General features: G+C 55.1%; 43 protein-coding genes and 2 pseudogenes (1 of these 45 only partly in view). 19 read left to right on the forward strand and 26 right to left on the reverse strand.

What is annotated here, in order from left to right:
- The 4 genes from Q0802_RS18650 to Q0802_RS18665 form a co-directional block, all read left to right on the forward strand.
- Positions 1-499, forward strand: the 3' portion of a protein-coding gene (locus Q0802_RS18650) for an AzlC family ABC transporter permease (RefSeq protein ID WP_298921078.1). The gene continues 170 nt to the left of window position 1, outside the view; 499 of the gene's 669 nt are visible here — the last part of the coding sequence; its start codon lies off the left edge, out of view; its stop codon occupies positions 497-499.
- Positions 500-513: 14 nt separating this feature from the next.
- The gene (locus Q0802_RS18655) at positions 514-792 is read left to right on the forward strand and encodes an AzlD domain-containing protein (protein WP_298921170.1); all 279 of its coding nucleotides are present in this window, start codon (positions 514-516) and stop codon (positions 790-792) included.
- Positions 793-957: 165 nt separating this feature from the next.
- The gene (locus Q0802_RS18660) at positions 958-1,305 is read left to right on the forward strand and encodes a hypothetical protein (protein ID WP_298921080.1); all 348 of its coding nucleotides are present in this window, start codon (positions 958-960) and stop codon (positions 1,303-1,305) included.
- Positions 1,306-1,471: 166 nt separating this feature from the next.
- The gene (locus tag Q0802_RS18665) at positions 1,472-1,837 is read left to right on the forward strand and encodes a hypothetical protein (RefSeq protein ID WP_298921082.1); all 366 of its coding nucleotides are present in this window, start codon (positions 1,472-1,474) and stop codon (positions 1,835-1,837) included.
- A 109-nt stretch (positions 1,838-1,946) separates the two neighbouring features.
- On the opposite strand, the gene Q0802_RS18670 is transcribed toward Q0802_RS18665, so the two are convergent.
- The 13 genes from Q0802_RS18670 to Q0802_RS18730 all read right to left on the reverse strand — a co-directional run bounded on the left by Q0802_RS18670 (position 1,947) and on the right by Q0802_RS18730 (position 11,996).
- Positions 1,947-2,753 carry a hypothetical protein gene (locus Q0802_RS18670; protein WP_298921084.1) on the reverse strand — a complete coding sequence of 269 codons (807 nt, stop codon included), beginning with the start codon at positions 2,751-2,753 and terminating at the stop codon, positions 1,947-1,949.
- The gene (locus Q0802_RS18675; RefSeq protein WP_298921085.1) at positions 2,754-3,116 is read right to left on the reverse strand and encodes a hypothetical protein; all 363 of its coding nucleotides are present in this window, start codon (positions 3,114-3,116) and stop codon (positions 2,754-2,756) included.
- A gap of 49 nt (positions 3,117-3,165) precedes the next feature.
- Positions 3,166-4,404, reverse strand: coding sequence for a relaxase/mobilization nuclease domain-containing protein (locus Q0802_RS18680; protein ID WP_298921088.1), 1,239 nt, complete (start codon positions 4,402-4,404; stop codon positions 3,166-3,168).
- Complete coding sequence (locus tag Q0802_RS18685; protein ID WP_298921090.1) at positions 4,397-4,924, reverse strand: MobC family plasmid mobilization relaxosome protein; 528 nt, start codon at positions 4,922-4,924, stop codon at positions 4,397-4,399. The genes Q0802_RS18680 and Q0802_RS18685 overlap by 8 nt, the downstream gene beginning before the upstream one ends.
- 355 nt (positions 4,925-5,279) lie before the next feature.
- Positions 5,280-6,254, reverse strand: coding sequence for a ParB/RepB/Spo0J family partition protein (locus Q0802_RS18690; protein ID WP_298921092.1), 975 nt, complete (start codon positions 6,252-6,254; stop codon positions 5,280-5,282).
- The gene (locus tag Q0802_RS18695; RefSeq protein WP_298921095.1) at positions 6,223-6,996 is read right to left on the reverse strand and encodes a ParA family protein; all 774 of its coding nucleotides are present in this window, start codon (positions 6,994-6,996) and stop codon (positions 6,223-6,225) included. The genes Q0802_RS18690 and Q0802_RS18695 overlap by 32 nt, the downstream gene beginning before the upstream one ends.
- Positions 6,997-7,384: 388 nt before the next feature.
- The gene (locus tag Q0802_RS18700; protein WP_298921098.1) at positions 7,385-7,759 is read right to left on the reverse strand and encodes a type II toxin-antitoxin system RelE/ParE family toxin; all 375 of its coding nucleotides are present in this window, start codon (positions 7,757-7,759) and stop codon (positions 7,385-7,387) included.
- A complete protein-coding gene (locus tag Q0802_RS18705) occupies positions 7,749-8,018 on the reverse strand; it encodes a type II toxin-antitoxin system ParD family antitoxin (RefSeq protein WP_298921100.1) in 270 nt (89 codons plus the stop codon). Before Q0802_RS18705 ends, Q0802_RS18700 begins: the two co-directional genes overlap by 11 nt.
- Before the next feature lie 110 nt (positions 8,019-8,128).
- Complete coding sequence (locus Q0802_RS18710) at positions 8,129-8,647, reverse strand: hypothetical protein (RefSeq protein ID WP_298921102.1); 519 nt, start codon at positions 8,645-8,647, stop codon at positions 8,129-8,131.
- 9 nt (positions 8,648-8,656) lie between these two features.
- On the reverse strand, positions 8,657-9,091 hold the full coding sequence (locus Q0802_RS18715) for a type II toxin-antitoxin system PemK/MazF family toxin (protein WP_298921104.1): 435 nt from the start codon (positions 9,089-9,091) through the stop codon (positions 8,657-8,659).
- A complete protein-coding gene (locus Q0802_RS18720) occupies positions 9,084-9,326 on the reverse strand; it encodes a type II toxin-antitoxin system Phd/YefM family antitoxin (protein ID WP_298921106.1) in 243 nt (80 codons plus the stop codon). Before Q0802_RS18720 ends, Q0802_RS18715 begins: the two co-directional genes overlap by 8 nt.
- Positions 9,327-9,448: 122 nt before the next feature.
- Positions 9,449-11,371 (reverse strand): ParB/RepB/Spo0J family partition protein, encoded by a 1,923-nt coding sequence (locus Q0802_RS18725; protein WP_298921109.1) that lies wholly within the window; start codon positions 11,369-11,371, stop codon positions 9,449-9,451.
- A gap of 220 nt (positions 11,372-11,591) precedes the next feature.
- Positions 11,592-11,996, reverse strand: coding sequence for a DUF3768 domain-containing protein (locus tag Q0802_RS18730; RefSeq protein WP_298921111.1), 405 nt, complete (start codon positions 11,994-11,996; stop codon positions 11,592-11,594).
- A gap of 591 nt (positions 11,997-12,587) precedes the next feature.
- On the opposite strand from Q0802_RS18730, the gene Q0802_RS18735 reads away from it, so the two are divergent.
- From Q0802_RS18735 to Q0802_RS18745, 3 genes are all read left to right on the forward strand, one after another.
- Positions 12,588-13,280 carry an SOS response-associated peptidase gene (locus tag Q0802_RS18735; protein ID WP_298921113.1) on the forward strand — a complete coding sequence of 231 codons (693 nt, stop codon included), beginning with the start codon at positions 12,588-12,590 and terminating at the stop codon, positions 13,278-13,280.
- Positions 13,281-13,365: 85 nt separating this feature from the next.
- A complete protein-coding gene (locus Q0802_RS18740) occupies positions 13,366-13,581 on the forward strand; it encodes a hypothetical protein (RefSeq protein WP_298921115.1) in 216 nt (71 codons plus the stop codon).
- Positions 13,582-14,138: 557 nt separating this feature from the next.
- A complete protein-coding gene (locus Q0802_RS18745; RefSeq protein WP_298921173.1) occupies positions 14,139-14,528 on the forward strand; it encodes a nuclear transport factor 2 family protein in 390 nt (129 codons plus the stop codon).
- A 384-nt stretch (positions 14,529-14,912) separates the two neighbouring features.
- On the opposite strand, the gene Q0802_RS18750 is transcribed toward Q0802_RS18745, so the two are convergent.
- The gene (locus tag Q0802_RS18750; RefSeq protein ID WP_298921117.1) at positions 14,913-15,854 is read right to left on the reverse strand and encodes an IS110 family transposase; all 942 of its coding nucleotides are present in this window, start codon (positions 15,852-15,854) and stop codon (positions 14,913-14,915) included.
- A gap of 252 nt (positions 15,855-16,106) precedes the next feature.
- On the opposite strand from Q0802_RS18750, the gene Q0802_RS18755 reads away from it, so the two are divergent.
- On the forward strand, positions 16,107-16,235 hold the full coding sequence (locus Q0802_RS18755) for a hypothetical protein (protein ID WP_298921120.1): 129 nt from the start codon (positions 16,107-16,109) through the stop codon (positions 16,233-16,235).
- Between the two features lie 25 nt (positions 16,236-16,260).
- Here Q0802_RS18755 and Q0802_RS18760 read toward each other — a convergent pair whose 3' ends face one another.
- Positions 16,261-17,307, reverse strand: a complete 1,047-nt coding sequence (locus Q0802_RS18760) for a LacI family DNA-binding transcriptional regulator (protein WP_366523335.1) — start codon at positions 17,305-17,307, stop codon at positions 16,261-16,263.
- A gap of 139 nt (positions 17,308-17,446) precedes the next feature.
- Here Q0802_RS18760 and Q0802_RS18765 point away from each other — a divergent pair, with 139 nt between their 5' ends.
- From Q0802_RS18765 to Q0802_RS18785, 5 genes are all read left to right on the forward strand, one after another.
- Positions 17,447-18,439 (forward strand): TRAP transporter substrate-binding protein, encoded by a 993-nt coding sequence (locus Q0802_RS18765; RefSeq protein WP_298921123.1) that lies wholly within the window; start codon positions 17,447-17,449, stop codon positions 18,437-18,439.
- 52 nt (positions 18,440-18,491) lie between these two features.
- On the forward strand, positions 18,492-18,995 hold the full coding sequence (locus Q0802_RS18770) for a TRAP transporter small permease subunit (protein ID WP_298921124.1): 504 nt from the start codon (positions 18,492-18,494) through the stop codon (positions 18,993-18,995).
- A 2-nt stretch (positions 18,996-18,997) separates the two neighbouring features.
- Positions 18,998-20,278: a TRAP transporter large permease gene (locus Q0802_RS18775; RefSeq protein WP_298921125.1), complete on the forward strand. Its 1,281-nt coding sequence runs from the start codon at positions 18,998-19,000 to the stop codon at positions 20,276-20,278.
- Positions 20,279-20,366: 88 nt separating this feature from the next.
- Positions 20,367-21,305 carry an NAD(P)-dependent oxidoreductase gene (locus Q0802_RS18780; protein WP_366523340.1) on the forward strand — a complete coding sequence of 313 codons (939 nt, stop codon included), beginning with the start codon at positions 20,367-20,369 and terminating at the stop codon, positions 21,303-21,305.
- A 14-nt stretch (positions 21,306-21,319) separates the two neighbouring features.
- Positions 21,320-22,183: a sugar phosphate isomerase/epimerase family protein gene (locus Q0802_RS18785; RefSeq protein ID WP_298921129.1), complete on the forward strand. Its 864-nt coding sequence runs from the start codon at positions 21,320-21,322 to the stop codon at positions 22,181-22,183.
- A gap of 299 nt (positions 22,184-22,482) precedes the next feature.
- On the opposite strand, the gene istB is transcribed toward Q0802_RS18785, so the two are convergent.
- The 6 genes and pseudogenes from istB to Q0802_RS18815 all read right to left on the reverse strand — a co-directional run bounded on the left by istB (position 22,483) and on the right by Q0802_RS18815 (position 29,086).
- Positions 22,483-23,211: an IS21-like element helper ATPase IstB gene (gene istB / locus Q0802_RS18790; protein WP_298921131.1), complete on the reverse strand. Its 729-nt coding sequence runs from the start codon at positions 23,209-23,211 to the stop codon at positions 22,483-22,485.
- Positions 23,108-24,698, reverse strand: a pseudogene (gene istA / locus Q0802_RS18795) (IS21 family transposase). Before istA ends, istB begins: the two are co-directional and overlap by 104 nt.
- 496 nt (positions 24,699-25,194) lie before the next feature.
- A complete protein-coding gene (locus tag Q0802_RS18800; protein WP_298921134.1) occupies positions 25,195-26,634 on the reverse strand; it encodes an MFS transporter in 1,440 nt (479 codons plus the stop codon).
- 300 nt (positions 26,635-26,934) lie between these two features.
- A complete protein-coding gene (locus Q0802_RS18805; protein ID WP_298921136.1) occupies positions 26,935-27,870 on the reverse strand; it encodes an ornithine cyclodeaminase in 936 nt (311 codons plus the stop codon).
- Positions 27,871-27,930: 60 nt separating this feature from the next.
- Positions 27,931-28,449, reverse strand: coding sequence for a GNAT family N-acetyltransferase (locus Q0802_RS18810; protein ID WP_298921138.1), 519 nt, complete (start codon positions 28,447-28,449; stop codon positions 27,931-27,933).
- A gap of 19 nt (positions 28,450-28,468) precedes the next feature.
- Positions 28,469-29,086 carry a LysE family translocator gene (locus Q0802_RS18815; protein WP_298921140.1) on the reverse strand — a complete coding sequence of 206 codons (618 nt, stop codon included), beginning with the start codon at positions 29,084-29,086 and terminating at the stop codon, positions 28,469-28,471.
- Positions 29,087-29,184: 98 nt separating this feature from the next.
- Between Q0802_RS18815 and Q0802_RS18820 the strand changes: the two genes are divergently transcribed.
- The 3 genes and pseudogenes from Q0802_RS18820 to Q0802_RS18825 all read left to right on the forward strand — a co-directional run bounded on the left by Q0802_RS18820 (position 29,185) and on the right by Q0802_RS18825 (position 32,192).
- A complete protein-coding gene (locus Q0802_RS18820) occupies positions 29,185-30,063 on the forward strand; it encodes a LysR family transcriptional regulator (protein ID WP_298921142.1) in 879 nt (292 codons plus the stop codon).
- A gap of 502 nt (positions 30,064-30,565) precedes the next feature.
- Positions 30,566-30,898: an SEC-C metal-binding domain-containing protein gene (locus Q0802_RS24755; protein WP_366523336.1), complete on the forward strand. Its 333-nt coding sequence runs from the start codon at positions 30,566-30,568 to the stop codon at positions 30,896-30,898.
- A gap of 33 nt (positions 30,899-30,931) precedes the next feature.
- Positions 30,932-32,192: pseudogene (locus Q0802_RS18825) on the forward strand (IS1182 family transposase).
- Positions 32,193-32,857: 665 nt separating this feature from the next.
- Here Q0802_RS18825 and Q0802_RS18830 read toward each other — a convergent pair.
- From Q0802_RS18830 to Q0802_RS18850, 5 genes are all read right to left on the reverse strand, one after another.
- Complete coding sequence (locus tag Q0802_RS18830) at positions 32,858-33,241, reverse strand: RidA family protein (protein ID WP_298921144.1); 384 nt, start codon at positions 33,239-33,241, stop codon at positions 32,858-32,860.
- 159 nt (positions 33,242-33,400) lie between these two features.
- A complete protein-coding gene (locus Q0802_RS18835) occupies positions 33,401-34,918 on the reverse strand; it encodes a cytochrome c peroxidase (RefSeq protein ID WP_298921146.1) in 1,518 nt (505 codons plus the stop codon).
- 48 nt (positions 34,919-34,966) lie between these two features.
- Positions 34,967-35,578 (reverse strand): GNAT family N-acetyltransferase, encoded by a 612-nt coding sequence (locus Q0802_RS18840; protein WP_298921148.1) that lies wholly within the window; start codon positions 35,576-35,578, stop codon positions 34,967-34,969.
- Positions 35,579-35,649: 71 nt separating this feature from the next.
- The gene (locus Q0802_RS18845; protein ID WP_298921150.1) at positions 35,650-36,315 is read right to left on the reverse strand and encodes a hypothetical protein; all 666 of its coding nucleotides are present in this window, start codon (positions 36,313-36,315) and stop codon (positions 35,650-35,652) included.
- Between the two features lie 44 nt (positions 36,316-36,359).
- Entirely contained in the window at positions 36,360-37,304 is a 945-nt protein-coding gene (locus Q0802_RS18850) for a homocysteine S-methyltransferase family protein (protein ID WP_298921151.1), read from the reverse strand.
- Between the two features lie 188 nt (positions 37,305-37,492).
- Between Q0802_RS18850 and Q0802_RS18855 the strand changes: the two genes are divergently transcribed.
- The 3 genes from Q0802_RS18855 (at position 37,493) to Q0802_RS18865 (ending at position 42,247) form a co-directional block, all read left to right on the forward strand.
- Entirely contained in the window at positions 37,493-38,107 is a 615-nt protein-coding gene (locus tag Q0802_RS18855; protein WP_298921153.1) for a TetR/AcrR family transcriptional regulator, read from the forward strand.
- Between the two features lie 442 nt (positions 38,108-38,549).
- Positions 38,550-39,707, forward strand: coding sequence for a hypothetical protein (locus Q0802_RS18860; protein ID WP_298921154.1), 1,158 nt, complete (start codon positions 38,550-38,552; stop codon positions 39,705-39,707).
- Between the two features lie 74 nt (positions 39,708-39,781).
- Positions 39,782-42,247 (forward strand): ankyrin repeat domain-containing protein, encoded by a 2,466-nt coding sequence (locus Q0802_RS18865; RefSeq protein ID WP_298921156.1) that lies wholly within the window; start codon positions 39,782-39,784, stop codon positions 42,245-42,247.
- Positions 42,248-42,395: the final 148 nt, after the last annotated feature.

Here is a 42,395-nt window from a genome sequence, read left to right on the forward strand (position 1 = left end):
CGTGCTTGGAGCTGCACTAGCAGGTGCAGCTTTGAACCTTCGTTACATCGGTATTGTGGCCTCCCTTTCTGACGTGCTGAACGGCCTATCTCTACGGATGAAACTGCTGACAATTCACATCACTGGCGATGAAAACTGGGCTTTGACGATGGCAGAACGGGCCAAAAATCCTGCTATTGGAACGCCGTTTCTGATTGGCTCAGGGCTTGTTATGATCAGTGTATGGACGAGTTCAACCACACTTGGGGCCGTGGTCGGATCGGCGTTGCCAAATCTCGAACAGTTCGGACTTGGTTTCGCATTCACTGCTGCATTTATTGCTATGGCAAGAGGCTTATGGCGCGGCCCTGCAAACTTGCTTCCATGGGGCGTCAGTTTCGCCGTCACAATCGGATTTGTTCTTCTGGGAACGTCAAAGGCATACGCGATTGTGGCGGGCACAGTCTGTGGGGTTGCCACAATCTACCTCATTAAAAATAGAAGAAAGCAAATCGCATGACCTTCCCGTTTTGGATGCTGATAGCCGTTCTTGCGGTCGCCGCCTTTTCGATCAGGGTACTCGGATTGGTTGCGGGCGACGCGATCAGGTCTTCACGGTATTCTTGGATACTCGATGATTTGCCGGGGCTTATCGTCGTTTCTCTTGTCGCGTCCTCGCTAGCAGGACAATCCATTGGAACGTGGGTAGCTGCTGCTGTGGCATTATTTGTCGCTTACCTGACAAACCACGTAATTTGGACAATGTGTATCGGCGTTGCTGCCTATGCTCTATTGGTTTGGTTCGGAGCTTAAGATCAAGACAAGCGGCCATTCAAGATTGAGAAGCCAATAGCAGCAAAGTCCCGCGCATCCGTCATATGAGTGAAATCGTCAGATGGCTGCTCTGAGCCCGTAGTGACCAATGAGTTAACTGATTGACCGTTGCAACTCACGCAACCTGCCTGCAGAATTCGTGGCATGAATGACGCTCGACCCAAACTCAATATTGATAGGCTCAGGGAAATTGGGTGGTCACTATGGGACCCGATCGGATTGAGCGATATGTTGGGTGAATGGAGAGGTCAGCCCCATGAAGACGAATATGACACATACCTAGTCAGAACGGCGGGAATGCTTAGAAAACAACGTCCGGCAAGTGAAGTTATTGACGATCTTTTCTTCATTGAAACCGAACACATGGGATTAGGTGCTGTGCCGAACGAAGAGAAGCTGCGCGAGAGACTTTTGGAACTAGTGCGGGCGATTTCCGATGATCCGTCAATTTGGAGCGATGGCTTTACAGTTGATCTGAACCTTTCAAATTGAACGGCAGCAAAAGTTGGCAGATCTGACTCTCACAGAAGCAAATAGTTGGAGCGGATGATGTGGCGCGATGCCAATGTCCGCATCGAGACCTGATTTCAGGTTCGCCCCAAACCTAATTCGTTGTAGGTGTCAGAAACTTCTTGAATGGACAGAGCGAGAATACCAAATGGACCTGATCTGTAAGAATGAGGCAGTTCCACGACAATTCGTTGGTGATAATTCATTCCGTGACACAGAAATTGAAAAAATCGAAATATGCCGGGTGAACTGTAGTGTTGCCTTGGATGTAGATTTTAGGATGCGCCAGAATTCAGATTGGGCAAGGGTACGACTTCGGTTTGAAGAATGCATCTTTTATTCACTCTACTCGACGGAGCGCGACTCCTACGTAGTCGAAAACCTCAAGTTTTTCATCACAGATGAAGGACACTTTTACGCTTCTTTCGATCCTTACGGGGAAGAGGAAATTGTCTCGGATCGCGATAATGATGTCATCCATGCAAAGAAAATAAACGCCTATCAAGTGACTTGACTGCCAACTGGTGGGTATCTTCAAAGCGCTTAACTTTACAAGGTTCAATACGCTCGGCTCTGGGGCCAAGGCGAGTGTCAGCTTCGCCCGCTTGGAGTCCAAACAAACACTACCGCCTAGCTGCCTTCAGGACATTTGCGTGAATGGTCTTTTCGAAATCCACCGTGCCGGCGCGCATAAGATTTTCCAGCATTTTCGGAACCCGCTCCTGGCGCCCAAGTAGAATCATGGCTGTTGCCGCGAACATTGTGTGTATTTTTCCGCCCGCGGTTCCACCTGTACGACTATCATAGCAGTCCGCTACGGCCTCAATAGAACCATATCGGCCAATCGCTCCTGTAATGTTGTCCCTGAGCATTCCGGACAGTCTCTGACAAGTTTCGTTATTTATTTCCTCGACCGCCAATCGAAGGTCGCCGAGTTCTCTTTGCACCCAATTACCTTTCGCGTCCAAGTCAAAGACAACACTAAAAAAATGACAAAGGCTTGGTGTTTGCGGCAGGTGTTCATAATCATCAAAGCCCGCCAATTTGCTCCAACCGCAAACCTTATCGATCTGTTTGGAGAACAGGCCAAGGTCAGCCTCCACGATAAGGGTGTCATCCAGAATGATTACGCGGACGTGAACCAGATCGATCCAATCTTCACCACGCGTCTTTCTCCAGCGCCCCATGCCTTCGTTTTTGAAGCCTATCGCGACCAATGTGGAACGAATGACGCGTTCCAACTTTCGTTTTTTAGACTTGTGCAAAAATCTTTTCCAAATGCCAAAAAAGGTTTTGCCGAACCGCAGCCAACCGAACTTGCCTGAAAGCATCCTTTGTAGCAAGACTGCTATGCAATGTCGGCTTTGTCCGCGTTGTGTGAATTTGTCAGCACTATCGCGAATGGCGGCAACGGCGCGAATTTCGTGCAATCATCTCAGCCATCCCGCCTGATGATCCAGATGCAATGTCCCGCCATCAGTCATCTCAATACGAGGGGCACGCTCGGGTGCACCGCCCTGCTCCGGCTCTGAGGGATATTGGTCGAGAACGCGATCGTAGTCCTGCGCTGCCGCAGTCGCTTCTTGCCGTATCCGCGCCGAAGACTGGTTGAGGCAATTCAGATAGTCTTCAACGTCAGAGAAGTAACCTCGATATGCTGATCGGATTTCACCCGCCTCGTATCCTGCGTCAGCCAGATAACCTGCATCCGGGCGAACGGGCTCGATACAGGCCTCTTGCGCCACTGAATCCGAGGCGGTGAGCATAGCAATCACCAAAGTCAGGCGCCTCATTTCTCATCTCCTTTCCCGGTTCTCGCAAAACGGTTTGCGCCGAGACATTTCACCGCTCTCTGCCTGGCCCCTTGTCGGGATCCGGCACATCCTTTTCTGCACCTTGTTCACGTGCAGAGGTGTGATCTTCAGATCGCACCTGACCTAGTCTGCTGCGAACCTCGGTTTGTTCAACCGTGACCTCCCGCGCCAAGGCCGCCCGTTCTGTCGTGACGTCGGTCAGACCTGCTGCGAAGCACTCCGTGGCGCGGGCAAGCGCGCGGTCTTCCGGATCGGGTGATTGCGCCAGGATCACCGCGGCCGTCGAATAGGTGGTCATCACGCGATTTCGGCGGGCGACGATAGCCCTATCCCAGGGTCGATCCGAAAGTTGACCGCCGTGATCCGACACGTCGCGACGCACTTCGCGTTGTTTGGCCTTGTCGACGGCAACCGCCTCACCGCGCTGGCGGATCTTGTAGACCGGCGTCCGCTCTCCCCTGCGGGTAACACCGCGCGCGGATCGCGGTGTGGATTCCGCCTCGATGCCGCGCTGACGCAATTTTGCGGCAAACGTATCGCGCAGGTGCTGCAGGTCAGCCTTGCGCAGATTGAGTTTCACGCCGTCATTTCCAACGGTGCGCACGGTCAGGTGAACATGCGGATGTTTCGCATCGGTGTGCAACGCCATGACATAGTCATGCCGCCCGCCAAACTCCTGCTGCGCCAGGGCAAGCACAGCATCTTTCACGGCTGCAGCATTGGTGTTGCCTGGCATCGAGAAGACGATGCCGGTGGTGATCCGGGTGCGGTCTGATGCCAGCCCGTTGGCGCGATCCTCGTCGTGGCTCTGCATCCACTCGGCACAAAGTGCTGCCGTCGCAGCTTTGCCGGTCAGCACGTCGCCAAGACCGGTCTCCAGCGCGAGCTTGCCATTGCGGCTGATGTAGTCGAGATGCGCAGCCACACGCGCGCCTTCGGTCTTGCGGTTGACCCGGATCGGATTGCCATGCTTGTCCATCTTGGCGGGTTTCGACACTTTCACCATGACCTCGGGCACGCCGCGTACTACGCGGGCCAGCCGTGCCTTGTCTGTGGTGCTGATCGATGCAGACTGGGTGTCCGATCGCCCTGCCCCATTCGATGAAGAACCGCCCGCGGATTGCTTTCCGGGGCTGGCATCGCCCTCCTCGCTCTGGTCCGTCTTACCTGTCGAAAAACCCCCCGATGCTGGCGAACGAACCGACCGACCGCCATTGGGATTGGACCAGCAATCCTCAAAACCCAGCTCGGATTTGAAATCACTCACTGCTTGCATCCTCTCCAATCTGGAACGTGAACCGCCCACCAGCATATTTCGCGAGCTCTGTTCTCAACGCCTGCACCTCTCGGCGCATGGCCTGCAGTTCTTCCTTGGTCGGCGCGTAGTTGTCGCCGGTGAACACACCCCGGTTCATGACCGTGGCCATCTGGTTGAGATTGGTTGCCATGCCGCGCAGCTGACGAAACGCCGCCTGGATGATCTTGCGCTCGCCTGCCACCGGCTGGGGTGCCGATCTGACGCGCGCCGTCAGAAGACGGGACGCCCAGGTCGAGACCGGCACATGCTGTGTCTTCGCTTCACGCTCCAGCGCCTGGCGCACCTCCTGACCAAGCCGGGCCGTCACCTTGCCCTCCCGGCGGGCTTTGGTTGGCTTCGGCAAGTTGCCATCTTCCGAGCCCACGACCGTTTCAATCATCACTCTCACAAAAGAAGAATCCGACAGGCCTTCCCGTTCTGCAACGGCGCGTAAGCGGTCTGCAAGCTCGGGAGGGATGTAGGTTTTCACCAGCTTCTTCCTTTGGCTCATTCAATCAATGGTCCCATATGCTGGCGCTTCGCCTATCCTGCATTAGTCTCTTTCTTCTTCGGTTTTGTGCTCCGGGAGCACATGTCTTCACTTCGGCCGTTTTGCCCAGGGGCGCTTTTGTCTTCGGGACTTTCTTCTTCTGAGAGGTCAAAACAGGATCAGTTACCCACACCCCCTTCGCTCCGATATGTGATGTCTCCGCTCCGGGGGCGCAGGGTCGGGCGATTTTCTCCTGAAGTCGAAAATCCCCTGACTGGATAACGGATCCTGTTTTGACGTCTGCTTTGCAGGCGTTGTTTCCGGAACGGGAACGCTGCCGGAGCACAACTTCACCTCACGCGTCGATGACGTCGACCAGCTCGATTTCGGACAGGGGAATTTCTTCCAGCCGCGCGCCACTATCGAAACTGACCAAGAGGGCCTTGTTTGAGTTGGCCCTGCGGTCGGTCAGAATTCTGCCGATGTCACCCCGATGCCGACAAAGAATGGCGACAGGACCAGTTTGGGAACGAGTCATTTCCGACTGTTGATCAGGAGCAGTCTCATCGGAAGCCGGCGACGGCATGGTTGGCCTGGCGACGATCTGTTCCGGCTGATCCGTGTTGTTTTTTGAAGGTGCGCCCCGTCCCGCATCAATCTCGGATCGCAGGGCCGCGACGGTGACACGCGAGATATCCTCTGCCAGTGTATTGGACAGAAACTTGCGCACGGCGCCTTCGTCCTTCTTCCACAGCGAGCCGAGATCGGATACTGCGAGAACAGGCGCATTCGCGCGGGCCAGCGCCTGCAATTCATCCGGCATTTTTGCGATACTTGCGTATCTGGAAACCGCAGATTCACTCCACCCCAGGGCCTTGGCGATCTCTGGCCGTTTCTTGCCATCGGCGCGCATTTGCCCCACGGCCTGCGCGACCTCCATCGTGGTCAGATCGGCGCGCTGCACATTTTCGGTAAGCTGAATGGCGCGTAACTCAGCTGTCACCTCGCGCACAATTGCCGGAACGTGCGTCAGCCCGGCCAGTTGTGCCGCCCGCCAGCGGCGCTCGCCCATGATGATGAGATGCTTGCCGTCGGCATTCTGCGGTCGCACCGTGATCGGCTGCAACACGCCCTGCGCCGCGATGCTGTCGCTCAGCGACTTGAGCTTGTCTTCGTCGAATACCCGTCGCGGCTGATCCGGGTCGGGGGCAATTTCGGAGAGATCAATCTCCAGGTATCCACCCTCGGCGACTTGCTTACCGTTGGAAAACTTGTTCAGCTTTCCCGAGGCGGCCAATCTATCCAGCGTGTCTGTGAGGCTGCGCGCCATGGTCTGTTTCTCCCGTTATTTTTGCATAGAACCAGTCAAAGAACGCACCGAATTCCGCCGCCGCTTCCCGGCCGCTGCGCGTCTTGATCTGCGTGAGCGACACGCCCGCATCCTGGGCCTGCACATAGGCCGTGCGGTTGCGGATCGCATGCGGCACAAGCAGACGTTCGAACGCCTCGGCGACGGTGACAAGCGCGTCGCGCTCCACCTGCTTCACCGCGTCAAATCGCGAGGGCAGTAACCCCAGAAGCTCCAATGCCGGATTGTGTTCCTGGGCCGCGATGAAGGCCTCCAGCACGCCTTCGATGCCATCGAGCGAAAACCGCTTCAGCTCGATCGGCACCAGCAGATAGTCCGATCCGAGAAGCGCGCCATAAACCACCTCTGAAAAACTGGGCGGCGCGTCGATCACGCAGAAATCGGCGCCATGGCTGTAAACCAGGCCGTTGCGCACGTTGAGCAGAACATCATCAGAGTTCTGGGCCAGAAGATCCTTGTGACCGGACAGGATGCCGATATCACCGACGCTCAGATCGGCCTCGATGGGCGCCCCATTGGTCACCAGATCAAGGGCACTGCCCAGGTCCTTGTCGGTTTCAAACGATCCGGTAAAGTTCCGCTGGCTGTCGAGATCGACACCGATCACCGAATGGCCCCTGTCCGCCAGCGCATAGACTATCTGGCTGGCAATCGTCGTCTTCCCGACCCCGCCCTTGTTGTTGGCAATGATGACTTTCTTCATTGCTCGCTCACCCTGTGACGCGGGCATAATGCACACCTGTTCGACACCTGCTCGAATTCCCTGCCTGTTTGAATGATCTGCCCGGAGAAGAAGGTTGCGCGAACCACTCTCTCAGGTTGTGTTCTGAGTGCCGTATTCGTCTCGGCGCCGCAACTGGAAACTGCTTCGATTCAATGCATTGACCGAAATTCGCTGAAGGGTGGGAGAGGTTTGTCAGCAGACACTATCGGGCGTGGCGCGCGGCAAGGTCCTGGCGCCCCAGCGGAGCGCCAGTCTCTGTCGGTCGGGGCAGAGTCCCGACCGACAGAGACACCAAAAACCGGCCCTGGGTTGACCGCTGCTTCGAGAAAACAACAGCAGGCTATCGCTCGCTTTGGTACGGATTAATTCAGGTGGTTTGCTGCCTGAGATGATCGGTCGACGACAAAAGACGCAAAAGCATGTGCCGCTGATGGTCCTGCCCGCCGAAAAAGATGGCCAGAACCCGAACAAGCTGTTCGCTGTCATCCACATCGAAATAAGATACGGCGCGGCCCTTGGTGACGCTGCGCACCCCGTCGGAAAAATCCGGGTGACACTTGCCCTGATGTGGCACGTCACCCAAGGCTGCCATCGCGTCTTCGATCTCGAGAATCCGCGTTGAAGCACGCTCAAAAGCGGTGGCCTCGTCCTCGCCAAATCCAAGCGCAGCCTCAAAGAGAAAATCGAATATGGCCTCAAAATCGCGGTCCGATTGCTCGGAGCGCTCGACCCTATAGGCCATGCCGGGATTTCTTGCGCGCCAGCATGGCACGCGTTTTTGCCCGGCTTTCACCCATATCTACAAACGGCCCGTCTCGCCGTTCCTGAATGAGCGCACGCAGCGCCTCGGTTTCGAGCTCTTTCGCTTCGGTCTGTTCTCGCAGCAACTCAAGCCCCTGCTGCAGCACCGCACTCAGGCTTGGATACCGGCCCTGCCCCACGAGATCGCGGGCAAAGGCGTCCTGCGTTTCCGTCAGAGAAATGGATGCTTTGACACTCATGGCGGGCCTCCTATTTTGTGTGGAATGTATGCTACTCAGTAGCATTTTACAGGCTGGCCACCTGCTTTAGCATGAACTCTGTGCTCAAATCACCTGTGGGGCGCGAGATTTCACTCCCGCGATTTTGCCAGAACGCCATACTCGCGGATTGCGGCGATCGTGGTGGGTGTCCGGCGTGACAGTTCGACCCCATCGCCGGACATCATCGCTTCGACGAACTCGGTTTTCTTCAGCACAGCCCCGTCGGATTCAACGTAAGTCATGTCGCCATCCCGTTCATGGGCGACGGAGCCATCGGATTTGATCCGCACCCAGACCCCACCCACCTGCACCGAGATCAGACCGTCCTCGACCACGATCCCTTCCCAGCTGATACCGGGATCACGGCGCAGCACGATCTTGTCTGGCTGGAATTTGATCTGCACGTCGCGCGGCACGGTCTTATCTGCCGCCTTGACCACGAGGAAGGCTTCCTGTTCTTCTGGATTAGTATGGATCGAGGCGTTGCCGTTCTTCGGCGGCCAGACCTTGGCCTCTACGCGTTGGTTTCCCTGCCTGTCCCGGTGAAACCCGATATAAAGCTGGGCCGACCGCCACGTCCGTCGCACGGAATTGATAATCTCAGACATCTACTGTGTTTACCCATATTCGTTGCGGCGCACCGCCAGAGATTTTCTGGCCTTGATCGCGGCAATCTTTACGGACTGAATTTGCTTGGTGAAGGTGGCGCTGAACGATCCCAGGCGACCTGTGGCCTCAAAATAGTAGGACTGTGACGGGATATCTACGTTGTGCTCATCAGCAACCACCCAAAGTCTGAGGTTAACATCCAGACCCGCCCGTTTCTTTTCGATTTCAGGCACCTCAATTGCAAATGGGTTTTTACTTTGAGGCTGTGATGTGATCGGCACCAGTATTACTTCTATCTGACCCTCAACGGTTTGGGTCAACAGAGCCAATACACATGGCCTGTTCTTGCGGCCTTCAGTCTCGCCGCGTTGCTCTTCCCGTTTCCATAAATACGGAAACCGCCAGACGTCACCCAGCTTTGGAACATCAGCGCTATCAGTCATTGTCGATGCTTTCCTGAAGCGCATCGATCATTGCTTCGGCTTCCGCATCGCTCAGATCAGAGACATGAACCGATTTGCGGGTGTCCATTCCATGTTGCAACCGTTCAAACTGCTCCGTACTCAGGACAACGAAGCGGGCTTTTCCGTGCCGGGCAATCGCGACTGGTCGCTGCGCGGCAGCGGCAAGAACATCCCCGGTCTTATTGGCAAGTTCAGTCGATGAAAACTGTCGCACATTACTCTCCTTAGCTATTTTATATATATTAGCTAATTAACCGAAATTAGCAAGACTTATGTCGCAAATGCAGAAAAAAGATCGGCCCCGAATAGGGCCGATCCTCCTAGCTTAACAATTTGTCAGAAGCACTCGGGCACCCAAGCGTCGATCCGGGCTTTCTGTTCGGCGGTCACGCCAAGCGCCGTCTGGTGCTCCGGATCATTGAAAAGCTTGTGTAACGCCTCGTTTTTCTCGCCCTTTTTTGACTTGGCAAGGGACTTGCAGGCGGCGCTGTCTGCACTGAGGTCCAGCATTGCCAGATAGAGCGCATCCAACTGCGGGCCTTTCAGGCGCTTGAAGCAATTTTCGGCGGACGGTGTCCAGATCATCCGGATATCCGCGCCGATCTCGGCCTCAATCTCCGCCATGAACTCCGGGTCCTGCATCTTGAAGGCACGTGCGAGGAAGGCCGTGATTTCGCCGTTGCACAGCTTCTTGCCCGCGTCACGGAAGGCCGCGAAGCCGCCAGCTTTCCCCTGCCCCGCCATGATCTGGAGCGCCTCAAAGGCTGTTTCCGCATCCTCGTCACGTTCTCCGCCAAGGCGCGGATCAAGCACAAACTGGTCGTCTATCTCCGGCGTATTGCGCTCGGTCGCATTGTAGCCGAAGCCGAAGAGATCGTTGCCATAACCTGACGCCGGTGACACGGCAAAGGCAAAGAGGCTCAGAAGATAGTCAGGTTTCTCCAGAAGTGCTGTCTGCACCGCCGCCAGACGAATTGCGGTCATGTCCTCCACAAATTTCTGAGAGAAGGCAGGCTTTTCTTTTAGTGCCTTGCCCGCATCACTATGCCTACTATCCTCAATGATGCCCTGTGCTGCGGCCTCGGCCTGATCGTCCTGCCGGACCAGCCCGCGCATGATCTCGACCGATCCGTTGTGCGAGACATGCACCAGAATGCCCGACAGGGATTTTTGCGCATCGCTATACTCGCCCTTGATAATCTCCTGCAGTGCATCTAGTTCCCGCTGGCCGTCCTCGTCCAGCACATCCATTGCCCCGGCAGGTGAATGCCCCGCATTCACTGAGAGGGGGCCATTGGCGAGGTCGGCCAGTTCGTCATAGCGCTCGGTCTGCTCGTCGCTCAGAACACCTTCTATTCTGTAGGTGCGCGCAAACCCGTGGTCGCGCTGCAACTCGTACCAGAATGGATTGCTGTCCTCGGTGGTCATGACCCATGCCCAACCTTCGGCCTCCTGCAATCGGGTTGCCTCATCTTCCAGCTTCTCGGCAAAGAGACGGTCCAGAATGTCGGGGTTGTTAAAGAGCACCTCATCCTCGAACAGGTCCAGTGTGATGCTGCCACCTGAGACCTCGTAAGCCTCCCGCCCAACAAATTTCGCTTTGCGATTATCACCGTCCACGGCATCGGGTTTGAGAGCAGATTTGATCTGGTATTCGTTGAACCAGCCGCGCTTGGCCCGTTCGAGCACCTCGAGGATTTTCTTCTCATCCTCGCTGACGGTCATGGCCTTGGCCTGACCCATGCTGATCTCCCCCGTTTTCAGCGCATCGAGGACCGGATCGGGCAGACCTGCAAGCGCAAGGCGGCGGCGCACATGCGCCTCGGTCACACCAAAAGCCTGACTGATCTTGGCCGTGGAGAGCGCTTTTTCCGCCATCCGGTGATAGGCGCGCACCTCGTCCACCGGGTCGAGTTCCTCCCGAGCGGTGTTTTCCGCGTTGGCCCATTCCTCGGCTATGAGGTCCGACGGTGCCATGCGTACCGGCACCTGCGCCAGATCGGGACGCGCGGCCACGGCGATATTGAGCGCCCGCAGGCGGCGGCCCCCGGCCACGACACCCACCTTGCCGGCCTCGTCGCGCAACCCGGCCAGGTTCTGGATCAACCCACAAGCGACGAGGCTGTCCGCCAGAAGATCAATACCCTCTTCGGCCACGTCCTGACGCGGGTTCAGATCGGAGAGATAGAGGTCTGTGAGAGGGACGTATTCGATCACTTCGGTGGCGGCGGCGGTGTCGATATTGACTTGATTGGTCATAGGGTCATTCCTTGATATTGTGTATTGGGTTTGGTTAGGGTTGCCCCACCCTCTTCCGGGTAGGGCGTAGGGGCTCAGACCCCAGCGTGCGACTTCAAAAAGGCGAGGCCGATCTTCGCGGAGAGACCTCCCTTTTTGATCAGCTGGACCGCTTCACGGCGCAGCTGTTGCAATCGCTTCTGTGACATTCCATCACCTCCTTTCCGGTCTGCGATTGTGATCAATATTCACTGGGGCACATGATGGTCAGAACGCGCCGGGTAACCGCCGGATCAAAGGGTCGTTCGGACCCGTAGGTGAAATCCGCGTCATAGAGATCGATCTTCCAAAACAGCTTCTGGTCGCTGACCGTCACGGTTCCGAAAGTGTGATCACCGTACGGATCGTTGTCCTCGGTGAAGCGCGTATCCGAGGCCACCGCCGCCAACGCCGCCGCCTGAAACTCCGCACCCTCGCCCGACACGCCGGGGGTAACAAACACCTGACCCTGAATGCCTTTCGCCCGCATCTCGATGGCCGCAACCGGGTCGATCAGGGCCTTGCGGAACAGATCGTTCTGCGCCGCGATCACTGACGCCCGCCGGGTAGTGTCATTCTCGATGTCATTTACTGTTTCAGTTTCCAAAACCATCTCTCCTTTTCATGGTGTGACCTCCGGGGCTGATCCCCAATCGGTGCTGGTTTTGAGCCGAGCCCTGAAAGGGCGTCGTCTCTAAAACCTGCCACGTGGCGAACGCGGTGAGGGGCGAGACAGGACAAATCGACAAGAGTGGTGCGGCCCGCAGCGCAACGCGCGAGGACACGGTCTTGTCTATTTGTCTTGTCCGAGGGGGGAGGCCGCGCCTTCCCCCTGACGGGAAGGCGGCGTTTGGCTTGTCCAAATCCCGCCTGACCCACCAAGGAATGGCAAAGGATCTCCGATCCTGCGCGAGCGCAAAAGGGACCGTCACCCGAAAGGGCAGATCACCGCGGCCTGAAGCGACCATGGCGCAAAGCCCCTGCTCCGGCTCGGTAGAGACGGTGCTGGGGCTATTGAGGCAGGAAGATCAGTGCGGGGTTCTGGGTGGAAGCCAGCCTGCTGGCTGGAACCTAGGGCCCGATCACGAGCAGATAGGCTCGGGATTTGCCCTGAAACTGAAGCTAACATCCGAATTCACACAGGCAGCTCTGCGTTTATCGACTTGGCGCTAAACTATTCCAGACCTAAGCTCGCCTGATGTGCGGACGACTTGTAGGCGGACATCTCACTCAAGCCCAGATGCTGGCCATTCTGGAGGGCTTTCTCTACGGAGCGCCTGTGCCTGACGCAGATGCGCCCGAAGCGCGCAGCGGATGGAATATCAAACCGACCCAGCGAATCCACATGATTTGCCAGGATACGGAAGCCTTCATTGCCACATCCGCCCGCTGGTGGTTTGTCCCACACTGGTTCAAGGGTGATGTGAAAGACTGGAAACAGACCACTTTCAATGCCCGGATCGAAACAGCGGCTGAAAAACCCACCTTCCGAACCGCATGGAAATCCTCGCGCTGCATCATCCCTGCGGTGGGCTATTATGAATGGTCAGGCCCGAAGAACGACCGCAAACCAAACTTCATCACTCTTGAGAAAAACGCGCCGCTGATCTTCTTTGCGGGATTGTGCTCGACACTTCAGGACGGCACGCGGACTTGCACGATACTGACGCGGGAACCAGCGGCGCAGATTGCGCATATTCACACCCGGATGCCGGTCATTTTGAAACAGGATGAACTGACACCCTGGATTAATAACGAGATGGAGACGACCGCCGCGCAGGAGGCCCTTGGCACTGGTTGGGAGGGTCGGTTCAAGTTCCACGAAGTGAACAGGTTTGGCCGTGACGATGATGACCCGGAGTTGATCGAGCCGATTGACAGACTGCTTTGATGTTCGCTATTCGTTCTGGATGCCGACTCGTTCCCGTAGCCCGTTCAAACGCAATGCAAAACGCAAATTTCCAATTCGGGTGCGCGTGAAAACCCCCGAGCTTGGGCATGGCCTGAAACTTGATGCGATCCATCATTGGCTCGACCTGGAATTGGGCAGGGACAACTATGCCTGGACCAGCGATACCCAGCCCGGTCATAACGCCTCTGCCATTTATCTACCAAATACAGAAATCGCGCACCGGCTGGTCGAAAAGTTCGAACTGGAACTCCTCTTTATCGAAGACATGAAGCTGTATTGATGGGCCGCTGAGTTTCAATTGCTGGCATTTCACGCAGTTGTCGGAATCCGGTCTGACCCTCTAGTGAGTTCATGACCTATGACAGAAGCAATCTCGCTGAAAATGTGCTATAAAGCGGGATGCAAAGCACCCAACGAACCCTGAGAAATCGACGCTTGCTGTACTGGAAGCCGCGCGAAGTCGTGCAGGTCGAAAGGTCATTTCAGGTAGAGACCGGTTCTTATGAGGAGTCATTTTGCGGGGGTTCGTGCCAGTGCGCGAGTAGCAACCAGCACTGTATGGGAGATTGCGGCGGCACGCGCAGTGTTCCGACATATAGTACCGAAGTTAGGATGGTCACTGAAGTTCGACGCGGCCACGTCACATCCGACTTTGAATTTGTTCGAGATGCAATCGAAGCATCTATTGATTTGATGTTAAAAGCTTTTTGGGCGCTTGTTGCATTCTTGTTCATAGCAGGACCAATCGCGCTGATAATATATTTCAGCGATTTCTGATCAGGTCGAATTGCCAGAAAAGCTGATTTGGCACGCTGGAAATTTAATGGAGGAATTTCGATGGATGCTGAGAAAATCATACGAATAATCGTAAATGCATATCAGGAAAGGGACTTGGAAACGGTCCTGGAATTCATTTCGGACGACATAGTTTTCATCAACAATGCTGATCCAGATAGCGCCCCGCACTGCGCCCGCGTGTCGAACAAAGAAGAGTTTGTCGCGTATCTCAAGGAAATTGATGAATGCTGGGATATTCAGCAATTTCAAATCAACCAGCTACTTGTCAATGGCGATGATGTCGCAACAAGGTCACTGATGGATTATGTGTCAAAGAACACCGGGAGAAGGGTGGTTACTCAAGGGGCGCACTTTTGGACCGTGAAGGAAAGCAAGGTCATCCGCATACATGAGTTTTACGATACCGCTGCAATCGGCGCACGTAAGTAGAGTGCCTGATGAGGTTTCGTGTGCTGCTTCGTTCAGATAAAAGCGGTCCAACGAGGGTGCACGGTGAATAAATACCTGCCATTCGGATGAGTTATGCCTCAATTTGACTTTTCGTTAGCTATTTTTTTCGGTTATGTGATCGGGGTAAACCTTGGTTGTCACTTGTATAAGTTTGAGCTTTTGAGAGGCGTGCTTGACCTGGTTAACCCTATCCGGGCGATACTTCTTGTGGGGAAGTTGGCAAATTCGCCGAATTCAGCGCCCACGGGGCTGACGGTCTTGATATGGCTTCTTGGTGCCATCCTATTCCTAGCCTTTATTGTTCTGGCATATTGGTAATTTTTTCGATCAAGTGACAAAATTGAATTAGAACGGAGACGTAGATCATCTTCGGCTTTCACCAGCACGTCCCAAATCGGTTCCACATGGTCCGACCTGACCGCGTAGATGAGGGGGAACTAACCAGTGACCCGGCCATATAAACCAGAAACACTTGCAAAGCGTTGGGGCGTCTCCCGCACGAGATATAGAGCCAACTATGTCTCGTTCACCAGATTGCTCCCGCCTCGGCGTCAGACCAGCCCAAGGCCCCACATCCTTCGATGACCGAAAGCGATCAGGATCGTCGATAGCTGCTTTTACGGTCAGGGCAACAATGGGCCCCACGCCGGGCATAGTCATGAACAGAAGGCATAGACGGTCGGCTCTGGCCAAATTCCCGAGTAGCTTCTCCAAACCCGCTAGTTCGTCTCGCAAAGCGCTTCGCCCGTCAAGTATTGGTATTGCGGCCGCTTCCAGCTTGAGATTGCCTGCAGCCAGCTCCTTGACACGCTCTTCGAAGCCGCCTTTGGAAACCCGCCCAAGCTTAAGACCGAAATTGCGCAGGATACCCCGTATCGACAATTCGAGGTTCGTAGTGGCCTGCACAATGGTCTTACGAGCCGACAGAAGCGCGCGCATCTCTTGCGCTGAAGTTGATTTGCAGTGCACCGGCCGGAACCAACCCATATGCAGTAAACGAGCGATGCCCTCGGCGTCGCGCCGGTCCGTTTTTATCGGCATAGCCTGCAATGCGCCTTTGACCTGTCTGGTCTCCATCAAGACAGTTTCAAATCCGGCTTCTGAGAGATGCCTATAGAGCCACTGGGACAGAGGGCCTGCTTCAAGGCCAATGCAAGCCACACTTCCTTGCAGTGATTGCAGACACGCGATGAGAGCGTCTGGTTCACAAAAAGAGGTTGTCTCCTTGATCACTTTACCATGTGAAGACAAAACACATATCGCGACACTCTCAAGCGAGACGTCTAAACCAACAAAAAGTTCCATAGCCAAGCCCCTTCTCCAAAAAGAAAACTCGCGGGTAGACCCGCCAGGGCCAAGAAACAGAAACAGTTGCTGCCGAACAATCAGCCCAATCCATCGTTATTCTGTGCCGCAGCTAAAGTCTGCTTTCTTGCTACCAATAGATCACCCGCAGAACACGCGGCCCTACCTGCGCGACGACGCATGGGATGGCCGCATCACTTATGTCTGTCTTGCGTTAGACGCCGCACTGAAGCCGCGCTTTCGGACGGGGTGATGGCCAAGGTTATCGCCACGCCTGTCGAAGCAGTCGTAGGACCACCGGTTGAAGCGATGCTGCATGCCCTTCTGGATCAACCGGAGGTCCTGCTGTATTTCCGGGTTGTCATGTCCGAAAACACATAGGGTCGGGGCAATCATGCCTGCGGGGTCAGGACACTTCTTTCAAGTTTTCCCGCGTGATCACTTCGACGGGCACTGATGCAATGGTGGAGGCGCGGTTCTCTAGGTTTGCCAACATCGCTTCAACGGCTTGTTCCGCAAGAAGGCGCATGTCTTGATGGATGATGAAATGCATCGCTCGGTCCAGAAGGTAGTTGCGGGTTTTGGGGGTAAGGTTGTGACCAATGAATTTGACCTCGTCCGTCAGCCCTAGTTTGTCCAGCGCCTTGACCACACCTTCGTTGCCGCCACCTACGTTATATATGCCGACAATGTCCTGGTGCTGCTGTAAGATGTCGGTGATTGTTTCAAAGTTCCTGCCGCTATCGTCCTGACCGCTGACGGTTTGAATGGCATCAAGATGCGGGCAATCGCTACGCAGGAACGACCGAAACCCCATCTCGCGGCTTTCATGGCTCCGGTAGAGTTGCCCACCGGACAGGATGACAATCCTACCGCCCTGCGGACAGGCGAGCCCCATCATCAAAGCTGCGGTTCGTCCTCCAGCGCGGCCATCACTGCCGACAAATCCGATCAAGGGCAGGTTTGGCAGCGGAGAGACTAAGGCCAGACATGGAATGTTACGTAACCTCAGGTATTCGACCGCATCCCGCACGCGTTGGTCTTCAAGCGCCTGAAAGGCCACGGCGTCGATGCCTTGCCCTTCACAGGACCGAAGCTTGCGAGCGAGGGCAGCGGGCTCCATCTTGGCGGTAAATATGCACTCGATTGTCGCGTTTCCCAGTTCCCCATAGCGTTGGAAGCATTCGCCCAGAAAATCTGTTGACGGCCCCGCGACATCAGGAAGGAACACTTTCAAGCGCCAAGGCTTCACGCGGCCCAGCACTTGCGTTCCGTTTTCTATCGCTGCCTTGGCTTGAAGCACACGTTGGCGCGTCGCCTCCTTTACCCGTCCGCGGGAATTCAGCACGCGATCAACTGTGGCGATTCCCACTCCAGCCAGTTTCGCAATGTCTAATTGCCTGGCGTGGCGGGGCATGGATTGAGGGGGTGAGTGATTGATTTTATCCATCATTTCCAATCACTATCACCTCTAAGATTCCCAAGCAAACATCAAAAAACATCAAAAAACTCACCATGATTGATTTTTCTTGCCTTGTTACGCCTGGTCTTAACTTTTGTCCGCACCTGGCATGAACCCAAGGGAGGACAAAATGAAACTATCTACCAATCTGCTGGCCGCCGTCAGCCTGATCTGTACCGGCTCATTTGCCGCGGCACAGGACTTCACGTTCAAATATGGAAACGAGCAACCGGAAACGTCGATCCGATCGCAATCCATGGCATTTTTTGAAAATGAGCTCGAAGCGCGCTCTGATGGTCGCATCGCGGTCGAAAACTTCTTTGGCGGCACCATCGGCAACGAACGCGAAATGATGGATCAGGTCACATCCGGCCTTATTCAAGGTACACGCGGTGGCTTTTTCGCGGACGCTTCGGGTGCATTCAACATCTATCAGTTGCCGTTCCTTGTGGCGAACTGGGATGAGATGCAGTGCCTTGTGGCGAGCGATTTCACGGACGGTATCGAAGCACGGGCCACTGCAAACGGCTATCACATTCCAGCCACCGGCATCAGCCAGGGGTTCCGCGCCTATACAAACAACGTGCGCCCGATCACCCGCGTTGAAGATCTTGCAGGCCTCAAGATCCGCGAGCCGCAATCGGATCTGATGATTGCCACGGGAACCGCTCTTGGCTCCGTGCCAATCGCGATGCCCTTTTCAGAGACCTATCAGGCATTCCAGCAAGGCGTGATTGATGGTCAGCACAACCCGCCCCAGAACATCTGGGATTTCAACGTGCATGAGGTGCAGAAATATCTGTCACTGACGAACCACATGACCGGCCCCGATCCGCTGATCGTTAACAAGGCCTGGTATGACGGGTTGCCGGCCGATCTGCAGGAGATCTTTGACGAAGTTGCGGTTGAGGCGTTGGCGATGTCGGATTCGCTTTATCGCGAGGCGGAAACCAGTGTCATCGAAGATATGAAAGCCTTTGTCGAGATCAACACGCTCGACGCCGAGGCGTTGGCCGGTTTCCAGAATGCGGTTGGCCCTGTCTATGCACAGATGATCTCTGCGGGACATTTCTCCCAGGCTGACGTGGATGCGGCACGTACGGCAGCACAATCCTGCAATTGATCAAGAAAACCGGGCCTGCCCCGCGGGCCCGGTTTTTTGACGGGAGGAAATCATGGAACACCTTGAGAAGGCCAACCGATTGCTAAGCAATGTACTCGAAGCTGTGATGCTGGTGCTGTTTGCAGTTTTTCTGGTTATTGTTGTGACCAAGGTGATCCTGCGCCCCTTCGACACCGCAATCTATGGCGTTGACGAACTGGTCAAGATCGCTTTCCTGACCACCAGCGCCATTGGTGGCGCTGTTGCCATTTCGCGCCGCGAACATATCGCGATCACCTTTTTCATCGACCTCATGCCGCGGCCCATAAGAATCGGTCTTTATGTGTTGGGTTTGCTTTTGATCGCCGCGCTGAACGCTGTGCTGGTCTATCTTTCGATTGACTGGATCACCGGCCCAGGCATGAACATCTGGCAGCCCTTCGGCATGCGGCAGGCCTATGTGTTTGCGGTGGTGCCGGTTGCCTGCACCCTGGCCGTGGTCTTTTGCTTGATCAAGATCTGCCTGACCCTTGCGGGACGTGAAAGCACCGACATTCTTTGGATGCCGGAGGACTGATCATGTTCATATTGCTTGGCTCTCTCTTCATCTTTTTGCTGATCGGTGTGCCGGTGGCCTATGCGTTGGGCTTGGCATCGGTTGCCTATTTCATGCTTGAAAGCCCGGCTGCCGTGGGCTTTGTCGTCCAGCGCTTTTTTGCAGGCATCAATAACTATCCGCTTGTCTCTTTACCCTTCTTCATCCTGATGGGATTGGTGATGAACACGGGTGGCATCACCCGCCGTCTTCTGGACCTGTCGATGTTCTTTGTCGGACGTTTCAAAGGGGGGCTTGGGCATGTGAACGTCGTGGCCTCGATGATCTTTGGCGGCATTTCGGGGTCTTCTGCCTCGGACACGGCCTCGATCGGGGCGGTGTTGATCCCGGAAATGGAAATGCGCGGCTATCCGATCGAAGTTGCGGCTGGGATCACGGTGGCTTCTTCCACGATGGGCATGATCATCCCCCCCTCTGTACCGATGATCATCTATGCCATCGCGGCCGAAGAATCCATTGGCCAACTGTTTCTGGGAGGGATCATCCCGGGCATTATGGTTGGACTGACCCAGATGCTGGTGATCGCCTATCTGGCCCATCGTCGCGGCTATCCGACCGAGTTCATACCCTTCACCCTCAAGGCCGCGTGGAAGGAATTGATCAACGCCCTGCCTGTTCTTGTGATGCCGATCATGATTGTAGGATCAGTCGTCTTTGGATTTGTGACCCCGACCGAGACAGCCGGTTCGGCGGTGGTCTATGGCTTGATTATCGGGTTCTTTCTTGTCGGCCTGAGCGTCATCCGGGAACTGCCCGCAGCCATGCGTCAGGCGATCATCATGTCAGCCAAGATCATGATGATCATCGCCTTCAGTCAGGTCTTTATCACCGTTCTAGCGCTCGAGAGGGTTCCCAATCAAATCAGTGATTTCATTTCGGGCTTTGGTCTGGAACCAACGGGCTTCATCCTGTTGACAGCACTGCTGATCCTACTGGCGGGCACATTCATTGATGTCAGCCCAGCGATCCTTCTGTTGACACCGGTCTTGCTGCCGGTGGCGCAGAAGATGGGAATATCGGGTGTGCATTTCGGGGTCGTGATGATCTCGGGCCTTGCTGTGGGGGCCTGCACGCCACCGGTGGGAAATTGCCTGAACGTTTGCGCCGCAATCACACGTTTGCCCATTGGTCGGATATTCCTAGGCGCGACTCCATTTCTGATGGCAAATGTTGTGGTTCTCTTTCTCATCTGTGTCTTTCCGCAGTTGGTCCTGTGGATTCCCGGCATGATGTTCGGGCACTGAAATTCGGGCAGCGAGGTGTCTATCGGACCCGCCCGGCGCATGACATGCGCAGAAATCCTCGTAGTCACCGGTCCCCGACTTAGGGGCCATCCAGAAGCGCAAATCGGCGGAACGCCGCACACTGAAAGAGGATAACACAATGCGCGCAGGTGTAATTGGACTGGGAGATATGGGCAGCGGTTTGGCCAAAAATCTCATCAAAAACGGGTTCGAAACGACAGGCTTCGATCTGAGCGACGCTCGGATGCAGGCGCTGACAGAGATGGGCGGAACAGCGGCAAAGGACATCGTAGACGTCGCGCGAAACGCTGACGTGGTCTATGTCATGGTCATGAATGGCGATCAGGCCAAAGCGGTGATCCTTGGGCCGGACGGTTTGGTCAAAAATATGGTCGAAGGTGGCGCCATCATTTTGACCGCTACGATTAAACCGCGCGAAGCCCGCGAGATTGACGAGGCGATGTCGGCCTCAGGTATCGCGCTGATCGACAGCCCGGTATCGGGTGGATTTCCCGGTGCACAGGGCGGCACGCTGACCATGATGGCAGCGGCACCAGATGCAATTCTGGACACATTCGCAGGCCCAATGGAAGCTGTTTCCGCCACGATTCATCGTGTTGGCGATGGTGCCGGACAGGGGCAGATCGTCAAAGCCTGTTTGCAGACATTGATCGGTTCAATCTTTTCAGCAACGTTTGAGGCCTCGGTGCTGGCGGCCAAAGCCGGCGTAAAAGGCGAAAACCTGTTCAAAGTCTTTTCGACCTCGGGTGCGGGCTGCGGTTGCACGAACACGGCCCTTGAAAACATCATTGACCGCAAGTTTGAGGGCACAGGTTCCGGCATCGGCACGATGCACAAGGATCTAACGATTTCCTTGAATTTGGCCGAAGAGCTTGGCGTGCCGATGCACACCGCCTCCAGCGCGATGCAAATCTTCCATGCGGGCAAATCGAAATTCCCCGAAGGCGACAATTGGGCCTGCACCAAGGTGATCGAAGAGATCGTCGGCGCAGCGCTTCACCGATAAAAGGATCAAGATATATGAAACTAGGCGTAATCTGCGACGGCGTCAGCCGCGATCTGAAACATACCGTCGATGTGATGGACGAATTTGACCTTGAATATGCCGAGCTGCAATTCGTGGGCGACACAGAAGTCGGCGACCACTCCGCCGAAGAAATCAAGGACATCGACACGTTGCTGCGGGATCGGGGCAAGCCTGTGTCCTGTCTGTCGCGTCATATCTTTGCGGGGATGACAGGGGCAAATGTGCCGGGCGATGAGCTGCATACAACGCATATGGATGCCTTGAAGCGCGTGATCGACATGGCCCATGTTGTCGGCTCGCCACTGGTGCGCATCATGACCCCAAAGAAAGAGCAGATCCTGTGGGGTCATGGCGGCGCAGAGAAGTGGAATGTGGCCCATGGTGCCTGGGATAAAATGCTACCGCTTATTGCGCCCGCCATTGATGTAGCCAAGGACGCTGGTGTGACGCTGGTGGTGGAAACCGGCAACGGCACGATGGTGAATTCCAACTATACAGGGCGCAAACTGATCGACGATCTGGATGCAAAGGGAACGCTGAAAATTCTCTGGGATCCAGCCAACAACTGCTGGTGCCACGAACCGGCCTTCCCTGCCGGATACGACGAGGCCAAGGACGGCTATCTTGGCCATATCCATATCAAGGATGTGCTGGTCGATACACCGCGCGCCACGCTTGAGGTCAAGCGAATGGGCGAAGGCCAGCTTGCCGACCAGTTCCAGCCGATGGCCGATGCCTTGCGGGCTGGTGGATATGAGGGGGTGATCAGCTTTGAAAGCGTGTTCCATCCAGGGAACGGCAATTTCGAAGATGGATTCCGGCAGTGTATTGCGCAGTTCAAGGCACATTTCGCCTGATCGGCATTTCAGGTGCCGATGAAGTGCTGCGCGTCAACGCCACCACTTACAAACATAAAGTTTCCCCGATGGTTGGATGAGCATCGGGGAAGCCCATTTTCCGGTTTGTGAAGGAAACACATTATTGCGTCACTTGATATTGAGCCTCCCCCACTGAACTGGTCTGCGCCTGTCAATCGGCATCCAAACGTGACCCCTAATCGGCGTCCAATTTTGACCCTCTGTGTGTTGAGCTGGCCCGGCGCTGCGTAGCCCTCATATAGCGCAGCGGCGGCGGGCCAGCGGGGTGCCGCTTGGTGCTAAGCTCTGTTTTTGAAGCGCCAGCTTTCGTTTCCGGTTTCAACGATCTCGCAGTGGTGGGTGAACCGGTCGAGGAGCGCAGTAGTCATTTTGGCATCGCCGAAGACGCTTGGCCATTCACCGAACGCCAGATTGGTTGTGACAATGATGGAGGTTCGTTCGTAGAGCTTGCTGATCAGGTGGAACAGGAGTTGGCCACCGGTTTGTGCGAAGGGCAAATAGCCGAGTTCATCCAGGATCAGGAAGTCGAGGCGCGAGATCAGGTCGGCGGTGCGTCCCTGGCGCTCTGCGCGTGCCTCGGCGTCAAGTTTGTTCACCAGATCGACGACATTGAAGAACCGGCCTCGCCGACCTTCTCGGATACAGGCGCTTGCAATGCTGACGGCGAGATGGGTTTTTCCCGTGCCGGTTCCGCCGATGAGCACGAGGTTACGTTGATGGTCCAAGAAGTCGCCGGTTGCCAGATCGCGGATCAGGGTCTCGTTGACCTCCGCCGCTTCGAAGTCAAACTCGTTGATCTCCTTTGCCAAGGGTAACTTGGCGATGGTCATTTGATATTTGACCGAGCGGGCCTGCTTCTCCGTGATCTCAGCATGGAGCAGGTCACCGATGATCTGTTGCGGCTCATGTTGGCGTTTGACGGCTGTCGTGATGATCTCGTCGTATGCTGTTCGCATCCCGTAGAGTTTGAGCTGGCCCATTGCATCCAGGACTTGCGTGCGTTCCATTCTGTGATCTCCTTAAGGTCGCAGTTCGCTTCAGGCTCGCAAGCGAGCTTCAGCGCGTCCGGGGTGGTGATTGACAGGGGTGGCGGCGGTTCTCGGTGCCGCGCCAGGATGTTCAGCACGACACCGGCAGAATGCACGTTGTGAGACAGCGCCTCTGCACAGGCGGCTTCAACGGCTTCCAGGCCATCGGTCAGAATAGCCCCAAGGATATCGACCATTTGGCGGTCGCCGCCGGGCTGGCGTTCAAGCTTCTTTCGCACACGCCGAATGGCAAGGGGCAGCTCCCATTCCTTGAATGGAGCGCCGTTACGCAGAGCTCCCGGTTTGCGCGCGAGCACAGGCAGATAATGTAACGGATCATAGATCGTCTTGCCGCGCCCAAAGACCCGCTCATGTTGGCCGACGATTTTGCCATCCTGCCAGCATTCCAGCCGATCCGCATAGGCTCGGACCTCTACTGGGCGACCGACTGCACGGGCGTCGACGGAGTAGCGGTTATTGTCGAAACGCACGAGGCAGGTCTTGGAAACGGATGCCGGGACCGCATGGAATCCGTCAAATGGGCCGACATAGGGCACGAGGCTGGCACGCTCATCCTCGAACACTTCGAAGATTGTCTTATTCCGCATCTCCGGGTGTTTGTTTGCTTTGGCATAGGCAATGCAGCGATCCTCAAGCCAAGCATTGAGCTCGGCGTAGGACTTGAACTTCGGGCGTGGAACAAAGAACCGGCGACGGATCACACCCACCTGGTTCTCAACCTGACCCTTCTCCCAGCCAGAGGCCGGAGTACAGGCGACCGGATCGACCAGATAGTGACCGCACATCTGCTGGAAGCGCCGGTTATAGGCGCGGTCTTTCCCGACGAAGATCGTATCCACCGCCGTCTTCATGTTGTCATAGATGCCGCACGCACAAGCTCCGCCGAAGAAGGCGAAGGCCTTGTCGTGCGCGTCAAAGATCATCTCTTGGGTCTCGCGTGGATAAGCTCTGACATATGGCATCCGGCTGTGGCTCAGGCGCACATGCGCGACCTTGACCGTCGTCGTGACACCGTCGATCAGTACGACCTCATGGCTCCAGTCGAACTGGAAAGCCTCGCCCGGATCAAAGCTGAGGGGAACAAAGGCCGCCGCCGATGCTTCTTGCGTCTCGCGCGACCAATTGGCCGCATACCGACGCACAGCATCATAACTGCCATCGTAACCAAGATTGCGCAGCTCTTCATAAACCCCAACCAGGGTCAGTCGCTCGCGCTTCGGCTTGCCTGCGTTGGCCGTGAGCAGCCCATCAAGCTGATCACGCCAAGGGTCGATCTTCGGACGCGGCTGGACAGATCGGTCATAGCTGAACTCTGTATCGCCAGAACGGATGACCTTCCGAATCGTGTTCCGCGACAATCGAAGGTCACGGCAAATCTGCTTGATCGACTTCCCTTCTACAAAAAACGCACGCCTGATCTTCGCAATCGTTTCCACAACCAACATCCCCAATCCGCTCCCCAATATCTTTTGGGAAACATCTGAACAGAATTGTCAGGGGGGTCACTTTTGGACGCCGATCACCCCTCAATAGGGGTCAATTTTGCATGCCGTTTCACATATTGACGGAGAAATCATCATGTGAGGCCGGACACACGATTGTACTGACAAACACGACCGCAAAACCACCAAAAAAAAGCCTTGCAATGCAGGAGCCACCCACAGATGCCATTCACTGCACTAGCAAAATTCGAACGCAGTCGAACTCACCTATCGCGGACCTTGCCGACTTTCGTTTTCTGGGCTTCGCTGACGCAGCATCGGTTCGCAGGCGCGGCTCATCTATTGTTGCGGCGCGGCGTGCGTCACCGATCCGGTCATTCGCGAGCGTCGTTTTGACTGGAACCGAGACCGTACTTTCGCCGTAGCTTTGTCCGACAAACCAGACGCGGGACATAACGTCATTTCGCTGCGCAAGCACCAATGTCCGTTCCGATCACTGTTAAGCATTACCAGTATCGTTTGGTCTTTTCAGCACCAGCGTTTTCATTGCGAGAAGTCCAAAAACAGCGAAGGGCAAACAAGAAGCGAAAATCCATCGCGCAATCTTTGTCGCCTCATCGGCTGTTCCCATCGAAGCGAACCCGACTGCATTGGCGACGATACCGATATAGGCTGCGCCAAGAGCATAGCCGAGTCTCTGCACTGTCGGGATTGCACCGGAGATGCGTTGCACCTCGTCGAGGGCAGACAATGCAGTCGTCCGCCTCAGAATAAATGTCCACGCTATCCCGAACCCTGCGCCTTCCATCGCGGCGAAGACGGCAATCAGCCAGACCGGACCACTGGGAACGGCGTAAAGGAACCCCGCGATGCTCGTGACGACCAGCACCATCCCCATCATGATCATCAGACGGTCCAGTCGCTCAGGCGACCCACTCACCAGAACGGCCAAGACGGTCCAGCCAATCGACGAGCAAGCAACAATGTAGCCAGCCGTCAGGGCCGAGACATTGTGGATTGCAACGACGAGGAGAGGGCCGAACGCTGTGATTGCGATGGTCGCAATCGACAATGACATGATCATCAGCAATGCCGATCCTGTTGGCTTTCTTGGGTCGAGTGGCCGAACAGGAAGCAATCGGTCGTCCTGAGCTTGATGATCAAAACGCAGGAATATGGCCAGACAAGCGATACCGATCAAAACGAAGATCGAGGTTCGCACCAGGGACACCTCTACGCCGCCGTAGGACACGAGCAACACGGCGAGACAGAGCAATGCGAGGCGTCTCCACGGAATGGTAGTATTGGCTGGCGCTTCAGATGGCGCATGGTCCGGCCGCAGTGCAATCCAGATTGCAAGTGCGACAGCCTGTCCGCCAAAGAATGCGAAGCCCCACCGCCATGTTGCAAACTCAACAAAGAAGCCCCCGATCAGTGGCCCAAGGAAAGCCGACACACCCCAGAAGGTTGAGACGGCGGCCATGGCCCGCGCGGTATAGCGCCGGGGAAAGATGACGCCCACCGCAACAAATGCCATCGCGACCAAGCCGCCGCCGCCCATGCCTTGAAACACCCTTCCGGCCAAAAGAATGGGCATCGTCGGGGCGAGTGCGCTGAGAAGACAGCCAAGACCAAATGCCAGCGCTGAAACGCACATCGGGGCGCGAAGCCCGTATCGCATTGTCAAGAGGGCGCTTGCGGCACCCGCTACGACAGATGCGATCTCGTAGAGAGATACCGACCATCCAACCAGACCCGCCCCTCCGATCTCGACAACAATCGACGGCAGCATCGTCGCCACGATCAGCGAATCCGCAGCATGAAGCCAGACAGCTAGGCAAACCAGCGCCAACGCAGGCGTATAGTCACTGCTCAAAAACTCGCGCCACGAGACGAAGCTTTCCGTCTCAATCTCTGAATTCGGGGTCGATTCAGCCATCTTGATCTCCGTGACAGTGACAGTGACAGTGACAGTGACAGTGACAGTGACAGTGACAGTGACAGTGACAGTGACAGTGACAGTGACAGTTCTGCAACCTCAACATTGGTTGAGGTCAAGGCGCTTTTTTGGCCCCGATGGCACACTTGCAGCAGGCAAAATCCTGCTACTGTTCCTGCATTCCTCCCCGACGTATTGGCTTCTGCTTTCTTGGAAGGATCAGCCTGCATCATCCCCTTGATCCGGTTCGATAAATCTGGGGTCAGAACAGGGTAAATGCACAAACTGACCAGATTGCGATCAAGGACCGAATACACTCGAAATGTAATGCGAGATCATCAGGTCGAGATGTGCACCGCCAGCGTTTTTGAAGAGCGTGACCTCATCCTCTGAGCGCCGACCCTCGACGTCGCCCCGGATAAGATCGTAGAGATCGCCGATAACGGAGCTGCTCTCGATAACACCTTTGGCAATTGGGATATCCAGCTCCCCGTTATACCCAATCGTCGTCTCGCGGCTATCAACATACACGTTACCAGCGGAAATCAACGCATCGTCTGCTTCGCGCATATTGGGTCTGAATGCGCCGATCAGGTCGACATGCGTACCGGGCATCACCCACTCTCCCTTCAGCACGGGTTCCTGAGCCAGAGTCGCGGTGGCAATGATGTCTGCGGAGGAAGCGGCTGCCGCGAGATCGGACACAGCGACTACGTTCAACGGATCTGCTTCGAATTGTCGGGCCAATGCGGATGATTGCGACTTTCGCCTTGCCCATATTGACACTTTTTCGAGTTGCGGAAAAAGCGCGGGATAGGCTCGGATCAGGCTTCGCGCCACGTCACCAGCGCCAACGATCAGCAAGTGCCTGCTATCGGGACGTGCGAGGTAGCTAGCGCCGAGAACGGAATCAGCCGCTGTTTTGAATTCCGTGACGAGCCGGGACTCGATAATCGCTTCAATACTGCCATGGTGAGGATCAAACACAAACATCGCACCTTGCACTGTTGGTATTCCCCGCTCGGCGTTGCCTTCGACAACACTGAACGACTTGACGCCATAACCGAGGCCTTCGATCCAGGCTGCCCGGCTGACCAATGCGCCCGTCGGCGGACCCAAAACTATATCTCCCGTACTGGCCTTGGGACGCATATGGCCTGCTTTGAGGGCATTTATGGCATCGGGCCAGGATAATTGTGATGCGATCGCATCGTAGGTGATCTGTCGAGCATTCATCGTGTGCCTCGCGTTTCTATTTTCTCGGTTTTGTTTCAACTGCGGAGTGTAATCTCATCTTTATGGGCCTTCGATGTGCCTATAGATTAGGAACTTGCCTCTTGTGGGGTGGTCATCTGAACGTTCCAGAACCGCCCCCAGCTTTTGGGCAAGGCCTTTCGACGCGGAGTTACCCTCCAGAATGCAGCTGTGGACCACATCCCAACCAAGGGCTTCATAGGCGTATTGACGAGCCCGAACCGCCGCTTCGTAGGCAAACCCTCTGCCCTGCTTTTCGGCGACAATGCTCCAGGAAATCTCCTGTTCAGGCCAGCCTTCAGGATACCAAAGCCCAACGATGCCGCAAAAATCACCTGTAGCCTTTTCTTCAATCGCCCAGGCTCCGTATCCCCGGATGACCCAATGCCCCATCATGGCTGCCGCCGCCCGCCACGCGGAAGACCGATCAAGCTGACCTCCATAGTACCGGGTTTGCTCAGAGCCATAGAAAACAGCGTATGCATCGAAATCGCGCTCTTCACAGAACTTTCGAAAGAGTAGCCGTTTGACCTCGATTGTGGGGATATTGAAAGTGTTCATGCCCGCGACTCCTTAGTGTTTAGGCGCTTAGGGCAGTCATAACGCCGGCACCGATAAGCCAGCTTGCACCAAAGCGGGATACAAGCTTGCGTGTCTTGGGGTGCTGCAACCCGCGGGCAGCCTTGTCCGTCAACAGAACCCAGATTGTGGTTGTGAGCAGAACGAGCACCAAAAACGTTGCTTCAAGCGTGATGATCTGCGGGAATATCGGTTGGTCCGACACAATGAACTGCGGAAGAAACGCAACAAAGAACAGGATGTCTTTGGGATTCAACGCCGTGACCAGAAACGCGTCGCGCATGATGCTGGCTCTGGTTGGCACATATTCAGTGCGGTTGATCGCGCCTGGCACTGCGTCACTTTTCCAGAACCTGATGCCTAACCATGTCAGATACCCTGCGCCGATGAACTTCAAGGCAAGAAACAACGTGCCAGATGTCTGTAGGATCGCCCCTGCACCCAGAAGCGATATTGTCATTGCGACCAAGTCACCAAGGACAACGCCGGGAATGGCGGCAGCAGCAAACGACCTGCCGCTGCTGATCGTATATCCCAGCAGCAACATGACAACTGGCCCAGGTATCGCCAAAAGCGCAAGCGTAGCGGCAACAAGTGTAATCCAGACTTCGAAATCCATCGTGTTTTTCATCCTTTGAAAATATTGTCTCTTTTTTTCGTGATATTTTTGTGATTATCAAATCAGAATGATTTCAATAATCGAAGCTGAACTACGATATGAATTGGAAAAGAATACCCTCCCTACATGCGCTGCGTGCCTTTGAGGCGGTTGCGCGCGGCAAAAGTTTCACTGCGGCAGCCCGGGACCTAAATGTGACTGAAGCCGCTGTGCGACAGCATGTGCGCGGATTGGAATCGTGGTTTGGTGCCAGCCTTGCAGAGCGGAGCGGCAAAGGGATTGTTCTGACCGAATTGGGGGAACGGTTGGCTGCCTTTACGTCTGAGAGTTTCCTAACGCTGGCGCATGGCATCGACACACTCATGAAATCTGAACAAGATCGTCCTGTGACCGTCGCCTTGACGCCCGCCTTTGCGGAAATCTGGTTGTTGCCCAAACTGGATAGTTTCTGGAAAGAACATCCAAGCATCAAGATCAATCTGCTGCCAAGCTTGCAGCTGGCTGATTCCAGTGGCGAGCAGTTCGATCTGGCAATCCGCTATGGACGTGGAAAATGGCCTGGGTTCAAGGCGATACATCTCGCATCGGCGGAATATGTGGTCGTTGCCAAACCAGGGTGTTTCGATCTTATGGAATCGGGAGACTTAAACGCACTCAAAGCGTACCCTTGGCTATTTGAGGACTCGCGCCTTGAGCACCGAGATTGGGCCGAGAAGCATGGCATTGCCTTCGACGCCGGCACCAATCGGCACTACCCATCCAACTCGCTTGTGATTGCGGCGGCCAGAGCAGGACACGGCCTTTCTTTGCAAGCCCGGGCACTGGTGCAAATCGACCTGGAACTAGGCATCCTTAAAGAACTCTATGCCGAGGAAAACGCTCCACTGGCATACTATTTGCTCACGCAGTCTGATTTGAGGCCAAAAGCGAGGGCATTTGGGGATTGGTTGGTGAGACAGGCGAAAATCACTTGTTGATGACACCGTTACAACCGGGACTGTTCGTAAGCGACCGTTCATGCACAGTGCAGCATCCGTAATACTGGGCTCGCAGCCGCCAAATGCTAACGCAGCAAGCGCTGCGATAGGGGCGGGACGGAACCGGTAATCGGCGAAATGGGCTAAACCTTTGAGCTTCAGCAGTCTCTTTCGCGGCGCAGTCGTTCGCGTCTTTTGAGCCGACCTCTGGGCAGTAAGCGGCGAATAAGGGCGAGGTGCCCAGACCGGAAGCGTTAAATTTTCGCTGCGCGCGCATGCAGCACCGGATATTCTACGCAGGCGAAAAAATCCGCGCCGCCAAGCAGCAGCGATTTCGGCCATTCATGCATCTCGCATCAATTTCGAAACAGCAAATTTGCAGGTAGCGGGACTAAAGCACCATTTCGCTGCAGCTGCGCGAATGGCTGCTTACGGACTTCGGGACCTGCCAAAAACGGTCGATGCTGGTGAAAAACTCTTGGTGATCCGCGCTTGAGGCTGTATGCGTCCCATCTCGGCAATTTCAGATGATGGAGGGTATCATGGCCAAGCGTATCAAACCCGAAGACCGCCCCTCCTTTCGAGGTCATTTCTAAGCGTCGCAAGTCGTTCCCATCAGAGACACGCGTCAAAACCGGTATTCAAACGGTGCGTGGGCGATGTGGAACTTCAAGAAAAGCTCGGACGGAACGATCCTTGCCCCTGCGGTTCGGGCAAGCGCTACAAGCGTTGCTGTCTGAAGAGCGGCAAGTTCGACGGTAGCCGTCGGGACTACTACTTTCAGAGAGCGCCGGTGATCCGGCGCTCCACAGTTGCACAAAGCCTATACCCCTGATTCACTTGCCATATTGGCGAGGAGGATCAGGCGATGATGGGACGGCTGGAGACGCAGGAGAACCTGTTCTATCGGTTTCGGATCGAGGATCATGTCCCGCAAGAGCATCTTTTGCGCCGGATCGACTGGCTGTTGGACTTCGATGCGCTCCGCGCAGAGTTGGCGGCGCTTTACAGCCACACAGGACGCCCCTCTGTAGATCCCGAGTTGATGCTGCGCATGCTGCTGATCGGCTATTTGTACGGCATCCGGTCCGAGCGAAGGCTTGTCGAGGAGGTTCATCTCAATCTGGCGTACAGATGGTTCTGCAAGCTCGGGCTGGAAGGCCGGGTGCCTGATCGCTCGACGTTCTCCAAAAACCGTCATGGTCGTTTTGCCGACGGTGACGTGCTGCGCCGTCTGTTTGAGTGCGTGGTGGAGAAGTGCATCGGCTTCGGCATTGTCGGCGGCACGGACGCAGCCATCGACGGCAGCACCATCCAGGCGGATGCCAATCGGGACCGCAAGGATCAGGTGCAGCGCCCGGTCGCGGACTATCTGCAAAACTTGGCCGAGTCCGATGATGTCACGCAGTCCGGCCCAAAGAAGAAACCACCGAAATACATTTCGGAAACCGATCCTGAAGCGGCATTGTCGCTAAAGGATGGCCCGGGCCGCTTCAGCAACGAGACCAACTATCTGGTCGATACCGATCACGGCATCATCGTGGATGTTGAAGCCACGCCCGCCCGGCTCAGTCAGGAGATCGTAGCCGCCAAGGCAATGCTGAACCGCAGCCAGACCCGCCATGACTTTCGCCCGGACAGAGTGGCAGCCGATGGGTCATACGGTACCGGCCCGTTTCTGGCCTGGCTGCTGAAGCGTGAAGTCACGCCACATGTGCCAGTGCTGGATCGTCAGCATCAAACCAAAGGCAAATACGATCTCAGCCATTTCCAATATGACCCTGAGCGCGACAGCTACACCTGCCTTGAAGGTCACGAGATGCCACTGCGCCGGATCAAGAAGAATGACCGGATCAAGAGCTACTTTGCCGGGAAAGACACCTGCGGGACATGCCCGATCAAAAAGGCTTGTACCGACGCGCCAAGCCGTCCGCGATCTGCGCGACACCGCCGCCTATGACGAGAGCCGACGACGGCGAAAGAAAGTCGAGATGTTGTTCGCCCATCTGAAACGACATCTCGGCTTCAAACGCCTCCGGCTCCGGGGCCTAATGGGAGCCAACGAAGAATTCCTCCTCGCCGCCACTGCCCAGAACCTAAAACGTCTTGCCAAAATAGTCCCCTGTTAGGGATCGGCACCACCCCAAACATAACGGCCAAAAACACTGCCTTTGACCGCGATTACAGCGGCTTGGGAAGGCGCGCCTCGACCAAACACAAGATGTAGTAGGTCGAGTTTTTCACCTAAATCGGTCGTTTTTGTCACTCAGCTATGATCAACCGAAATCATTGAAAAATCTTGTGCCGCAAACCCCTAGCAAAATTGTTAGAAGTATTGTCACGTTTTTGGCCGCAGCTTCAACAAAGCTGCCGTTCGTACATCGCGCAGCATCCGTCATTGTGGGCTCTCAGCCGCCGTTAGATCGACCGCAGCATTTCGCCCGACAGACCCGTCCGCCCCTGCCATGGACGGCCCAAACCGGCCGTTGGCCAGTGGGTCAAGATGCTGCGACGCGGCCGCGAAATCCGAAACAAGCCGACTAAGAGTACGCGGATTTTGCCGCCATACTTTTTCCCGCCTTCGCTCAAGCAGCATCTATTCGCAGTCGCGGCAAGTTTTATGTTGCGCTGCAGTGGCTTTCGCCACAACTGCCATTCAAAGTGGTTTTGGAAGTTCGATTTCAATCCGCATCTTCGCTCGCAGGCCGCTTCTGCGACGACCGTCTGCAGCCACATTGTAAAAAAGGACTTACTGATGATGCGCTGTGCAATAGTGATTGCGGATGATTTTCGCCTACCCGGCTGCGGTAACGTCAATCTCGATCTTGTAATGCGGATGCCCTAACGCCGCGACGACGACCAAAGTCCAGGGAGGAAGGTAGTCGCCAACGACCTCGCGGTGCACCTGAACGTAGGTCGGAATATTCTCTTCCCCGACGATATAGCTTGTGACTTTGACGACATTCGCAATGCCAAAGGCCTTCTGTTCGAGAATGGCCAACACGTTTGCCCACGCGATCCGGGCCTGTTCTTCGATGCTTTCGGGGCAGGTCCCGTCCGCCCTTTCGCCCAGTTGGCCGGAAAGGGTCATCCAGTTAGCGCCCGCATCAACAAAGAAGCCATGTGTATAGTGGCTGGCGGGCGGCGCGATGTGGTCCGGGTTCACGGCTGTAATCATTGTCTTCGTCCTTTTCTGAGTTTTCGTGACCGTCAAAAGCGGACAGCACTCAGCTGAAATGAGGGTTCTGTTCAGGTGCGGTAGAGCGTCGGGGGCGCTACGGCAAACATTGCCGATTTCCTTTCAAGAATTATCCCAATGCCCGTTGTATAGCCCTCTTCATTCTGTCTCAAAGACGTGTTGGTTTGACACCGCTGCTGCAGGTTGCGGAGGCAGTCCGGAGGGCAGATGGATGGGGATCATCTCGCTGCGATCGAGAGCAGATGGGTCAGTCAGAGTTTCTAGAAATGAGACAAGATCCCGGATCTCATCCTCGGTAAGCGGAATGGGTGTCAGGACGTTTGCTGTAGCGATGCGTTGGCGCAATTCGCTCGAGCGCATGACCCAGCTGTCCCGTCGGTCGAAGGCTGCACGCCGACCGGCCTCTAGCGGTGCGAAGCTTAAGCCAGACCCCCGAGATTTCAGGCGTTGAAGATCTGCAAGAGGCGGCAACAAAACCTCTGCCGGATCGAATGCGGAGAGGCTTGTTTGTGGATCAAGATGATGTCGCACCATATCCTCTAATTTATCAAACGCACCGCTATGCCCCCAAGGACCGGTCAGTTCAACGTTACGCAGGGACGGCGTGCGGAATGCAAACAAGTCCGCAGGATCGCCTGTAACGCGGTAACGACCCTCGTCCTCGGTTCGACCCGGCAGGCCGGTCGATCGCAAATAGGTCATGTCGCCTCCATGGCCCTTGCCTGGTCCAATCTGAGGCACCGCAATGGCATGAAATTGGTGATCCGTGAGGAGCGGCCCGCTATGGCAATCCGCACATTTGGCTTTGCCGTAGAAGAGGTCGGCTCCGTTTTGAGCGGCAGGCGACAGGATCGACAATTCACCAGTGCGCAGAACAGCGTCGAATTGGCTTTGGTCTGAACGAAAGGCGATGGTTTGGAATGCGGCGAGCGCTTCCGCGATGTGGCTGTAGGTGACTTGGTCGGCAGATGTGATCTCCGAAAAAGCAAACTGCATCATCTCAAAATAATTGGTGTGCGCCGCAACGCGCTGCGCCAACATATTCCAGATCGCAGGTCGATCTTCGTGATGTGCAGCGTCCGCAATTGGGTTTTCCCCAAATTGGCCTGCCATCTCAATTGGAGAAGTGACTGGGAAAAACGCCTGGGCCGTCAGCACACCAGATAGATTATTGGGCAAATCTCGCCCGGCAGGATTGCGGATCACAAGCGTCAAGTGAGAGCCATCCAATTCCTCGACTCGACCGTCGTGAAACATCGAGACATAGCTGCGCGCACCAATGTTCCAGAGCGGCTGCGCGTTTCGTGGCACCCTGCCAGTCACAGGATCGGCGGTTGCGCGATCCGAACCCGAGCCCACCCCACCTTCACCGATACCCAGCGCCAACCCATCACCTGACCCCAAGGTGGGATCATGACATGTGCCGCAGGAAATGTTTCCATTCCCAGACAGAACCGGATCAAAAAACAGGTTCCGTCCAAGTTCAACAAGCGACGGTGCAGGTGCTCCGTCGTAGAGGAAATCCGTGTCCTCAAGTGGCCGCGGAAGTGGGACACTCAGCTGGGTCTCCTCACCAGCTTCTGCTGCAAAGGCCGCCGCCAAGCCAGTAATGGACAACGTGGCCAATGTCGATAGGGGTGACATTCTCGAGGCCATGGGAAATCTCCAAATTTGGGCACTAATGCTGTTTGTTGAGCGCGATGCTCAAGATTTCGGGCGGTTCTTGAGCTTCTTGATGAGCAGTAGAACATCGCCTGTGTAATACGGCGGACACGAGTGCAAACGCACGGGTTCACGTGCCACAAGCTGATACCCAAGCCTCTCATAGAGCCGAACTGCTCCACTGTTCTGGCTGTAGACCTGAATGCTCATTTCCCGGAAGCCGTTTGCCTGCGCCAACTCTTCTGCCGCCGTAAGCAGTTGCGTACCAATGCCTAGATTTTGCCCTTCGGCAAACACAGCCAGAGCATTCACAAACCAAGTATCGACAGACAGCTTTTCCAACGCGACAAATGGGGCAAGTGGCGCAGGCAAATCGTCGGGATTTTCAGCGGGCGCTGCGGTAATCGCATAGCTCAGAACCATGCCAATGGGATAGCCGTACCGATCTGCGACCAATGTGTTTGTGTAAGAGAAGCCGCCCTGCGTGCGCTTGGCCCGCTCGATGCCGATTTCCAGCGGCGTTTGTCCTTCGACGCAGGCGCGGGTCCACAGCCAATTGGGGATGCCTTCACCTGCGAGGTTGATCAGCCTCGCCAGACTTTCTGCATCAGAGGCATCTGCCTGGCGGATCAGAGAAGTCGTTTGAATGTTCATTTTGAGGGTCCTTTCGAAGATAGCTGGGTGCGGTCAGGGCGGGAGACGGCCCCGACCGCAAGCGTCAGGCCTTAGATCGACGGGATGACACTTGCATCAAAGACCGGGCCGACAGGCACGCCGGAGTCCCATTCGAGATGGTCATCTTCATCGATGGGGTTTTGGCCAGAGTAAGAAGCGTCTTGGGCTTTTTCTTTGTCCATCGGGTGATGTTCAAACGTGTAGGTCGCGCTCAGACCCCAGAAATCGTTGAAGCCCAACGTGGTCTGGATCAGACCGCCATCAAATTCAGCGTATGGGCCGGTTGCGCCAGTCACGGGGCGCAGGTTGGCCTTGCCGATATCTGCGATTTCAGTGCCTTGCGTAATGATTGTTGCGCCGTCTTCAAAGGCAAAGACTTGCCGACTGATGACCCACACACCTGTCGTGGCGTTCCCGGCTTCGCCCACAAAATAGCCATCGCAAGTCCAGGTGCCCAGAACCAGCTCTGGGAAAACGGGGCTGCCGTCTTCTTGAACGCCGACAACACCATCGGCAAGTGTGCCTTCTGGGTAGATGTAACCCTGGCTGACGAAGGCGTTGCCGTGCGCGGGCATCCCGTTTTCGTGCACGGGCGCTGCCGCCATATGGATACGGGTATGATCCTCGGCCACGTCAAATGCCCTCAGGGCGTCCGCTTGTGCAAAGCTGGTCATTGATAAGATCAGGGCAGAAGAAGAGATAAGTGTTTTCAACATTGGAGTTTTCCTTTCAGGGAGAAGGTGTTGGGAGTGGTTAGAAATTAGGCTGCCGAGCGGGCGTGATCGTGCCCGGCAATGCAGCCCACATGCCGATGATCAGTGCCGCAACAGCCACCAATCACACGGATGTTCGGGAGGAGCGCAAGAAGCTCCGCGCTGAGTTCACCAAGCTCGACCGGATCACCGGCATCCAATACCTCGGCCTCGTCAAGCTCGGCATGGCTCATCCGCGAAGCATTGGAGCGAAGACCGCCAATGCGCAGCGTCCATGCCTCAGACGTGTCAATCACATCTCGGAAGTGATCCGGATGGGCACAGTTGATCATGTAGTAGATCGGGCCGCCGTTGGTTGCCGCATCGACCTCGGCAATGGCGTCGCCCAACGACTGACCGGACGGAAGACATCCATCAGTTTCCAAGGTGAAGGCAATCACGACTGGGATGTCGATTTCCTTGGCAGCCTGAACAATTCCGATGGCCTCACCGGCATGGGTCAGCGTCATTGCGCTGATCATATCCACGCCTGCCTTGCCCAGGGCATGGACTTGCGGGGCGTGGATAAGCAACGCGTCTTGAGGGGCGAGCATTGTATCGGGTGCGTAAGCATCGCCCGCCGGGCCGACCAGACCGTTGATCAGGATCGGAGAGCTCGAAGTTTCTTGCTGGTCACGGATGTCAGAGACAAAGGCAACGGCACGCTTGTTCGTCTCGATGACCTCCAAAAGGGTCCGTCCCAATGGACCGGCCCAGGCTGTTCCGGCGCGCCACGTTGGTGCATCCAGAATAAAGCCACGATTGGACTGGCGCGCAATGCCGATGAAGCGCTCAAAATACTCCGTCAGGTCGCGGCGTCCCGGTTCGCAGTCGAGCAACACTGCCGCTGAAAAGCAAGGAAGGTCATATCCCTTTTCAAAGATCATGTATGTCTCAAGCCCTCCGTCGGAGAGAAAGAAACGTTTGGCATTGGTCAATTCTTGAATACGCATTGAGGTTTTCCTTTGCAGTTGATGCAAAAGGACTAGCCTGAGGCGGTATCGGGCCGATAGTTGCCGCGTGGTACGGTTGTCTGAAACAGTTTTTGCCCCTATTTTCAACGTTGAAAGCAGCGCCATGATCGGCGTCGGGCCATGGAAAAGGGGTCAACTGGACTCGCAGTACAGTCAGGATGGGATCAATGGATCAAAGAGTTGATACACGCAGCCGAATCCTCAACATTGCAGAGGCGGCAGTTCTCGAAAAAGGGTTTGAGGCCACGTCAATCGAAGAGATCGTAGCCGGGGCCGAAATCTCACGTGGCGGGTTCTTTTATCATTTCAAAGACAAGAATGCATTGGCCCGGGCAATGCTGGAACGCTACATTGATGCCGAAAACGCGCTCTATGATGATCTCTTTGCGCGCGCCCGCGAACTCAACGATGACCCACTTCATTGCATGCTCATAGGTTTGAAGCTTTTGGCCGAGATGCTTGAAGAGATGCCTACAGGGCATCCCGGCTGCGTAATCGCCTCAACAGCCTATCAGGATCGCCTATTTGATGAGGGCGTGCGCGATCTGAACCGGCAGGCTATCCTTGGTTGGCGCAAGCGTTTCCGGGGGATGTTTGAAGAGATTGCGCAGGTCTATGAGCCCCGTGAGGCTGTCAATATGGATGCTCTCGGCGATATGGTGTCCGGCGTGGTGGAAGGCGGCTTGGTCCTGCAACGCGCCCTTCGCGAGCACAACAACGCCTCTGAGCAGATCATGCTGTTTCGTACGTATCTGAAACTGCTGTTTGCAGACAAAAAGTGAACTTAGTCGGTAGAAGACCGTCATCAGTGCTGTCGAAGCGAAGCTGTCTTCGTCCTTCCAAACAATCGGAAGCCGTTCTACTCGGGTGCGGTTTGTATGAATGTCCGGTCGCTACGCCGCAGTGCCACGCCTGAACTTACGCTGGTGCTGAATTGTCCGTTCTGCGAGCGTGCGCCGCGAAGAAATTTTGGTCTCCTATGGGCTCCTGGCGTTCACGGGTGGGGCACAGAATCTGCTTAGTCTTGGCTTCGGGTGGCGATACGAGCGGCCTCATTCCGGCCGTTTATCTCGTCAGGCAGATGCTGCGGTGCGGCCCGTCAGAGCTGCCATTCGCTGCGCTGCCAAAATCCGTGACTAGTCGAACTGACAGTCTCACGAAAGTAGAAGCCGTTAGCGAAGAAAGCCTTAAACGTTTGCTATCAGATTAGACACGAGGCGCTCAATGAGTTCGAGGTATAAAAAAACCGAAGGAATGTCCTTAAATCGAGGGTTAACTCTGATAAGCATTTTCAAACACAAACAGCTGGAACTTGAAAACTTGGCGATTTTCGCCAATTGTGGAAGTATGCAATGGTTTTCAAAGCATCCCGAAATGCTTGTATCCCGCGCGTGGCGGCAGATATTTCCGAGTCTCTTTTTTTTGTTCTCGGTGGTGCCCTCTGCAGCGCTTGAGGTGTGCGACGGAATTTACGGCACTTATTGGTCCAAAACTCAATCTGCATACCACCATGTGAGCCATTGCCAACGGAATGCAGATTATTCGCTTGGCAACGTTGCAGTCGTACCCAATGGATGCTCCGGGTTTGAGAGCATTCATACAGATTGTGTTTCTGAGGCGCAAAACTACTGCGAAATTATTCGAGATAGAGACGCTGCTGTCAAGGAATGCAGAGCAAGAGCGGCCTTGCTCAAAAACGATGAAGATGAAGACTCCATCGTTGACTCTGATGACTACTACGCGAAGAGGTTGAATGACCAACGAGGCGAAGACCGAGCCACAGGCATCTCGAAGAAAATAACGGATTTTGCCCTGGAAGGGGTGAGCAATGCCAGCGAGGGTGCTCTAGATAGGTTGAATGAGGTTCAATCCGACGGCTGGGGTGGCGCTGCGCAGTCACAATTCGCGAACCCAGCGGATTTGGGAAAGCGGATCATGCAGGAATTGACCGGGGATAACGACATCCAACTTGGCGACGACTTCGAGAACATTTGGAACCGGACCGCTAACACCCTAGACCAAGCGGGCAGCGATGGCACGCTCTCTCTCGACGAAGCACAGCGCATACTAGATGAGGGGCGGCGTGAACTTGATGCACAGCACCAAACTAGATTGGACGAAGCTGAGCGACAGTTTGACGAAGCGATAAGCAGGCCGACAAGCCAGCAACTTGAAGAAAGAATGCGTCAATTGAACAGTGACATCGCTGCAAAACAGAGGGCACTTCGCTCACAGCAACCTCGAAAAAGCCAAAGAAGTTCCCGCCGCGGTGATTTTTGCAATTTGTCGGGACTTTATATGTTGAAGTGCATGGATAGCATAAGGAACCACAACCACTGTGTTCAAAGTTATCGGGGATACAAAAATCGGTACTGCCGATAACTGAGAGAGACGACGTGCACTGAGGTACGTAGCAAATTCCTCCAAACACTAATTTAGTGATGATGGAAATAATAATGATTGAAAATCAACGAGCGTTAGGATCCAAGTTTTTTCAGTTCTGGTGGTTGCTGGTTATACTACTTACCACTCCAGCGTACGCTATCGAACCCGTCGCCAGCTACCGAATGTCACAATTGGTAAGCGTCCTAACACTTTCAGACCTTGCGCCAAAATTCCACCCTGATGGCCGATCCATTGCCGTTTCAACCGAGAGCTCAATATTGCTGCTCGACCCGCTGACCGGTGCCACCCTTGACGAAATTAATAGCAGCGACAGCATTTGGAAATTCGATTTTTCCCCCAACGGAGATTACCTCGCGATAGAAAGTTACGGCTCTGAAAACTTGCTCACATTGCGTGACTTGAGGAAAAATGCAGAAGCGCGGCAAGAAACAACCGTTCTTGGAAATTCTTTGACGTTTGGACCGTTATCACGGCGAATTGTTGCCGATGATTTTCTAAGCGGAGATTTTCAAATACTGAGTGTTCGACATGGCCGTCCTTCAAAACACAGGCTCAGTAGTTACGACAAAATTATTGACACGTTTTTTTCCCTGGATGGGAGATATATCGGGTTAGAAATAGGCGAGCTTAAAGGAAAATTCGACCGCAAACATGCCAGCAGAGTCGAAATTTTCGACGTCGCCAACAACTCTATCGTCAAAAAATATGACCTTCCGGATGATACGCAGTTCATTCATTTTGATCAGAGAAATGGAGCATTTTTCCGCAGTTTCAAACCATATCGGCTCGCGTTTCTTAGTTGGTCAGGTGACCCAGAGTTGGAATTCATAAAATTTCACGCGCGAGATGATATCCGACTTACACCGGCGTTTGTACGGCTTTGCCCTGATGGTAAATCCTATTTCACGCTTTCGCGATATACCAGCGATATTACTTTTGCCAACGTGTTGAACCAGAGCGTGGAAACGGTGAACTTAAGGCATGACAACTTGGCCAAGATAGAAGCGGCGGCGATTTCAACAGATGGCCGCAGACTCGTGACGTTTCGCGAGGATTCATCCAATCAGGTGTGGATGGATGTTTGGGCATTGCCAGACTGCGGTGCTCTACCTGTCGAGGTAGATGCTGAACAAATGGAACAATTAAGCAAGATCAAAGACGCGATAGCGAGCGGTGACGATGTAAACTTGAAGTCATTGATTTCAAGGGACCTTGTAAACTCTCCCTACTCGGATCCCCCTCTGCTACACTTAGCGGTACTGCACGGTGGGCCCGCCTCTGTCGCTATTTTGCTGGACGCAGGCGCTGACGTCAACGCTACGGAACCCGGCACTGGTTGGTCCGCACTTATGTCCGCGACTCAAGCAAACAATGAATTGGCTGTCGCGACGCTTCTGAAAGCGGGAGCCAAATCGGATGTGGTCGGGTCACTTGGTTCGACATTTGCAGCCTTGTTTCTACACTCGACAATCGGCACACGCGAAGACTCTTCGCTGTTCGGATTGCGAGATATTTTATCAAAACAGTTTCCAGCGGATCAGCTAGACCGAATGCTCTACCTTGCGGCAGCACGGGGGTCCCCAAGTCTGGTGTCAACATTGCTGACCCTTGGCGCGGACCCTAATTCGCTTCACGAAGGCAATACGACCGCGTTGATGAATGCCGCTCTGTCGACCCGACCCGAGCAAGAACAAATAGTCCGCGATTTGCTTCTGTTCGGGGATGCAGCGACGCACCGGCGGTCTGATGGCGGAGGAACTGCTCTGGAGTTCGCGCTCGCCTCCAAAGGGTCGATCAATGTTATTAACAGTATCCTGGCCGCTGGGTTTGCGTCCATATCGAACGATCAACTTTCGGAGATAGCCACAGCGGTCGGCAATACCCGAGCCGCAAACGGCCTGCGGTCGGCAAAGTGGCGCGTCCCTAAAATTACGGTGCCTGCTGTTGCTGAAATCGAACTAAGCGTCGCGCATGATATGAACTCTGCAGATGTCAGAAGGGTGCAGCGAGAACTGGCCTCGCTCGGATTATATAAGAGCTCGATAGATGGAGTTTGGGGTCCGGCGACTCGGAGGGGTCTGGCCTCGTATTTTAAGGTGACGTTCGACGCTTACCGTTCGGCAATGGATGACTTTTGCTCGGATGTTAGGAGGGATATGAAGACGCGAGGCGAACGTGACAGTGCTGGGGATGGATCTGGTTGGAGCGGAAATTGGTTTTGGAAATATGATGGCCGCCGGGCCATCGTGAGGAATAGAGATGATAACTTCCGCCTTTCGTGTGAATTTCCAATTGGCATAGCGGCAACTGACAAACCGGAATCTGCTTCGATTACTACAAAGGGGTATACCGCTTTGTTGCACTTTGAATCGGAATGCGACGAAGATAAATGGTGGCACAGATCATCACTCAGAAAAGACAGGCATTTTGCTGTCATAGACTTTGGATGTGTGAAATCGATTGCCGGAGCACCCGTTTTGTCAGGAGATACCTACACGAGCTGGTATGAATACTGAGTGCGCATAAAAATCCGAAGAAAGGCAAATACGCCTCTCTCAAAGCTGGTGGTGGCGACAAACGGGTTACATGATCAGCCCCACCTGAGTGGTCCGTTTTGAATGTTAGTGCATGATTGGCCTTGTTGCCATCGTGATGATGGTTTCG

This window comes from uncultured Roseobacter sp., from assembly GCF_947495275.1.
GTDB lineage: Bacteria > Pseudomonadota > Alphaproteobacteria > Rhodobacterales > Rhodobacteraceae > Roseobacter.

Coding starts and splice junctions, on each gene's coding strand:
- Q0802_RS18705 (WP_298921100.1), bottom strand. CDS start 8,018: ATGAGTGTCAAAGCATCCATTTCTCTGACGGAAACGCAGGACGCCTTT.
- Q0802_RS18815 (WP_298921140.1), bottom strand. CDS start 29,086: ATGGATTTCGAAGTCTGGATTACACTTGTTGCCGCTACGCTTGCGCTT.
- Q0802_RS18665 (WP_298921082.1), top strand. CDS start 1,472: ATGGACCTGATCTGTAAGAATGAGGCAGTTCCACGACAATTCGTTGGT.
- Q0802_RS18715 (WP_298921104.1), bottom strand. CDS start 9,091: ATGACTGATAGCGCTGATGTTCCAAAGCTGGGTGACGTCTGGCGGTTT.
- Q0802_RS18840 (WP_298921148.1), bottom strand. CDS start 35,578: ATGAACATTCAAACGACTTCTCTGATCCGCCAGGCAGATGCCTCTGAT.
- Q0802_RS18770 (WP_298921124.1), top strand. CDS start 18,492: ATGGAACACCTTGAGAAGGCCAACCGATTGCTAAGCAATGTACTCGAA.
- Q0802_RS18835 (WP_298921146.1), bottom strand. CDS start 34,918: ATGGCCTCGAGAATGTCACCCCTATCGACATTGGCCACGTTGTCCATT.
- Q0802_RS18710 (WP_298921102.1), bottom strand. CDS start 8,647: ATGTCTGAGATTATCAATTCCGTGCGACGGACGTGGCGGTCGGCCCAG.
- Q0802_RS18755 (WP_298921120.1), top strand. CDS start 16,107: ATGGCCAAGGTTATCGCCACGCCTGTCGAAGCAGTCGTAGGACCACCG.
- Q0802_RS18745 (WP_298921173.1), top strand. CDS start 14,139: ATGGATGCTGAGAAAATCATACGAATAATCGTAAATGCATATCAGGAA.
- Q0802_RS18820 (WP_298921142.1), top strand. CDS start 29,185: ATGAATTGGAAAAGAATACCCTCCCTACATGCGCTGCGTGCCTTTGAG.
- Q0802_RS18655 (WP_298921170.1), top strand. CDS start 514: ATGCTGATAGCCGTTCTTGCGGTCGCCGCCTTTTCGATCAGGGTACTC.
- Q0802_RS18775 (WP_298921125.1), top strand. CDS start 18,998: ATGTTCATATTGCTTGGCTCTCTCTTCATCTTTTTGCTGATCGGTGTG.
- Q0802_RS18660 (WP_298921080.1), top strand. CDS start 958: ATGAATGACGCTCGACCCAAACTCAATATTGATAGGCTCAGGGAAATT.
- Q0802_RS18845 (WP_298921150.1), bottom strand. CDS start 36,315: ATGTTGAAAACACTTATCTCTTCTTCTGCCCTGATCTTATCAATGACC.
- Q0802_RS18765 (WP_298921123.1), top strand. CDS start 17,447: ATGAAACTATCTACCAATCTGCTGGCCGCCGTCAGCCTGATCTGTACC.
- Q0802_RS18785 (WP_298921129.1), top strand. CDS start 21,320: ATGAAACTAGGCGTAATCTGCGACGGCGTCAGCCGCGATCTGAAACAT.
- Q0802_RS18725 (WP_298921109.1), bottom strand. CDS start 11,371: ATGACCAATCAAGTCAATATCGACACCGCCGCCGCCACCGAAGTGATC.
- istB (WP_298921131.1), bottom strand. CDS start 23,211: ATGGAACGCACGCAAGTCCTGGATGCAATGGGCCAGCTCAAACTCTAC.
- Q0802_RS18760 (WP_366523335.1), bottom strand. CDS start 17,307: ATGATGGATAAAATCAATCACTCACCCCCTCAATCCATGCCCCGCCAC.
- Q0802_RS18750 (WP_298921117.1), bottom strand. CDS start 15,854: ATGGAACTTTTTGTTGGTTTAGACGTCTCGCTTGAGAGTGTCGCGATA.
- Q0802_RS18850 (WP_298921151.1), bottom strand. CDS start 37,304: ATGCGTATTCAAGAATTGACCAATGCCAAACGTTTCTTTCTCTCCGAC.
- Q0802_RS18695 (WP_298921095.1), bottom strand. CDS start 6,996: ATGAAGAAAGTCATCATTGCCAACAACAAGGGCGGGGTCGGGAAGACG.
- Q0802_RS18700 (WP_298921098.1), bottom strand. CDS start 7,759: ATGGCCTATAGGGTCGAGCGCTCCGAGCAATCGGACCGCGATTTTGAG.
- Q0802_RS18855 (WP_298921153.1), top strand. CDS start 37,493: ATGGATCAAAGAGTTGATACACGCAGCCGAATCCTCAACATTGCAGAG.
- Q0802_RS18830 (WP_298921144.1), bottom strand. CDS start 33,241: ATGATTACAGCCGTGAACCCGGACCACATCGCGCCGCCCGCCAGCCAC.
- Q0802_RS18865 (WP_298921156.1), top strand. CDS start 39,782: ATGATTGAAAATCAACGAGCGTTAGGATCCAAGTTTTTTCAGTTCTGG.
- Q0802_RS18805 (WP_298921136.1), bottom strand. CDS start 27,870: ATGAATGCTCGACAGATCACCTACGATGCGATCGCATCACAATTATCC.
- Q0802_RS18675 (WP_298921085.1), bottom strand. CDS start 3,116: ATGAGGCGCCTGACTTTGGTGATTGCTATGCTCACCGCCTCGGATTCA.
- Q0802_RS18735 (WP_298921113.1), top strand. CDS start 12,588: ATGTGCGGACGACTTGTAGGCGGACATCTCACTCAAGCCCAGATGCTG.
- Q0802_RS24755 (WP_366523336.1), top strand. CDS start 30,566: ATGCGTCCCATCTCGGCAATTTCAGATGATGGAGGGTATCATGGCCAA.
- Q0802_RS18810 (WP_298921138.1), bottom strand. CDS start 28,449: ATGAACACTTTCAATATCCCCACAATCGAGGTCAAACGGCTACTCTTT.
- Q0802_RS18860 (WP_298921154.1), top strand. CDS start 38,550: ATGAGTTCGAGGTATAAAAAAACCGAAGGAATGTCCTTAAATCGAGGG.
- Q0802_RS18690 (WP_298921092.1), bottom strand. CDS start 6,254: ATGGCGCGCAGCCTCACAGACACGCTGGATAGATTGGCCGCCTCGGGA.
- Q0802_RS18800 (WP_298921134.1), bottom strand. CDS start 26,634: ATGGCTGAATCGACCCCGAATTCAGAGATTGAGACGGAAAGCTTCGTC.